This window comes from Streptomyces sp. NPDC093260 (assembly GCF_040683715.1).
GTDB classification, from domain to species: domain Bacteria; phylum Actinomycetota; class Actinomycetes; order Streptomycetales; family Streptomycetaceae; genus Streptomyces; species Streptomyces sennicomposti.
On the sequence record NZ_JBFBEK010000017.1, the window covers coordinates 1 to 57671 of the forward strand.

The following is a 57671-nucleotide window of genomic DNA, read 5'->3' on the forward strand; positions in this document are numbered from 1 at the left end:
GGCACCCCGACGCCGTCAACTCCGCGATCTGCTGCAACGTCGCCCCGATGTCCGACGTACGCGTCGTCGTCATCGACTGCACCGACACCGGCGCGTCCCCGCCCACCGGGACCGTCCCGACCTGGATCTGCCGGCTCTTGCGGCGCTCGGCGAGCTTGGTCGGAACGGACGGCATGCCGAGAGAAATCGCAGTCATCTGCTGTGCAACCCCAAGTCGTGGATCAAGGTCCGGTCCCGTTGAGCGGCGGGCTCCAGGCTTCGAGATTACGGTACGTGGCCCCGCCCCAGCACATCCCACCCGGCAAACCACTCGTTGGTAGGCGGCCGGAGCGGAGCACGGCCCGGCCGCCGGTGAACGCCGGACGGCCAGGGTCCTTCGCGGCCCGCGAGCCCGGCATGATCCGAACGAGAGACCCTAGGAGATCTTGACCGGGTTGACCACGTCGGCGATCAGGACGAGCGCGGTGAAGCAGATGAAGACGCTGGCCACCACATAGGCCACCGGCATCAGCTTCGCCACGTCGAACGGGCCAGGGTCGGGGCGGCGCAGCACCCGCGCCACGTTGCGCCGCAGGGCCTCCCACAGCGCGCCCGCGATATGGCCGCCGTCCAGCGGCAGCAGCGGGAGCATGTTGAACAGGAACAGGGAGAGGTTGAAGCCGGCCACCAGCATCAGGGCCATGGCCAGCTGCTGGGTGGGCGGGATGTCCAGGGTGAAGATCTCGCCGCCGACGCGGGCCGCGCCGACCACGCCCATCGGGGAGTCGGGCTGGCGGGGGGCGCCGTCGAAGGCCGCGTCCCACAGGGCGGGGATCTTGCCGGGCAGGCTCGCGATGGAGTCGACGGCCTCGCCGAGGCGGTCGCCCATCCAGGTCACCGACTGGCCGAAGTCCTGGCGGACGACGCCGGTGGCGGCGCTGAAGCCGAGGAATCCGGCGCTGACATACTGGCCCTCCACGATCCGGCCGCTGGAGTCCTTCCTGGCGACCTGGTTGGTGGCGATCCTCGCGTGCAGGGTGACGTCCTGGCCGCCGCGCTCGACGACGATCGGCACGTCCTTGCCGGGGTTGGCGCGGATGAGGTCGGAGAGGCGGTTCCAGTCGTCGGTCCTGACGCCGTTGAAGGAGACGATGCGGTCGCCGGCCTTCAGGCCCGCGGCGGCGGCCGGGGACGGGGCGTCGCCGGACTTGCAGGTGTCGCGGTTCTCGCTCTGGGCGATGACGCACTTGGAGACCGAGCTGACGGCGGTGGTCTGCTGCGAGATGCCGAAGCCCATCAGGACCGTCAGGAACAGGGCGACCGCGAGGACCAGGTTCATGAAGGGGCCCGCGAACATCACGATGACCCGCTTCCACGGGGCGCGGGTGTAGAACAGGCGCTTCTCGTCGCCCGGCTCCAGCTCCTCGAAGGCCGCCGAGCGGGCGTCCTCGATCATGCCGCGCCAGGGCGAGGTGGAGCGCGCGGCGATCCGGCCGTCGTCGCCCGGCGGGAACATGCCGATCATGCGGATGTAGCCGCCGAACGGGATGGCCTTGATGCCGTACTCCGTCTCGCCCTTCCTGCGCGAGAAGATCGTCGGGCCGAAGCCGACCATGTACTGCGGCACCCGGATGCCGAACAGCTTGGCGGTCGACAGATGCCCCAGCTCGTGCCACGCGATGGAGAACAGCAGGCCGATCACGAAGACGACTATGCCGAGGATCATCATCAGGGACGTCATGCACGCGCCTCCGCGGTCGCCGTCTGCGCTGTCAGTTCCCGGGCCCGGGCGCGCGCCCAGGCCTCCGCTTCGAGGACGTCCGGGACCGTGAGAGAAGTTCCCGTCGCGGGCGTGCCGTGTTCCTCGACCACCTGTGTCACGGTCTCCATGATTGCGTTGAAGGGCAGTGCGCCGCGCAGGAACGCGTCGACGCACTCCTCGTTGGCCGCATTGAACACGGCCGGGGCCGTGCCCGCGAGCCGGCCCACGTGCCGGGCGAGGCCGACGGAGGGGAAGGCCTCGTTGTCGAGGGGGAAGAACTCCCAGGTCGAGGCGGTGCTCCAGTCGAAGGCGGGCGCGGCGTCGGGAACGCGTTCGGGCCAGCCGAGACCGATGGCGATCGGCCCGCCCATGTCGGGGGGCGTCGCCTGCGCGAGGGTGGACCCGTCGGTGAACTCGACCATCGAGTGGACGTACGACTGCGGGTGCACGACGACCTCGATGCGGTCGAAGGGGATGTCGTACAGCAGGTGCGCCTCGATGACCTCCAGGCCCTTGTTGACGAGGGTGGCGGAGTTGACCGTGATCACCGGGCCCATCGCCCAGGTGGGATGGGCGAGGGCGTCCTCGACGGTCACGTCGGCCAGCTCCGTCCTGGTGCGGCCCCGGAAAGGGCCGCCGGAGGCGGTGACGACGAGTCTGCGCACGTCGGCGCGGGCGCCGGCGGCCAGGGCCTGGAAGAGCGCGGCGTGCTCGGAGTCGACCGGGATGATCTGGCCGGGCTTCGCGAGCGCCTTGACCAGGGGGCCGCCGACGATGAGCGACTCCTTGTTGGCGAGCGCGAGGGTGCGGCCCGCCTCCAGGGCGGCGAGGGTCGGGGCGAGGCCGATGGAGCCGGTGATGCCGTTGAGGACGGTGTGGCACTCGGAGGCGGCGACCCGGGTGGCCGCGTCGGGGCCGGCCAGGATCTCCGGCAGCGGCTCGCCGGTGCCGTACTCGGCGCTCAGCGCCTCGCGCAGGGCCGGTACGACGTCCTCGCGGGCCACCGCGACGGCCCGGACCCGCAGCCGGCGGGCCTGCTCGGCGAGGAGACCGACCCGGCCGCCGTTGGCGGACAGCGCGGTGACCCGGAAGCGGTCCGGGTTGCGCAGCACGAGGTCGATGGCCTGGGTGCCGATGGAGCCGGTGGACCCGAGGACCACCACGTCCTTGGGGCCGTCACCGGCGGGGTCGAAGACGAGGTGCGGATCGGCGAGAGGGGCTGGACTGTCGCTCATCCCCCCATTGTGGCCGCACCGGCCCCGTCTTCCGACAGCGCGTCCCCCGGGCGGGTTGGGGCGGTGGTCCCGCCCGGTGCCGGGGTCCCGCCCGGGGCGGGGGCGCGGCACGGTGGCTGGGGCCCGTCGTGACGGCGGGCCCCAGCGGGAGCGGACGCGGCAAGGCCCCGCCGGGGCGGGCCGGTCAGCGGATGGGGCGGTGGACGTTCTTGCCGCGGCTCGGGCCGGGGGGCGTCTCGGCGATCCACGGGCCGTCGTCCGAGGGGTCGACGACGCCCTGCTCCAGCCACTCGTAGACGCCGCCGAGGACGCCCTTGACGACCGTGCGGTCCAGGTCGTCGGTGTTGGTCCACAGGCGGTCGAAGAGTTCGCCGACCCGGATGCGGGACTGGCGGCAGAAGGCGTCGGCGAGCTGGTAGGCCTCGCGGCCGTGCTCGCCCCGGCTCCGCAGGAGCTCGGCGCGTACGCAGGCCGCGCTCATCGCGAACAGTTCGGCGCCGATGTCGACGATCCGGCCCAGGAAGCCCTGCTTGGTCTCCATCCGGCCCTGCCAGCGGGACATGGCGTAGAAGGTGGAGCGGGCGAGCTTGCGGGCGGTGCGTTCGACGTAGCGCAGGTGCCCGGACAGGTCGACGTGCCCGGCCGGGTGGAACTCGGCGTAGGCGCCGGGGAGCTGCCCGGGTCCGGCGACCAGCCGGGGCAGCCACTTGGCGTAGAAGAGGCCCGCGTTCGCGCCCGCCTTCGCCTTGTCCTGGAGGGACTTGCCGGGGTCGATGAGGTCGCCGGCGACCGAGAGGTGGGCGTCGACGGCCTCCCGCGCGATCAACAGGTGCATGATCTCGGTGGAGCCCTCGAAGATGCGGTTGATGCGCAGGTCGCGCAGCATCTGCTCGGCGGGAACGGCGCGTTCGCCGCGGGCGGCGAGCGAGGCGGCGGTCTCGAAGCCGCGGCCGCCGCGGATCTGGACCAGCTCGTCGGCCATCTTCCAGGCCATCTCCGAGCCGTACAGCTTGGCGAGGGCGGCCTCGATGCGGATGTCGTTGCGGTTCTCGTCGGCCATCTGGGAGGACAGTTCGAGGACGGCCTCCAGGGCGAAGGTGGTGGCCGCGATGAAGGAGATCTTCGAGCCGACGGCCTCGTGCAGCGCGACCGGCTTGCCCCACTGCTCGCGGGCCGCGGACCACTCGCGGGCGATCTTCAGGCACCACTTGCCGGCGCCGGCGCACATCGCGGGCAGGGAGAGGCGGCCCGTGTTGAGGGTGGTCAGGGCGATCCTGAGGCCCTGGCCCTCCTCGCCGATGCGGTTCGCGGCCGGGACGCGCACCTGGTGGAAGCGGGTGACGCCGTTCTCGATGCCGCGCAGGCCCATGAAGGCGTTGCGGTTCTCCACCGTGACGCCTTCTGAGCCGGCCTCCACGACGAAGGCGGTGATGCCGCCGCGGTGCCCCTCGGACTCCGGCACCCGCGCCATGACGACGAGGAGGTCGGCCACCACCCCGTTGGTCGTCCACAGCTTGACGCCGTCCAGGACGTAGTCGTCGCCGTCCGGGACGGCCGAGGTCGCCAGGCGCGCCGGGTCGGAGCCGACGTCCGGCTCGGTGAGGAGGAAGGCGGAGATGTCGGTGCGGGCGCAGCGCGGCAGGAAGGCGTCCTTCTGCTCCTGGGTGCCGAACATCTTCAGCGGCTGCGGTACGCCGATCGACTGGTGCGCGGACAGCAGCGCGCCGATCGCGGAGCTGGCGGAGCCGGCCAGGGCGAGCGCCTTGTTGTAGTACACCTGGGTGAGACCGAGACCGCCGTACTTGGTGTCGATCTTCATGCCGAGCGCGCCGATCTCCTTGAGCCCCGTGATCACGTCGTCGGGGATGCGCGCGTCGCGTTCGATGCGGGCCGCGTCGACCTTGGTCTCGCAGAAGTCGCGGAGCTTGGCGAGGAACTCCTCGCCGCGCTGGACGTCCTCGTCGGCGGGCAGCGGGTGGGGGTGGATGAGGTCGAGGCGGAAACGGCCGAGGAACAGTTCCTTGGCGAAACTGGGTTTGCGCCAGTCCTGCTCCCGTGCGGCCTCCGCCACCTCGCGCGCCTCGCGCTCGGTGACGGTGGGTTTCCTGGACGTTGGTGCGGACATGAGGCTCACCTCGCCGCGAAGAGGGCTGTGGGGGACGTTCGTTACCGACCGGTGCTACTCGTACGTATGTACCCGAACACGGACCGGTCTCACCTTCCCGCGTCCGCCCGGACGCCCGTGGTTTCACCGTGGGTGTCCGGGCGGACGCGGAGCGGGTTCGTCCAGCATCGCGCCGTACGGCCGCGGTGGCCAGTCGTGCGGGCCCGGCGGCGTACGGCACGGCCGGCCGGCGGCCCCGGTGGCATGGGACGACGACGGCCGGAGCCCCCGCACACGGGCTCCGGCCGTCGTCGTCCCACCGGTCACCGGGTCGGCGACCTGGGGCGGTCCTACAGGGCGAGGCCCGTCAGGACGAGGACGCGCTCGTAGGTGTAGTCGTCCATCGCGTAGCGCACGCCCTCGCGGCCCACGCCGGACTGCTTGGCGCCGCCGTACGGCATCTGGTCGGCGCGGTAGGAGGGGACGTCGCCGATGACGACGCCGCCGACCTCCAGGGCGCGGTGGGCGCGGAAGGCGGCCTGGAGGTCGTGCGTGAACACACCCGCCTGGAGGCCGTACTTGGAGGAGTTGACGGTGGCGAACGCCTCGGCCTCCCCGTCGGCCTTCTGTACGGTCAGCACCGGGCCGAAGACCTCCTCGCGGGCGATGGTCGCGTCGGCCGGGACACCGGCGAGGACGGTCGGCGCGTAGGAGGCGCCGTCGCGCTTGCCGCCGGTGAGCAGGGCGGCGCCGGCCTCCACGGCCTCGTCCACCCAGGACTCCACCCGCTTGGCGGCGTCCTCGCTGACCAGCGGGCCGACGTCCGTCTTCGGGTCGGACGGGTCGCCGGTGACCTGCGCCTCGACGGCGGCGACGATGCGCGGCAGCAGCCGGTCGTAGACCGAGGCGTCGGCGATCACGCGCTGCACCGAGATGCAGGACTGGCCGCCCTGGTAGTTGGAGAAGGTCGCGATGCGGTTCGCGGCCCAGTCCAGGTCCTCGTCGCTCGTCCAGTCGGCGAGGACGACGGCCGCGCCGTTGCCGCCCAGTTCCAGGGTGCAGTGCTTGCGCGGCACCGAGTCCATGATCGCGTAGCCGACCTTCTCCGAACCGGTGAAGGAGATGACCGGCAGCCGCTCGTCCTGGACGAGGGCGGGCATCTTGTCGTTGGCGACCGGCAGGATGCTCCAGGAGCCGGCCGGCAGCTCGGTCTCGGCCAGCAGCTCGCCGAGGATCAGGCCGGACAGCGGGGTGGCCGGGGCCGGCTTGAGGATGATCGGGACGCCGGCGGCGATGGCCGGGGCGACCTTGTGCGCGCACAGGTTCAGCGGGAAGTTGAACGGCGCGATGCCGAGGACGACGCCCTTGGGGAAGCGGCGGGTGAGGGCGAGGCGGCCCTGGCCGCCGCCGTCGGTGTCCAGGCGCTGGGCCTCGCCGCCGTTGAAGCGGCGGGCCTCCTCCGCGGCGAACCGGAACACCGAGACCGCGCGGCCGACCTCGCCGCGGGCCCACTTGACGGGCTTGCCGTTCTCGGCGGAGATCAGCTGGGCGATCTCCTCGCTGCGCTCGGTGAGGCGCTTGCCGACATGGTCCAGGGCGGCGGCGCGTACGTGGGCGGGGGTGGCGGCGAACTCGTCCAGCGCGGCGTGCGCGGCGGCCACGGCCTCCTCGACCTGGGCGTCGGTCGGCACGCCGACCGTGCCGACCAGCCGGCCGTCCCACGGGGAGGTGACGTCGAAGGTGTCCTCGCCGGTGACCTGGCGGCCGGCGAGCCAGAAGGCGGTGGTGGAAGTCATTGTGACGAGTCCCGGCCCTTCCGCGGTTGGGGGTGGTCTGCTTGCGACGACAACGGTAGGGCGGGACCGGCTTCCCGGCGCTTGTCCGGGGTGGAGCAGTGGGGGGCGGGTGTACGCCGGATTGGCACAGGGTGGCTGCCGCCGGCTGACGGGGCGAAGTGGCTGCCGCCGGGCCGAGGGACCCGGGGAGCGCCGCCGGGTGGGGACCGTTGGCTGCCGCTGGGGGGCGGGTGGGCGTCTCGGTGCCGGTGGTGGGCGCGGCGGAGCGCCCCCGGGGCCCGGCCGGGGGCCGCTCCGGCAGGCCGGCGGCCGGGGCTCGTCCGTGGTCGTCCGCGCGGCGAGGGTCGCCGGACCGGCGCCGGGCGGGCGCACCGCTGGTCCGGGGACGGTCACGGCCGGCCCCGGGGAGGCTACGGGTGGTCCGGGGACGTCGTCTTGAGGGCCAGCCAGAGTTCCATGCGGACGTCCGGGTCGTCCAGGGAGCGGCCGAGGATCTCCTCGACGCGGCGCATGCGGTAGCGCAGGGTGTGGCGGTGGACGCCGAGGTCGGCGGCGGCCGCGTCCCACTGGCCGTGGCGCGAGAGCCAGGCCCGCAGCGAGGCGACCAGGTCGCCGCGGCCGGTGGCGTCGTGCTCGTACAGGGCCCGCAGCAGTCCGTCCGCGAAGGCCCGTACCGCGTCGTCCGCGAGCAGCGGCAGGACGGAGCCCGAGGCCAGCTGTTCGTGCTCGACGAGGACGCGGCCGCGCCGCCGGGCCACCGACAGCGCCTGCTCGGCCTGCTTGTAGGCGGCGGCCGCGGCGATCGGGCCGGCCGGCGCGGACAGGCCGACGACCAGTTCGTCCTCCTCGCTGGCCCGCTGCTCGGGCGCCGCCGCCCGCGCGGCCTCCAGCGCGGCGGCGTGCTCCGCGCAGGCGGCGACGGCCGCGCTGCCGTCCCCGGCGAGCACCACCAGGCGCTCCCCGTCCGGGACGACCAGCACCGCCTCCCCGGAGCGGGCGGCGGCCGCCTCCACGATCTCGGCGAGGCCCGCGAGCGGGTCGCCGCCCAAAGCGGCGGGCAGCGCAGCCGCCGGGGCGGCCTTGGCGGGCGGCACGCGCGCGTGCCCGTCCGCGTGCGCCCGCGCGGCCGACGCCGAGGCGGACTCGGCGACGAGGACCCGGAACGGCGCGTCGAGCAGCCCGCCGTACAGGTCCCCGGCGACGGCGCGGGCGTGGTCGGGCTGCCCGGCCAGCAGCATCCGCAGGACGGCCGCGCCGATCCGCTGCTCGGCGGCGTGCAGTGAGCGCGAGCGTTCGGTGGTGAGGGTGAGCAGGGCGATGGCGGAGTGCACGGCGTACCGCTCGGCGGTGCCCAGCGGCGCTGCGGTGCCGACCGCGAGCGCGGCACGCGGGCGGCGGCCGGTGCCGATGGAGTGCAGTTCGACGCGGTCCTCGGTGTCGGGGCCGCCGACCACGGCGGAGGCGGGCGCGGGCCGGTCGCGCAGCCGTTCGACATCGGCGGTGAGCCGGGCGGCCCGGCGGCCCGCCCACTCGGGTGCCGTGGCGACGACGGCGCCCGAGGCGTCGTAGAGCGCCGCCCAGCCGTCCACCTGCGCGGCGAGCGCGGCGAGCAGCCCCTCCGGGCCGGAGTTCAGGGCCTGCCGGGTCAGTTCCCGCTGTGCGGCGAAGCCGGCCGTGACCGCCCGGTACTGGTCGGCGGCGATGGCTGCGGAGACGGCCTTGCTGATGGCGAGGAACGGGGTGCGCCGGGGCACCTCCAGCAACGGCAGCCCCTCCGTCTCGGCCGCCTCGACCAGCGCGGCCGGGATCTCGTCGTAGTTCACCCCGACGGCGAAGCCGAGCCCCACCACACCGGCGCCGGCCAGCCGCTTCACATAGCGGCGCATCGCCTCACGGTCCTCGGCGTCCAGCTTGAGCGCGGTGATCAGCAGCAGCTCGCCGCCCTCCATGTACGGCACGGGGTCGGCCAGCTCGCTGACGTGCGCCCAGCGGACGGGCACGTCCAGGCGGTCCCCGCCCGCGCGCACGGTCAGCTTGAGCGCGGAGTGGTTCACGAGCGAGGCGAGCGTCGGGGGCATGAGGCCTTCAGATCTGCGGAGGTCGGGTGAGGGATGTGGCGTTTTGGCCGCCACGTATGAACGACCTCTGTCGATTGTGCCTCACCGTACGGTCGGCGCGAGTCGGTACGTCCGCCTCGGCGGGCCCGCCCCCGGCGCATACGGGAGGGCGCGCCCGGGTGCGCGCTCGTCCCGGCTCAGCCCCGCAGGTCCACCAGCAGCGGCGGCGCGTGCTCGCCGCTCACGCTGGTCAGCGACAGCACCGCGTGGCCCGGCGGGAGCTCGTGGGCCAGCTGGGAGGCGGACCAGCGCTCGCGCTCGACCTGCTTGGTGGTGACCGCGTCGGTGGTGACGGCCTTGCCGGTGACCAGCTTGCGCAGGGCGTGCAGGGCGCGGGTCATCGGCTGGTCGGCGAAGACGGTGTGCTTGGCGACCTCCTTGGTCTCCACCCATTCGGTGCCCCAGGCGTGCGCGAACCGGCTGCCGTCCCAGGTGGTGACCCCGGCCAGCGCCATCCGGCAGCCGACGGCCCCCAGCAGCGGGCCGTGCAGCGCCTCGGGCACGTCGGCGACGGTGCGCAGCGCGAGCACGACGCCGGCGTTCTGCGCGCGCAGCCGCTGGATGCGGCGCACGGACTCGGGGGTGACGGTGCCGGTGGCGTCGTCGAGGACCAGGAAGGCGGCGTGGGCGCGCCCGGTGTCGCGTACGACGGTGTGGAACTGTGCGAGGACCAGCCGGGTGATCAGCCGTGACGCCTCCTCGTGGCCGCGCTCGGGCAGGTCGATGCGTACCCGCAGCGGGTGGTGGGCGACGGCGCGCAGCGAGAAGGGCCGGCCGCCGCCCTCCCCGGCGCCGAAGAAGTCGGCGAAGACCGGCCGGTCCAGCAGGGCGAGCCGGCCGGCGAGCGCCGGGCCCGCGTCGGCGGGGGTGCCGGCCTGCCGCATCCGGGCGTCCAGCTCGCGGCGCATCACCGCGTGCTCGTCGGCCGCGAGCCCCGCGCGCAGCGCGGCCAGCGCGCCCGGCTCGCCCTCCAGCAGCTCGCGCAGCACGGGCAGCGGCGGGAAGCGGCCGTGGACGGCCCGGTAGGGGCCGAGGAGCTGGGCGAGGGCGACCGCGGCGCCGCGCGCGCTGACCCCGCCGACGCCGTCGAGGTCGCCGACCAGCGCTTCGGCGAGGAAGGCGGCGGCCTCGTCGGGGTCGTCGGACTCGGCGTAGGGGTCGAGGTCGTGGACGGAGGCGCGGTCGCCGATCCGCACGACCACGTCGTAGGCCGCGTCCCGGCCGAGCGGCGCTCCGGCGGCCGAGACGGCGACCACCGCGCACCGGCCGGTGAGGGCCTGGAGGGCGAGGGTCTCGGTGACCGGTCCGGTGACGTGCCGGGTCTTGCCGGAGCCGGGCGGGCCCACCAGGAGCAGGGAGGTGCCGAGCAGATCGGCGCCGAGGGCCGCGCCGGCGTCGTGGTAGGCGCGCGGGGTGCGTTCCGCGGGCACCCAGCGGCCGAGGCGCACCTGCCCTTCCAGCAGGTCGTGGCGGGCGGTGCGGGCGGGCAGGTCGCGGGCGCCGGAGGGGTGGGTCCAGGCGGCGCCGCCGTGGTGCAGCACGGTGTCGGCGAAGGCGGCCGGGCGGCCCTCGCGGCGGGCCTCGGTCCAGGCGCGCTCCACGCGGGCGCAGTCCACGTCGTTCATCCGGCCGCCGGCCACCTCGTCGGTGAGCAGGTCGGCGGCCTGGTGCTGGCCGGCGCGGCGCAGCTCGGGCCACTGGGAGCGGGGCAGGTCGGCGGGCGGCGGGGCGGCGGGGTCGGCGGCGGCGCGGCGGCGGGCGGCGAGTTCGCGGCCGTAGGACCACCAGCCGCCGACGCGGGCGAACGGCCACACCACCAGCGCGGTCAGCACCGCGTACAGGCTGTCGGTGAACAGCCGGGAGGCGAACAGGTCGTAGCCGCCGGAGATCAGCACGACGAGGGAGAAGACGGGGTCGACGACGGGCAGCGGGTCCCAGCCGACCAGCGGGAAGGCGCTCGGGAAGACCAGGCTGAGCGCGCCGAGGGCGGCGACGGCGGCGTACAGGGCACGGGCGGGCTGCGGGCGGCGGCCGATGAAGTGGCGGACGACCTCGGGCCAGCTGCCGAGCCGGGCGACGGCGTAGACGAGGACGGCGAAGAAGAGGCCGTCGTAGACCACCCGGGCCTCGCGGCCCTCCATGCCCTTGGGCGAGACGGTACCGGCCCACCACCAGTCGGAGGGGGTGAACAGTTTCAGCGGGGCCGCCTCGTAGGGCACGGCGCCCTGCCGCCACAGGGACCACACGAGCAGGGCGAGGACGAGCGGGACGAGCAGGCCGACGACGGTGATCGAGGGCAGCCGGTCCGGGGCGGCTTCCTTGGGCGGGCGGTGGCCGAAGCGCCAGACGCCGGGGGCGGCGGCGGGGCGGGGGGTGTCGAGCCAGTCGGCGACGGCGGCACGGGGGGCGGGTGCGGGGGCGTACGACGGCTGCCCCGGACTCCCCGGGCCCTGCGGCCCCGGGCCGTACGGCGGCCGGTCGTGCGCGCCCGGGGGGTCCGCGGGGCGGGGCGGGGGCGCGGGGGCCTGCGGGGGCTGGGGCGGGGCGTACCGCGGCGCGGCGGGGGGGATGTACGGCGGCCGGCCGTGGCCGCCGGGCGGCGCGGCGGGCGGGGTCTCCCGTGGCACCGCCGGGCGGGGCACGGGGTGCGCGTGCTTCGGGTGCGTCCCCCGGGCGTCCTGCGTCCCGTCGTCCATCTGCCGTGCCCCCTGAGCAGCCGTTCCGTCACCGTCATCGAGTCGATCCGCGAGTCAATCTAACGCCCCGGCACGGGGGAGTTCACCGCCCGCGCGCGAAGGCGCTGGCCGGGCGGCGGCCCGCCGCCGCGCAGGGACGCGCTCCCCCTTCTATATCCATCTCGGACAACCGCGAGCACCGACAACGCCCACATGGAGCATGCCCACCCCTTCCCCGCCGCCCTAATCTGCGAGAAAACAAGGAAAGCGTCCGAAAAACATCCCCGGTACGCGCCTCGTACACGCCGGAGCACGGCCCCCGTCGGGCCACCCGGGCCGTACGCCCCCGCACGATCTCATCAGGGAGCCCCCCATGACCGCACTTGAGCAGGAGCGCCGCGTCGTCACCGCCATCCCCGGCCCGAAGTCGCAGGAGCTGCAGGCCCGTCGTACCGCCGCGGTCGCGCAGGGCGTGGGCTCCACGCTGCCGGTCTTCGTCACCCGGGCCGGCGGCGGCATCATCGAGGACGTCGACGGCAACCGGATCATCGACTTCGGTTCCGGTATCGCCGTGACCAGCGTCGGCGCGTCCGCCGAGGCGGTCGTGCGCCGTGCCTCCGCGCAGCTCGCCGACTTCACCCACACGTGTTTCATGGTCACCCCGTACGAGGGCTACGTGGCCGTCGCCGAGGCGCTGGCCGAGCTGACGCCGGGTGACCACGCGAAGAAGTCGGCCCTGTTCAACAGCGGCGCCGAGGCCGTCGAGAACGCGGTGAAGATCGCCCGCGCGTACACCAAGCGCCCGGCGGTCGTGGTCTTCGACCACGGCTACCACGGCCGGACGAACCTCACCATGGCGCTGACGGCGAAGAACATGCCGTACAAGCACGGCTTCGGCCCGTTCGCGCCCGAGGTCTACCGCGTCCCGGTCGCCTACGGCTACCGCTGGCCGACCGGCCCGGAGAACGCGGGCCCGGAGGCCGCCGCGCAGGCCATCGACCAGATCACCAAGCAGGTCGGCGCGGAGAACGTGGCCGCGATCATCATCGAGCCGGTGCTCGGCGAGGGCGGCTTCATCGAGCCGGCCAAGGGCTTCCTGCCCGCGATCCGCCAGTTCGCCGCCGACAACGGCATCGTCTTCGTCGCCGACGAGATCCAGTCCGGCTTCTGCCGCACCGGCCAGTGGTTCGCCTGCGAGGACGAGGGCATCGTCCCGGACCTGATCACCACCGCGAAGGGCATCGCCGGCGGTCTGCCGCTGGCCGCCGTGACCGGCCGCGCCGAGATCATGGACGCGGCGCACGCGGGCGGCCTGGGCGGCACCTACGGCGGCAACCCGGTCGCCTGCGCGGGCGCGCTGGGCGCGATCGAGACGATGAGGGAGCTGGACCTCAACGGGAAGGCCAGGCGCATCGAGGAGGTCATGAAGGCCCGCCTCGGCGCCATGGCCGACAAGTTCGACGTGATCGGCGAGGTCCGCGGCCGCGGCGCGATGATCGCGATCGAGCTGGTCAAGGACCGCGACACCAAGGAGCCGAACCCGGAGGCGGCCGGCGCGCTGGCCAAGGCCTGCCACGCCGAGGGCCTGCTGGTCCTGACCTGTGGCACCTACGGCAACGTGCTGCGCTTCCTGCCCCCGCTGGTCATCGGCGAGGACCTGCTGAACGAGGGTCTCGACATCATCGAGCAGGCGTTCGCGCGCATCTGAGCGGCGGGTACGCCCATCGGGCGCGCCCGGCGGCAGACCGTGTGAAGAAGGTGTGGGAGGAGGATGGCGGGTCACCGTTCCCGCTGTCCTCGGCCCCTTCGCTGCCGTAGGTTCTACGGCAGATGAGAGATACACCCGCCCACAGGCGACTGTGGGCGACCCCGGGCCGTCGCCTCCCCAGCTTCGACCTGGCCGTGCCTCGCGCACACCGGAGCCTCCGGGTTCCGGATCTCCTCACCGATCGGACGGTCGCCGCCCCAAACCCCCCGGGGCGCGCGACGTTCCGTTCCGATCAGGACGGTCACCCGCAGACGTTCGGAACGACCGCTCCCAGAAGGGCCGACGCGAATCCCCCCCTCGCGTCGGCCCTTCTGCGTATCGCCCCCACCGCCTCCGCACCCTCGACGGCGGGCGGTTCCGGTCACACCGTGAGCCTGATGGCTTCGATCCACAGGTTGTTGTCGTGGGTGCCGACGTAGGTGAGGTCGAGCGCGTCCCCGGGCTTGTCGCACGCCATGCCGAGCCAGGAGCCGTCGTGGATGTAGGAGGTCTGGCAGACGGTGCTCTTGCCGCCGTCGACGTTGATGGGGAACCCCAGCATGTGCGGGGCGTCCTTCTCGGTGCTGCCGACGTAGTTGTCGACGCCGTCGGCGGCGGCCGACCACGGATCGGGCCAGGTCCCCGTGCCGTCTGTCGACGTGGGGTTGTGGACGAAGGCGGCGCCGGATGTGCCGTTGGTTCCGGCCACCGCGATGTTGACGGCCGTGGTCGGCTTCCCCGAGCCCGCCGTGCCCGCCGTCTCGCCGTCGCACGCGACGTCGGACCAGCCCTTGCCCGCCGTGTAGATCCGGTAGCAGATGTGCTTCTTGTCCGGCTCCTGCGCGGCCAGTCGCTGGACGGCGGTCGCCGCGGTCCTCTCCGGGGCCTTCTTCTCCTTCTCCTCGGAACCGCCGCCTCCCGCCCCGGCTCCGTCACCCTTTCCGGTCCCGGCTCCGGCTCCGTCTCCACCGGCCTGTGGCGCCTCGGTCGCGGCCGGCGGCGCAGGGACGTTGGAGGCCGGGGCCTTCGGCGCCTGGGGGGGCGGTGAGGCGGCGGGCGGGAGCGTGCTGCCGACCTCGGCGGCCTTCTCGGTGGCGCCGCTGGCGACGTTGGGTCTGTAGGCGATCCACAGCATCGTGAAGGTGATGCCGAGGGCCAGGAAGACGCCGAAGAAGGTGGCCAGCCAGCGGGGCAGGAACCCGCGCTGGACGTACGTGCCCTCCACCGGCAGCGGGTTCACACCGGAACGCTGCACGGCCAGGGTGTACGGCCGCTGCTCCTTCCCGCCGAACCAGATGATCTTCCGGGGCTTGAGCGTCGCCTTCACGAACGCCGCACGGCCCGGCTCGATCTGCACATTGCTCGGGCGGATGTCGTACGACAACTGGTCACCGTTGTCGCTGCCGCCGACCGACGCGGTGACCTTCGTGTTGCCGAGATTGTCCACCGCCAGGCGCGGGCGCCCCCGGAACCGGCCCTTCACCGTCGGCGGCACGAGTTCCGCGCGCACCTCGGTGAACGGGGTGATGGTGAGGTTCCCCTCCGGGACCGTCACCGCCTCCGGATGCTCGGTCGGCGTGATCCGCACCGCGTACGGATTCGGACCCGCCGTCGCGTCCGGGGTGCGCGGCGGCGCGAACGTCAGCTCCACCGCCCCCGTCGTACCCGGGTACAACCGCAGCGACGGCGGCTCCACGACGGCCCAGGGCGCGAGGGGCCCCACCGCCTCGAAGCGGTACTCGTCCACCACGTCACCGGTGTTGCGCAACCGCAGCCGCACAGTCGTACTGCCACCCGGATCCACGGTCGCGGAGGCGGGCTCGAGGGAGGTCCAGAGGCTCACTCCCGGACTTAAACATGGCGACGGCGCCGGGTCAGGAAGCCACGGGGCACGGTGGATGCCCGAACAGGCGCGACCGGTTGCCCCAGACGTCCCACCGTCGCCGGTCACGGCCCGCCGGGCTGGGAAGCTGTACGGCATGTCGACCTCGCGGGACCAGCAGCACGAGCACGCCTCCGCCGCACGGGACGGAGCGCGTCGCTTCCCGGCGCGGCCGGGCCGGGGACGTCCGCTGATCGCCGGACTCGTCGGGCTGCCGGCCGTCCTCTTCGCGCTCATCACGTGGCAGGTGGCGGACAAGGGGCCGCTGCTCGGGGCGGACCGGCGGGTCAGCCGTGCTCTCCTGCGGCCCGACCGGGCCTCGGAGTGGCTCTCCGACCTCGGGAACGTGCAGGTGGCGGTGCCGGTGCTCGTGGTCGTGGCGGGGTACGCCGCCTGGCGGGGGCGGAGGGCGGCGGTCGGGCGCTGGTGGGCGGCGTCTCTCGGGGCGGCCCTGCTCATGGCCGCCCTGCCCGTGTTCGTCGTGCCCGTCAAGGAATGGGTCGGGCGGCACGGGACCTCCGCCGTGCCGCCCGGTACCGGGTACTACCCCTCGGGACACACCGCGACCGCCGCGGTCGCCTACGGGGGCGCGGTGCTCGTGCTCCTTCCATGGCTGCGTTCGGCGTTCGCGCGGCGCGCGGCCGTCGGGGTGGCGGCCGCGCTGGTGCTCGCGGTGTCGTACGGGCTGGTGCGGCGCGGCTACCACTGGCCGCTGGACGTGGTGGCCAGCTGGTGCCTGTGCGCCGTGCTGCTGACCGGCCTGTGGCTGGTGCTGCGGCGGCTCAGCCGAAGTACGAGTCGAACGTGTTCTGGAACTGCCAGCCGCCGAACCGGTCCCAGTTGACCGACCACGTCATCAGGCCGCGCAGGGCCGGCCAGGTGCCGTGGGTGGCGTAGGAGCCGCAGTCGGTCTTCTTGGTCAGGCAGTTGAGGGCCTTGGTGACCTCGGCGGGGGCGACATAGCCGTTGCCCGCCTGGGTGGAGGCCGGCATGCCGATGGCGACCTGGTCGGGGCGCAGCGGCGGGAACACGTTGTTCGCGTCGCCGGCCACCGGGAAGCCGGTCAGCAGCATGTCGGTCATCGCGATGTGGAAGTCCGCGCCGCCCATGGAGTGGTACTGGTTGTCCAGGCCCATGATCGAGCCCGAGTTGTAGTCCTGGACGTGCAGCAGCGTCAGGTCGTCGCGCAGGGCGTAGATCACCGGGAGGTAGGCGCCGCAGCGCGGGTCCTGGCCGCCCCACTTGCCGGAGCCGTAGTACTGGTAGCCCATCTGGACGAAGAACGTCTCCGGCGCCGCCGTCAGCACGAACTTCGAGCCGTACTTCGCCTTGAGGGTCTTGATCGCCGAGATCAGGTTGACGATCACCGGGGTGGTCGGGTTCCGGAAGTCGGTGTCGCCCGTGTTCAGGGACAGGGAGTGGCCCTCGAAGTCGATGTCGAGGCCGTCCAGACCGTACTCGTCGATGATCTTCGAGACGGAGGAGACGAAGGTGTCCCGCGCGGCCGTCGTGGTCAGCTGGACCTGGCCGTTCTGGCCGCCGATGGAGATCAGGACCTTCTTGCCGGCCGCCTGCTTGGCCTTGATGGCGGCCTTGAAGTCGGCGTCGCTCTCCACGTTCGGGCACTCGGTGACCGGGCAGCGGGTGAAGCGGATGTCGCCGGAGGTGACCGAGGTGGGCTCGCCGAAGGCCAGGTCGATGACGTCCCAGCTGTCGGGCACGTCGGCCATGCGGGTGTAGCCGGAGCCGTTGGCGAAGCTGGCGTGCAGGTAGCCGACCAGGGCGTGCGGGGGCAGGTTCGGACTGCCGCCCCCGCCACCGGGGTTGCCCGGGTCCACCGCGGTCGTCGCCGCCACCGGCGCCGACTTCGCGGACTCGCCCGCGGCGTTGACCGCGGTGACCTGGAAGCTGTAGGCGGTGGCGGCCGTCAGGCCGCTGACGGTCGCCGAAGTGCCGTTCACCGTCTGGACCCTGGCGCCGTCGCGGTAGACCGCGTAGCTCGTCGCACCGGTCGCCGCCGACCAGGACAGGGCCACGCTGGTGGCGGTGACCGTGCCGGCCTTCAGGCCGGTGGGCGCGGCGGGCGGCTGCTGGGTGGAGCCGCCGCCCCCGGGGCCGACCAGGGACACGTCGTCGGCGTAGTAGGCGCCGGTGCCGTACCAGCCATGGGTGTAGATCGTGACCTGGGTGGTGTTCGCGCCGGTCTTGAAGGTGGTGGTCAGCTGCTGCCAGTCGGCGGCGGACTGGGTCCAGTTGTAGACGTCGGTGGTGCCGGTGCCGCTCGCGCCGAGGTAGACGTACGAGCCGCGCACCCAGCCCGACAGCGTGTACTGCGAGTTGGGCTGCACCGGGACCGTCTGCGCGCACTGGGCGTTGTCGCTGCCGGCCGGGGTGGCCTGGAGGGCGGCCGTGCCGGTGCGGACGGGGCTGGTCACGGTCTTGCCGGCCGTGCAGTTCCAGCCGTCCAGACCGGATTCGAAGCCGCCGTTGCGCGCGAGGTCCGCGTCGGCCGCCCGGGCGGTCGTCGACAGGGCGGTGAGGCCTGGGGCGGCCAGCAGCGTGGCGGTGAGCGCGGCGAGCAGCCGGCGCCTGGCGGGTCTGGGTCTGTCGCGAACCTCGGGAACCACAAGTGCCTCCGGGCAGGGGGGTGTGGAGGGTGGGTGCCGCACAATTTGGTCCAGACCAATTGGGTTGTCAAGACCTGTGGCAGCGCCCGCCTCCGTACCTCCTGTTCGCCCCCGGGTCCGCACGGACCGGTTCGCCCCCGGTCCGTGCGGACCGGGCGCCCGCGTCAGCTGTCGAAGCCCAGCCCCAGCCTGTCCATCGTCCGCAGCCACAGGTTGCGCCGCCCGCCGTGCGCGTCCGCCCTGGCCAGCGACCACTTGGTGAGCGCGATGCCGGTCCAGGCGAACGGCTCGGGCGGGAACGGCAGCGGCTTCTTGCGGACCATCTCCAGTTCGGTGCGCTCGGTGCGCTCCCCCGACAGCAGGTCGAGCATCACCTCGGCGCCGAACCGGGTCGCGCCGACCCCGAGGCCGGTGTAGCCGGCGGCGTACGCCACCTTGCCCTGGTGGGCGGTGCCGAAGAACGCCGAGAACCGCGAGCAGGTGTCGATCGCGCCGCCCCAGGTGTGCGTGAAGCGCACCCCCTCCAGCTGCGGGAAGCAGGTGAAGAAGTGCCCGGCGAGCTTGGCGTACGTCTCCGGGCGGTCGTCGTACTCGGCGCGCACCCGGCCGCCGTAGGGGTAGACCGCGTCGTAGCCGCCCCACAGGATGCGGTTGTCGGCGGAGAGCCGGAAGTAGTGGAACTGGTTGGCCGAGTCGCCGAGGCCCTGGCGGTTCTTCCAGCCGATCGACGCCAGTTGGTCGGCGGTGAGCGGCTCGGTCATCATCGCGTAGTCGTAGACCGGCACCGTGTAGGAGCGCACCCGCTTGACCAGGCTGGGGAAGATGTTGGTGCCGAGGGCGACCCGGCGGGCGCGGACCTGCCCGTAGGGGGTGCTCACGGCCATGCCGGCGCCGTACGGCTTGAGGGTGAGCGCGGGGGTGTGCTCGTAGACGCGCACCCCGAGCCGCAGACAGGCCCGCTTGAGACCCCAGGCGAGTTTCGCGGGGTGGAGCATGGCCACGCCCCGGCGGTCCCAGAGCCCGGCCTCGAAGGTGGGCGAGGCGACCTGCTCGCGCACGGCGTCCCGGTCGAGGAACTCCAGCCCCTCGGTCAGGCCCTCGGCCTCCAGTTCGGCGTACCAGTCCTTCAGCTCCCAGGCCTGGTAGGGCTCGGTGGCCACGTCGATCTCGCCGGTGCGCTCGAACTCGCAGTCGATCCCGTGGCGGGCGACCGCCTCCTCGATGGCGTCGAGGTTGCGGGCGCCCAGCTCTTCCAGCTGGTGGATCTCGTCGGGCCAGCGGGCCAGGCCGTTGGCCAGACCATGGGTGAGGGAGGCGGCGCAGAAGCCTCCGTTGCGGCCGGAGGCGGCCCAGCCCGCCTCACGGCCCTCCACCAGCACCACGTCCGTGGCCGGGTCGCGCTCCTTGGCGATCAGCGCGGTCCACAGTCCGCTGTAGCCGCCGCCGACCACCAGCAGGTCGCAGGTCTCGGCGCCGGTCAGGGCGGGCTCGGGGCGGGGCCTGCCGGGGTCGTCCAGCCAGTACGCGACCGGCTGCGCTTCGGAAAGTGACTTCGTCCAACGGGTCATGGCGCTCGGGGCCATGATTTCAACTCCCTACAGAGTTATGGCGGTCGTGCGGAGTTTTGGCGGTCATGCCTTCTGCTTGTTGCGGCGGTTGCCGATGACCATGGAGGTCAGCACGAACAGTACGGCGACGACGAACATGGCCGTTCCGATGACGTTGATCTGAACGGGTGTGCCGCGCTGCGCCGATCCCCACACGAACATGGGGAAGGTGACCGTGGAACCGGCGTTGAAATTGGTGATGATGAAATCGTCGAAGGAGAGCGCGAAGGCGAGCAGCGCGCCCGCGGCGATTCCGGGTGCCGCGATGGGCAGGGTGACCCGCAGGAAGGTCTGGGCCGGGCCGGCGTAGAGGTCCTGCGCGGCCTGCTCCAGCCTCGGGTCCATCGACATCACACGGGCCTTGACGGCGGTGACGACGAAGCTGAGGCAGAACATGATGTGGGCGATGAGGATGGTCCAGAAGCCCAGCTGGGCACCCATGTTGAGGAACAGGGTGAGCAGCGAGGCGGCCATGACGACCTCGGGCATCGCCATCGGCAGGAAGATCAGCGAGTTCACGGCGCCGCGGGCGCGGAAGCGGTAGCGGACCAGCGCGAAAGCGATCATCGTGCCCAGCACGGTGGCGCCGAGGGTCGCCCAGACGGCGATCTGGAGGCTGAGGGAGAGCGAGCCGCACATTCCGGCGACGCCGCACGGGTCCTTCCAGGCGTCGGTGGAGAACTGCTGCCACTCGTAATTGAAGCGGCCCTTCGGTTTGTTGAAGGAGAACACCGTGACGACGACGTTCGGCAGCAGCAGATAACCGAGGGTGAAAAGCCCGGCGACGACGACGAGATGGCGCTTGAGCCAGTTGACGAAGGGCATTTAGACGAGATCCTCCGTCCCGGACCTGCGGATGTAGACGGTCACCATGGCGAGGATGGCGGCCATGAGGATGAAGGAGAGCGCGGCGGCCGTCGGATAGTCGAGGATGCGCAGGAACTGCGACTGGATGACGTTGCCGACCATGCGGGTGTCGGTGGAGCCGAGCAGGTCGGCGTTGACGTAGTCGCCGGCGGCCGGGATGAAGGTCAGCAGGGTGCCGGAGACCACGCCGGGCATGGACAGCGGGAAGGTGACCTTGCGGAAGGTGGTCCAGGGCCGGGCGTAGAGGTCGCCGGCCGCCTCGTGCAGCCGCCCGTCGATCCGCTCCAGCGAGGTGTACAGCGGCAGGATCATGAACGGCAGGAAGTTGTACGTCAGCCCGCACACCACCGCGAGCGGGGTGGCGAGCACCCGGTCGCCGGCGGTCCAGCCGAGCCAGTTGGTGACGTCCAGGACGTGCAGGGTGTTCAGCGCGCCGACGACCGGGCCGCCGTCGGCGAGGATCGTCTTCCAGGCCAGGGTGCGGATCAGGAAGCTGGTGAAGAACGGCGCGATCACCAGGATCATGATCAGGTTGCGCCAGCGGCCGGCGCGGAAGGCGATCAGATACGCCAGCGGATAGCCGAGCAGCAGGCACAGGATCGTCGCGGAGGCCGCGTACAGGACCGAGCGGAGGAACTGCGGCCAGTACTCGGACAGCGCGTCCCAGTAGGTCGCGAAGTGCCAGGTGACCTTGTAGCCCTGTTCCAGGGAGCCGGTCTGCACGGAGGTGGAGGCCTGGTAGACCAGCGGCAGCGCGAAGAAGACGACCAGCCACAGGATGCCGGGCAGCAGCAGCCAGTACGGGGTGAGGCGGCCGCGCTTGCGCGGGGGCTTCGTCTCGGGTGCGGGGGGCGCGAGCGGGGGTGGCGCCTCGGTGGCGGCGGACATCAGGCGGCGTCCTCCTCGACGGACTCGACACCGGCGTCGATGTCCTGGGTGGCGTCCAGGCCGAAGGTGTGCGCCGGGTTCCAGTGCAGGACCACCTCGGCGCCGGGGGTCAGGCGCGGGTCGCGGTCGACGTTCTGGGCGTAGACCTCGAAGTCGGAGCAGACCGGGCTGTCGATCACGTACTGGGTGGAGACGCCGATGAAACTGGAGTCGGCGATGCGGCCGGTGATGCGGTTGCGGCCCTCGGGGATCTCGCCGGCGTCGTCGGCGTGGGTGAGGGAGACCTTCTCCGGCCGCACGCCCACCAGCACCTTGCCGCCGGCCGCGGCCGGGGCGGAACATCGCGCCACCGGCAGGAACAGCTTGCCGCCGCCCGCGTTCAGGGCGATCTCGTCGCCGGTCTTGAAGTCGATGTCGGCCTCGATGAAGTTGGAGGTGCCGAGGAAGTTCGCGACGAACGTGGTGCGCGGGTTCTCGTAGAGGTCGGCGGGCGAGCCGAGCTGTTCGACGCGGCCGGCGTTCATCACGGCGACCGTGTCGGCCATCGTCATGGCCTCCTCCTGGTCGTGCGTGACGTGCACGAAGGTGATGCCGACCTCGGTCTGGATGCGCTTGAGCTCCAGCTGCATCTGGCGGCGCAGCTTGAGGTCGAGGGCGCCGAGCGGCTCGTCCAGCAGCAGCACCTTGGGGTGGTTGATCAGGGCACGGGCGACGGCCACGCGCTGCTGCTGGCCGCCGGAGAGCTGGTGCGGTTTCTTGCGGGCCTGCTCGCCGAGCTGGACCAGGTCGAGCATCTCCTCGACCTGCTTCTTCACGCTCTTGATGCCGCGCCGGCGCAGGCCGAAGGCGACGTTCTCGAAGATGTCGAGGTGCGGGAAGAGGGCGTAGGACTGGAAGACCGTGTTCACCGGGCGCTTGTAGGGCGGCAGGCGGGTCACGTCCTGGTCGCCGAGGTGGACGGTGCCCTGGCTGGGCTCCTCCAGACCGGCGATCATGCGCAGGGTGGTGGTCTTGCCGCAGCCGGAGGCGCCGAGCAGAGCGAAGAAGGAGCCCTCGGGCACGGTCAGGTCCAGCGGGTGCACGGCGGTGAAGGCGCCGTAGCGCTTGCCGATCTGCGTGAGGCGGACGTCGCCGCTGTTGTCTGTCGTCGTCTTCATGGTCGTCACGCCCCTGTGAGCTTCGCGAACTTCTCTTCGTAGGCCGCCTCTTCCTTCTCGCCGAGGGCGCGGAAGGAGTGGGACCGGGCTGCCGTGTCCCTGGTGGGGACGATCAGCGGGTTGTCGGCCGCCGACGCGTCGATCTTCGCAAGGTAGGGCTTCACACCGTCGACGGGAGACACGTAGTTGACGTACGCGGCGAGCGCGGCGGCCTGCTCGGGCTGGTAGTAGAAGTCGATCAGCCGCTCGGCGTTGGTCTTGTGCCGGGCCTTGTTGGGGACCAGCATCACGTCGGTGGAGGTCATGTAGCCGCTCGCCGGTATGACGTAGTCGACGGCGGGGTTGTCCGCCTTGAGCTGCACCACGTCGCCGCCCCAGGCGACGCAGGCCGCGAGGTCGCCCTTGCTGAGGTCGGAGGTGTAGTCGTTGCCGGTGAAGCGGCGGATCTGCCCCCTGTCGACGGCCTTCTGGAGGCGGGCGAGGGCCGCGTCGTAGTCGTCGGCGGTGACCTTGGCCGGGTCCTTGCCCATGTCGAGCAGGGTCATGCCGATGCTGTCGCGCATCTCCGACAGGAAGCCGACCCGGCCCTTGAGCCCGGGGTTGTCGAGCAGGTCGGAGACGGACTTCACCTCGATGCCGTCGAGGGCCTTCTTGTTGAAGGCGATCACGGTGGAGACGCCCTGCCAGGGATAGCCGTAGGCGTGGCCGGGGTCCCAGTCGGGACTGCGGAACTGGGCGGATAGGTTGGCGAAGGCGTGCGGCAGGTTGGCCGGGTCGAGCTTCTGCACCCAGCCGAGGCGGATCACCCGGGCGGCCAGCCAGTCGGTGAGGACGATGATGTCCCGGCCGGTGTCCTGGCCGGCGGCGAGCTGCGGCTTGATCTTGCCGAAGAACTCGTTGTTGTCGTTGATGTCCTCGGTGTACCTGACCTGGATGCCGGTCCGTTCGGTGAACGTCTCCAGGGTCGGGTGGTGCTTGCCGCTGTCGTCCACGTCGATGTACTCGGGCCAGTTGGAGAAGTTCACGGTCTTCTCCTTCGCCGAGTGGTCCTCGGTGGCGGTGCCGCCCTGCGTCTTGCCGGCCGCGGGGATCCCGCAGGCGCTCAGCGCCCCGAGTCCGCCGACGGCGAGTGCGCCGCCCGCGCCGGTCCGCAGCAGCGAGCGGCGGGTGAGGGCGGTCCTGCCGGCGGTGCGGGCGCGCCCTGCGGTGTGCGGCAGGGCCTGGGGCCGGCGGTCGGGCTCGTACTGCTCCATACGCGTGGTGCCCTTTCGGGAGGGGTCGGCCTTGGTCGGACGGCCGGTCTGCTAGCGGTCCCCGAAAACGGTGCGGTGCCAGTCCTTGCGGACCACCGCGGTGTTGTCGAACATGACATGCTTGATCTGGGTGTACTCCTCGAACGAGTACGCCGACATGTCCTTGCCGTAGCCGGACTGCTTGTGTCCGCCGTGCGGCATCTCGCTGATGATCGGGATGTGGTCGTTCACCCAGACGCAGCCCGCCTTGATCTCCCGGGTGGCGCGGTTCGCGCGGTACACGTCGCGGCTCCAGGCGGAGGCGGCCAGGCCGTACGGCGTGTCGTTGGCGAGCCGGATGCCCTCGTCGTCGCTGTCGAAAGGCAGTACGGCGAGGACGGGGCCGAAGATCTCGGACTGCACGATCTCGCTGTCCTGCGGGGCGTCGGCGATCAGGGTGGGGCGGTAGTAGGCGCCGTCCTCCAGTTCGCCCTGCGGGGCCTCGCCGCCGGTGACCACGCGGGCGTAGCCGCGGGCGCGCTCCACGAAACCGGCCACGCGGTCGCGCTGGGCGTGCGAGATCAGCGGGCCGAGGTCGGTGCCGGGGGCGAACGGGTCGCCGAGCCGGACGCTCGCCATCAGGGCGGCGGTGCGCTCCACGAACTCGTCGTAGAGAGGACGCTGCACATACGCCCGGGTGGCGGCCGTGCAGTCCTGGCCGGTGTTGACGAGCGCGCCCGCGACCGCGCCGTGGACGGCGGCCTCCAGGTCGGCGTCGTCGAAGACGACGAACGGGGCCTTGCCGCCGAGCTCCAGGTGCAGGCGCTTGACGGTGGCGGTGGCGACCTCGGCGACCCGCTTGCCGACGGCGGTGGAGCCGGTGAAGGAGGTCATCGCCACGTCCGGGTGGCCGACCAGGTGCTCGCCGGCCTCCCGGCCGGTGCCGGTGACGATGTTGATCACCCCGTCCGGGATGCCCGCCTCGGTGGCGGCCCGCGCGAACATCAGCGAGGTCAGCGGGGTCAGCTCGGCCGGCTTCAGGACGATGGTGTTGCCCGCCGCGATCGCCGGGAGGATCTTCCAGGCGGCCATCTGGAGCGGGTAGTTCCAGGGGGCGATGGAGCCGACGACGCCGATCGGCTCACGGCGGACGTAGGAGGTGTGGTCGCCGGAGTACTCGCCCGCGGACTGGCCCTGGAGGTGGCGGGCGGCGCCCGCGAAGAACGCGGTGTTGTCGACCGTGCCCGGTACGTCGAACTCGCGGGTCAGCTTGAGCGGCTTGCCGCACTGGAGGGACTCGGCGCGGGCGAGATCCTCGGCCTGCTCGGCGAGCACGGCGGCGAAACGGTGCAGGGCGTCCGAGCGCTCGCCGGGGGTGGCGCCCGCCCAGCCGGGGAACGCCTCGCGCGCGGCGGCGACCGCGGCGTCCACGTCCTCGGCGCCGGCCAGGTCGTAGGTGAGGACGTCCTGGCCGGTGGCCGGGTCGATCACGGTGTGGGTGCGGCCGGACGTGCCCTTGGTCAGGCGGCCGGCGATGTACTGGGCGCCGTCCGCGAAGCGGTCCTGCGCGGGGAATCGTTCCGGCGTGGCCGTGGCCGGGTTGTGCATGTCGCTCTCCTCCGCCGTCGCCCCGCGTGCTGAGGGGGCGGGTGGGCGTAGCTCCAGCTCGATTTGAGTGCCGATCCTGACAGAGCGGGTGGACGCCAACAAGTGATTCCGTTGTTGCCTTTTGGTTACGCGACGGAATCTGTCGACCAGGTGTCGAGTCACCACGGAAAAGGCGGGACGGAGTGTCAGTGGTGCGTGCCACACTCGCGTGCATGGGGAAGATCGACTCTCGGGATGCCCTGATCAGGGAGGTCCGCGCCGGGGCGCACGTGCGGTATCTGTACTTCTGGGGCCACCGGCCGCGGCCCGACGGCCAGGTGGGCGCGAGCTGCCTGAGCCAGTGGTGGCCGTCGCCGTTCACCGTCGACGGCGTCACCTACGCGACCGCGGAGCACTGGATGATGGCGGCCAAGGCCCGGCTGTTCCACGACGCGGAGGCGGAGCGGCGGGTGCTGGCCGCGGGGCACCCGGCCGAGGCGAAGAAGGCCGGGCGGCTGGTGCGGGGCTTCGACGAGGAGATATGGGCCCGCGAGCGGTTCGGGATCGTGGCGGAGGGCAGCGAGCACAAGTTCGCCGCGCACCCCGAGCTGCGGGAGTTCCTGCTGCGCACGGGCGAGCGGGTGCTGGTGGAGGCGAGTCCGCTGGACCGCGTGTGGGGGATCGGCCTGTCCGCCGATGACGAGGCCGCCGCCGACCCGGAGCGGTGGCGGGGGCCGAACCTGCTGGGGTTCGCGCTGATGGAGGCGCGGGAGCGGGTGGCGGCCTGAGGTCGTGCCAGACAGTCCCGTCCGGCCCGCGGCGGCCGGCGCGGCGCCTCGCCGCGGGCCGGGGCCGTCCGCGTACGCCCGGTACGCGGACGGCCCTCCGCCTTGCGACGCACCGCAGGACGCCGCGGGCCCCGCCCTTCGGGCGGACGACGCCACGTTCGCCACACGCCCCGGGGTCGCTCGTTCGGATCGTGCCCGCCTCGCGGGCCCGGGCGTTCGGGTTCGGCGCGCGATGTCGGTTGCCGGGGTGCGGGGGCGGGACGGGTCCTGCCCCCGCGGTGGGGTCAGAACGTGCTCGCGGTGCCCATGATGCCCGCGAACAGGATGACGCCCAGCACGGGCAGGACCACCGTGGCGACGATGCCGCAGACCAGGCCGCCGGTGGCCGCGCCCTTGTTGGTGGCCTCGCCCCGGTTCGCCTTCCCGCGCCCGATGGCGCCGAAGATGATGGCGAGGATGCCCAGGATGATCCCGAAGAACCACAGGAACACGGTCAGGCTGCACACGACGCCGATGATGCCGAGCACCAGGCCCGCGGTGCCCAGGCCGTTGCTCGGCTGCACGCTCATGCCCATGCCGTAGCCGGGGGCGGACGGGTAGCCCACGGGCGGCGCCGCCGGGTAGCCGAGGCCCGGCTGCTGCGCGTAACCGGCACCCTGCTGCTGCGGGTAGCCGTAACCCGGGGCGGGCTGCGGGGTTCCGTAGCCCGCCCCGGGCGGCGGCTGGGACGGCGGCCCGAATCCTTCGGGAACGGGCTGGGTGTCGGACATGATGTGGTCTCCCCTCCGTTTTGAATGGTCAAGGCATCGTAATGGCCTTGATCGAACGGCGGTCGGGATGTTCCGGGGCGGCCCTGCCTCAGCGGTGCAGGACGGCGGGGGCGGTCGTCCGCAGCGAGTCGTCGTACGGGTAGTACGGGTCCGACTCGTCGTCGTTGACCGCGGCCACGATCGTGACGACCAGGAAGACGATCACGGCGATGCCCAGCACGATCCCGATGATGCCCATGACGAAACCGGCCTGGGCCTGGCCGTGGTTGTCCGCCTCGCCCCGCTCCGCCCTGCGCCGCCCCTTGATGCCGAAGACCACGGCGAGGATGCCGAGGACCAGCGAGACCACGCCGTACATGCAGAACAGGCAGCAGGCCAGGATGCCGAGGACCAGGGCGGCGGTGCCCATGCCGTTCTGTGGGGCCATGGCCACGCCGGGCCAGCCGTAGGCCGGGTAGCCGGGCTGCCCCGGGTAGCCGGGCTGCCCCGGGTAGCCGGGCTGCCCCGGGTAGCCGGGCTGCCCCGGGTAGCCGGAGGGGCCGGGCTGGCCGGGGTAGCCGTAGCCGCCGCCGGGGCCCGTGGGCGCTATGGGCGGCGGCGGTACGGCGGAATCGCCGGCCGGGGCACCGGGCGGCGTGCCCGCCGGGGCGCCGCCGGGCGGCGGGAACTCGGGGAAGGGCACCGCGGCCATGGTGGCCTGGTCGTGCACGGACGGCGGTGTCACGGGCGGCCGGTCCTGCGGCGGATACGCGTCCTGCGGCGAGGGGGTATGCGGTCCCCGCGGGTCCTTCCGGCCGGCGGAACCGCTCTCGGGCGGCGCCCACGGGTTGTCGCCGGCCCCGGCGTTCCCGCCCGCCCCTGTGCCGTCCGTCATGTCGTCGTGTCCCCCTCGGTCGAACGTCCCGCCATGCTAAGGCCTGGTCCCCGCACGCCCGACGGCCGGGAGGCGCCGTCGCCCCCCGCCCGCTCCCGGCTCCCCGGCCACGACCGGGCGACGGCCCGGCGGCTCCTCGACAGCCGCGCGGCCCCTTGCCCGCCCCGGCACCTCGGCTTCACGCCGACGTCCGGGCGGTTCCGCCGACGGCGGCCCGGCAGCCCGGCAGCCGGGCCGCCCGGCGGCTCCCGCGAGGACGGAGAGGCGACGGCGACCTCGCGGCTCCGCCGAGGGCAGCCGGGCGGCTCCGCGGACGGTGATCCCGGGGCTCCGGCGACGGCGGCCGGGGCGGCTTCGCCGGGGGTGGTCGGACGGCCGACCGGCCGACCCCGCCGAGGGCAGGGGCGACCAGCCGAACGGCCCGGCCGAGAGTGACCCGGCGACGGTCCGGCCGCCCCCGCACGCCTCCCCCGCCCCACCCTCGGCGGCCGGCCCCGGGCCTACGATGGCCGTGCTCATCGATCAGTCGATCACCCGCACCGCCCCACCGGGGCAGGTGCCCTGCCGGGGAGGGAATCCCGTGACCGTCCAGCCCGCATCCCGCGACCCGCACGCCTTCATCGCGGGGCTGCCCAAGGCCGAACTGCACGTGCACCACGTCGGCTCGGCCTCCCCCCGGATCGTCTCCGAGCTGGCCGCCCGGCACCCCGACTCCAAGGTCCCCACCGACCCCGAGGCACTCGCCGACTACTTCACGTTCACGGACTTCGCCCACTTCATCCAGGTGTACCTGTCCGTGGTGGACCTCATCCGCACCCCGGAGGACGTCCGGCTGCTGACGTACGAGATCGCCCGGGACATGGCCCGCCAGCAGGTGCGCTACGCCGAGCTGACCCTCACCCCGTTCTCCTCCACCCGCCGCGGCATCGACGCGCGGGCCTTCATGGACGCGATCGAGGACGCCCGCAAGGCCGCCGAGGCCGACTTCGGGACCGTGCTGCGCTGGTGCTTCGACATCCCCGGCGAGGCCGGTCTCGAGTCGGCCGAGGAGACCGCCCGGCTCGCCACCGACGACCGGCTGCGGCCCGAGGGCCTGGTCTCCTTCGGGCTCGGCGGTCCCGAGATCGGGGTGCCGCGGCCCCAGTTCAAGCGGTACTTCGACCGGGCGATCGCGGCCGGCCTGCACTCGGTGCCGCACGCCGGGGAGACCACCGGCCCGGAGACGGTGTGGGACGCGCTGACCGAGCTGCGCGCCGAGCGCATCGGCCACGGCACCAGCTCCGCCCAGGACCCGAATCTCCTCGCGCACCTGGCCGAGCACCGGATCGCGCTGGAGGTGTGCCCGACCTCCAACATCGCCACCCGCGCCGTGCGCACCCTGGACGAGCACCCGCTGCGGACGTTCGTCGAGGCGGGGGTCCTCGTCACGATCAACTCCGACGACCCGCCGATGTTCGGCACCGACCTGAACAGCGAGTACGCCGTCGCCGCCCGCCTCCTCGACCTGGACGAGCGGGGTCTGGCCGAGCTGGCGAAGAACGCGGTGCACGCCTCCTTCCTGGACGAGGCGGGCAAGACGCGTATCGCCGGCGAGATCGACGCGTACACCGCGCGGTGGCTCGCGTCCTGAGGCGGGACGACCGGGGACGGACGACCGGGGACCATGGGGTCCGGGCGGGCGGGACACAATGGGGGTCATGCAGACCGTGACCGCCGTGGCGCACCGCGGCGACCCCTACCGCTTCCGTGAGAACACGATCGTCTCCCTCCGCTCCGCGCTCGACCGGGGCGCGGACGCGGTGGAGATCGACGTACGGCTGACCCGCGACGGCGTTCCCGTGCTGCTGCACGACGACTCGCTGAAGCGGCTGTGGCGGCACGACCGGCCGCTGCGCTCGCTGTCCGCCGAGGAGGTGCGCGGCCTGACGGGCGGCGGGGTGCCCACGCTCGCGGACGCGCTCGCCGCGACGGCGGACAGCCGGGTGATGGTCGACCTGCCGGGAGTGCGGGACGTGCGGACGGTGCGGCCGATCATGGACGTGATCCGCGACTGCGGGGCCGCTGACCGCGTGTACTACTGCGCGGGCGCCGAGGCGATGCTCGCGGTGCGCGCGGCCGATCCGGCCGCCGAGATCGCCCTGACCTGGACCTCGCTCGCGCCGCCGCGGGCCGCCCTGCTCGCGGCGGTGCGGCCCCGCTGGCTGAACTACCGGTTCGGTCTGGTGGACCGGGAGCTGGCGGCCCGCGTCCACCGCGACGGGGTGCTGCTGTCGGTGTGGACGCCGGACACCGCCCGCTCCCTGCGCCGCCTGCTGCGGGCGGGCGTCGACTCGATCACCACCAACCGCGTCGACCTGCTCCACGCGCTGCGCGAGCGCTGAGCCGCGCCGGTCCGGTGGGCGCCCCACGCGCGAGCGCGCCGACTGCGGGCGCGCCGGCCGCCGTGCGTTCGGGCCGCCTCGCCCGGCCGGCGGCCGTCACGCCGTCCTCGCCTTGACCAGCCGTACGTCCGCCACCCCGAGCAGCCCCAGCAGCGGGACCTTCGCGGTGTGCTGGGCGGGGTCCACGACGAGGCCCGACTCCCGGACCAGGTCGAGGAGGAGCTCGGCGAGCGGTACGACCATGTGCCGGCCCCAGCACCGCTCGGAGGAGTGGCCGAAGGGCAGGTAACCGGGGGCCGTGTCGGGGTCGAGCGTGTCCCAGCGCTCGGGGCGGAACGCGTCGGGTTCCTCCCACAGGGCCGGGTCGCGGTGCGAGAGCAGCGGCAGCACCAGTACGTCGTCGTCCGGGCCGATCCTGGCGTCCACGGCCGGGTACTCCGGGGAGGCGTTGCGCAGGATGTTCCACGACGGCGGCAGCAGGCGCAGGGACTCGTGGATGATGTTGCGGTTGGACATGCCGTCGGCGAAGGGCGCGCCGAGCCAGAGGGCGTTGGCCACCAGGGTGGAGATGGTGAAGCACACCGGGGCGGCGGCCCTGCGGTACATGCCCATCGCGTACCGGCGCTCCTGGTAGCCGACCGCCCCCGCGGCCCGTTCCCCGAGCGCGGTGAGCCGGCCGCCGCCGGGGCGGGGCCAGCCGGGCAGGGCGGCGCCGACGCCGATCACCGACCAGGTGAGCAGGGTGGTCAGTTCGAGGTTGCGGCTCATCAGCATCCGCAGCCGGTACGGGTCCTGGCCGAGGATCAGGTCGCGCAGGAAGAGGTGCCCGGTCAGCGGCCAGGGGCCGGACAGGTCCACGTCCTTCGGCCGGGGCCGGGCGAGGGCGTCGCGGACGTCGCCGCCGATGGTCCGGGTGACCGCCGAGGCCTCGGTGCGCGAGATGGACCGGCCGTGCAGCGGCTTGAAGGTGGGCCGCTCGGTCTCCGTGGCGCGCCGGGCGGCCAGGATCCGGTCGGCGACCTCGGGCCCGGCGACCCCGATGGTGTCGGGTTCGAGCCGGAACACGTCCCGGCCGAGGTGGTCCCTCAGCAGGGCGGCCAGCCGCGGGGCGAACACGGTGGTGCGCGTGCGCGGCACGGACGAGAGGGTCATACGGGTCTCCGGGGGCGGTGGGAGCCGGCGCGAGGCGGCGGCGACGGGCCGTGGAAGGCCCTCGCCGGACGGACGGCCGCCTTTCGCCGGTGGACGACCCCCGCCGGGCGGCGGACCGCGTCCTTCGCACGTGTGCACAGGACACGCGCCGGACGACGACGTCCTTCCGGCCGCTCGGCGGAGGCGGGTGCGCCGGATCAGTACCAGATGTACCAGGCGCTGGCCTTCAGGCTCTTGCGAGCGGTGACCTTGTTGCGGACGGCGAAGAGAAGCTTCATCACGGCACCTCCTTCCGGGGGCGGTCTGTGGGACACGTGTCCTTCCGGGGCGGACCCCGAAGATCACGTGCGGTGGCTCGTTGAGCCTTGCCCACGCCGCTGAACGCTTAATCAACGCCCTGGTCAGACCCGCGCCGCACGGCCCCTGGCCGTGTCGGCCACCCTCAAGCGGTCCCCGTGGCAGCGGTGTTGGGCGTGGTCAGCGCCTCCAGTCGCTTGATCTTGCGCCGCACGACGTACAGCGGCACGATGCCGAACACCCCGAAGGACATGTCGATCACCGACCACCAGAAGGGGATGCCGCGGACCGGCCCGCAGATCAGGGCGAGCGGCACGATGCCCATGCAGGCGATCATGCCGAACTCCACGACCCAGATGTTGCGGACCGGGTCCCGGTACGGGCCGTAGAAGGCGACGGCGATGACCAGGTGGGCGAAGGCCAGCCAGTCGGTGCCGTACAGCAGGAACGGGTAGTCGGCGTCGGCGGTGTCGAGGCCGCGCCGCACCCGCTCGATCCAGTCCATCAGCGCGGGCAGCCGCTCGGGCACGGACAGCGACTTCAGCAGGCTCTGGGACCAGTGCAGTTCGTGAACCAGCGGGAAGGCGGTGGCCCCGCTGACCACCAGGCAGACGACGAAGAGAACCAGCCAGGCGCGGATGCCCTTGAGCAGGGCGGCTCTGTCGCTCATGACAGGAGCGTACGCCGCACTTGAACGCGTTCAAAAGTAGGGGTGGCCGTGCCGGTGCGTGGTCTCGTCGCCGTCGGGGCGGCCCGGTCGCGGCCGGGCGGGCGGCGGTGCCGCCGCCTGGGCGAGCACCGTGGCCGCCCCGGCCGTCGCCGGGCCGAGCGCCGTGCCCCGAGGCAGCGCCGGACGCAGGACCCCGGCGCGGCGCAGCCGGCCGCGCGCCCACAGGGTGAACGGGCCGGCCCGGACCGGGAGGCCCGTTCAGGGCGGGCGTCCCGATTCAGGGCAGGACGGATGTGCGTCCCGTTTCACGGCTGGGCGGACAGGCCCGGGCGGCAGCGGTCGGGGGCGGCGTGCCCGGCGGGTCCGTGATGGTCCCGGGCGCCGGTGCGGTCCGGGCCGAGCGCGTCGCGCAGTTCGCCGCGCCGGCGGATGCCCAACTTCTTGTAGGCGCTGGTCAGATGGGTTTCCACGGTCCGGCGGGCCAGGTGCAGCGAGTCGGCGATCTCGGTGTTCGTGCGGCCGTCGGCGGCCAGCCGGGCGATGCGCCGCTCGCTGCCGGTGAGGGCGGCCGAGCCGGTGCGGGCGGTGCCGGGGCTGCGGGCGCCGACCGCGCGCAGGGCCTCCTCCGCCGAGATGCGCAGCCGTACCGCGCCCAGGCGTTCGGCGCGCTCCGCTGCCTCCCGCAGGCACTCCCTGGCCCGGGTGCGCTGCCCGGCGGCGGACAGCTGCCGGCCCTGGCCGAGCAGCGCGGCCACCAGCTCCGGTTCCGCGCCGGACGGGGCCTCCCGCAGCAACCGTACGGCGTCGGCGGCCAGTTCGAGGCCGCGCCGGCCGCCCGTGGCGGCGGCCAGCACCCGCAGGGCGCGGCCCACCGTGCGCGGGGTGTCCCACACCCGGGCCAGCCGCAGTTCCTCCTCGGCCAGGGCCAGCGCCTCGCGCGGCCCGCCCAGTGCGAGCCGGCACTCGGCGGCGGCCGTACGCCACGGGGTGACGACCGGGCTGACCACCTCGCGGGCCGTCTGGCGGCGGCCGCACTCGAGGAAGTCGTGCAGCGCGCCCGCGTGATCCCCCTCGGCTGCGCGCTGCGCGCCCCGCGCGTACAGGAACCGGTTCAGCTCGAAGGAGTCGGGCGCCGCCCCGAGGTCGAAGGCGTCCGCGAGGCGCCGCGCCTCGGCCGTGCGGCCCTGCTCCACGAGCGCGAGCAGGATGTGCGCGTGGGTGTTGCCCGGCCCGGCGGCGAAGGCGACCGGCGGCTCGGCCGGCAGCAGGCCGTACCGGCCGCGGGCCGCCTCGATGTCCACCCGGGTGTTGAGCAGCGCCTGGTGCATGGGGTGCAGCAGGCCGGGCCGCTGTCCGGCCAGGCCGCGGTCCACCAGCCGGTCCGCCTCGTCGAGTTGGTCGGCCCACTGCGCCACCGCGGCGGCGGTGCCCAGCAGGAACGGCTCGGTCAGCGCGTCGGCCGGTTCGGCGAGCAGCTCGCGCACCTGCCGCATGGCGTCCCGGGCCGAGACGAGTCCGGCGGTGGCCGCGTGCCGGACGAGCAGCGCGCGGGCGGCCGGTCCGGACGGCTCGGGCGAGCGGGCCGCGGCGGCACGCAGCAGCCCGTAGACATCGCGCCGCAGGGCCGAGTCCCAGTCGGAGAGCAGGGCGGAGGCGATGCGCAGCGCGCCGACCAGTTCGGGGCGGTCGGCGAGCTGCCCGTCCACCACGCCCAGCACCTCCACGGCCGCGCGGGCCCTGCCGTCGCCGGCGAGCGCGGTGCCCAGGGCGACGGCCGCGCGCACCCGGTCCTGCGGTGTGCCCGGCTGCCGCAGCGCCTCGGTGAGCCGGGGGATCCCGGCGGCGGAGTCCCGGCAGGCGCACTCCAGCGAGCCGAGTTCGGTCAGCAGCCGCTGGCGGCGGCCGCCGGGGAGCGGTTCGTCCAAGGCCCTGCGCAGGAACGCCACGGCGTCCTGGGGGCGGTCCTCGCGCAGGGCGCGGTCCGCGGCCGCCTTGAGCACCTCCGCCGCCCAGGCGGCGCCCACCGGGCCGGCCGAGAGGAGCTGCCTGGCCACCGCGTCGGTGGGGGCGCCGTGGTGCAGCATCGCCTCGGCGACCGCCCGGTGCGCGGCGCGCCGCCGGGCCGCGGGCACGCCGGTGAGCACCGCGTCCCGCAGCAGCGGGTGGGCGTAGCGGGGGCGGCCCTCGGCGTCCTTGCGCAGCAGGCCGAGGCCCGTCATGGCGGTGAGCCAGCCCGCCACCCGGGCGGGGTCGGCCCCGGCGAGTTGGGCGAGCAGGGCGGCGGGCGCCGCGCCGTCGCCTCCGGCGGTGCGGCCAGCGGCCCGGTCCCGGCCGTGACGCTCGCGGCCCGCGGGGGTGCGGTCCGGGGCGGTACGGGTCGGGGTGGTGGGGTTCCAGGCGATGTGGGTGGACGGCTCCGAGCGTCGGTGGGCGGGAGGCGTGGGTGTGGTCCCGGCGGTGCCGTGCGGGGGGGCCGGCTCGGGGACGCCGTCCGCCGGCGGGTGCGCCTCCCCGTACGGCGCGGGCAGCGCGTCGCCGCACGCGTCCGGCGCATACCCGTACGGGTCCAGCGCGTCGCGGTACGAGCCGGGCATCTCGCCGTGCAGGCCGGGCACATCGCCGTACGGGCCGGGTTCCCCGCCGTACCGGCCCGGCACATCGCCGTACGAGCCGTCCAGGCCCGGGGCATCGCCGTACACGCCCGGCGTTCCGCCGTACGGAGCGGTGCCGAAGGCGTGGCCGGACGGACGGCGGCGGTCCTCGGTCGTGAGCGTGCCGTACGGGTGCGGGGCCGGACCTAAGGCCGTGGCCGGGCTGTCCCGCAGCGGCTCGCCGCGGTCCCATCCCTCGTCCAGGACGGCGAGCGAGCGGGCCACCTCCGCCGTGCCGGGGCCCGCGCTGTCCAGCCACCACGACACGGCCGCCGGGTAGGCGCCCGGGTACAGGGCGGCCGTCGACTCGGGCACGGACGGGTGCCCGTCCGGCGCGGCGAGGTCGTCCAGGAGGGCGCGCAGCAGCAGCGGGCTGCCCCCGCCGGCCCGTACGCAGTCCTCGGTCCAGGACGGCGGCGCGGCCGGGAAGCGGGCGCGCACCAGTGCGGCCGCCGAGTCGCCGGTGAGCGGGGCCAGGGTGCGGGTGTGCACGAGGGCGGGCGAGAGGGTGTGGGTGAAGCCGGGGCGGGGCGCGTCCACGTCGTACTGGCTGCGTTCGGTGACGGCCAGCAGGATCGGCAGCGACAGCCGGTCCACGTGCCGGGCGGTCTCCACCAGCCAGCGGTGCGAGGGGCCGTCGGCGAGGTGGACGTCGTCCACGGCCACCAGCAGCGGCCCCTCGGCGGCGTGTCCGCGCAGCGCCCGCCACAGCACCTCGGCCTGTTCCCGCTCCCCCACCGCACCGCCGAAGTCGATCTGCCTGCCGAGCAGTTGCCGGACGGCGGCGAACGGGACCGCCGCGTCGCCCGGTGAGCAGCGGGCGCGCAGCACCCGCATGCCGTGCGCCTCGGCGGCTCGCCCGGCGGCCTCCAGGACGGTGGTGCGACCGGTGCCGGTCGCCCCGCGCAGCACCACGAGGGCGCCGCTGCCGGCCCGGGCGCGGGCGGCGCGGGCCGCGATCAGCGCGACGGCCTCCCGGTGTTCGCGCGGCTGGTCGAACGGCCCGTCGGACACCTGCCCACACCCCCGTTCATACGCTCGCTCGCACATCTGTCACACCCCTGTACACGCCGACTGTCGCGGTGATTCACTCGGTTGCTTCCGCTGCGGTCCGGACGCCGCCGCCTGTCGCAGCGGCCCCGTCCGTACACGGAGACGTCCCCGGCCACCGGTCGGTGGCGTGACAAGGCCCACTGGTGCCGACCGCGGGGCCGGCGGAGCCGCCCTCGCGGGCAACCTCGTGGTCCCTCAGGTCTGTTCTCGTGGTGCCCCTCGTGGTGTTCCACGATTGTGCGGGCCCCTTCCGCCGCAGGAATCTGAGGACGCACGCCCGCCGCCGAACCCACAGGCGACGGGCCCGCGGACTTGGGGGAAGACGGTTGCTCAGCTCATCCGGCACCACCCGCCCCGGTACGGCCGGCCCTGCCGACCGGACACCGGTGGCAGTGCACGCCACGGACCCGATCCTGCGCGAGGGGGTACTCAGCCAACTGCGCCGGTATCCCGAAGTCGACCTCCGGGAGGAGTCGGGTTCCGGGCCGGGCACGGTGGCGCTGCTCGTGGACGACACGCTCGACGAGGCCGCCCTGGCCCGGCTGCGCCGACTGGTGCGCGGCGAGGGCGCGCGGGCGGTGCTCGTGGTCAGCTCGCTGCGCGAGGCCGGGCTGCTCGATGTCATCGAGTGCGGGGTGGGCGCCATCGTGTGGCGGCACGAGGCCACCGCGCACCGCCTGGTGCAGGCCGTGCTCGCCGCCGCGCGCGGCGACGGCGACCTGCCCGCCGATCTGCTCGGCCGGCTCATCGACCAGGTGGGCACGCTGCACCGCAACGCGGCCGGGGTGGCCGGGGTGCCGGTCTCCGGGCTGACGGCGCGCGAGGTGGACGTGTTGCGGCTGGTCGCCGAGGGGCTGGACACCGGGGAGATCGCGGGCAAGCTGTCGTACTCCGAGCGCACGGTCAAGAACGTCATCCACGGCCTCACCACCCGGTTGCACCTGCGCAACCGGGCCCATGCCGTGGCGTACGCCCTCAGGGAGGGCTACATCTGAGTCTACGGGCAGCGCCGGGTGACCTCCCGGGCAGCACGGTGTGCCCCGCCGCCGTCCCCGGCACGCCTGCGGACACGGCCGGGCCGGGGGCAGGATCGGTCACGGCCGGGTGAACGGCGGACACAGCACGGCCGGACGTACGGCGGCACGGAGCACGGCAGGGCGGGAGCGCGACGGTGATCCACGAGGTGGACGAGGTCCTCAAGTCCCTGCTGGAGGGCGGGGCGTTGGCCGGCTCCGGCATCGACGTCGCCTTCGACGCCCCCACCCGCGACTGGGCCGCCCGGCGCAACGCGCCGACGATCAACGCCTACCTCTACGACATACGGGAGGACGTGGCCCGACGCCAGCGCGGCCAGCTGCCCGTGGTGGACGACCGGGACGTGGTCGTGAAACGGCGCCGGCCGCCGCGCTGGTTCCGGCTGTCGTACCTGGTGACGGCCTGGACCCGGCAGCCGCAGGACGAACACCGGCTGCTGTCGGCGGTGTTGGCCACGTTGCTGCCCCGCGAGCTGCTCGCCCCCTCGGAACTCCCCGGAGCGCTGGGCGCCCTGGGCATGGCCGTGCCGCTGTCGGTGGCCGGCAGCCAGACGGAGTCCCGGTCGCTGGCCGAGATCTGGTCCGCGCTCGGCGGCGAACTCAAGCCGTCCCTGGACCTCGTGACCACCGTGCCCTTCCCCTCCTACCCCGACTACGACGCCGGCCCGCCCGTCACCGAGGGCGCGGTGGTCCGCGTACGCCGCCTGGACGGCGCCGACACGGCCGAGCCGGAGGAGCGCGCCCACCGGCCCCCGCAGGTGGCGGCGGTGCGCGAAGCCCGCGCGGCGGCCCGGCGCGCCCGCGGCACGGACGGAACGGGCATCGCGCCATGACCGCCCCGAGCACCCCCGTGCACCGGCCCGCCCCCGGTGTCCCGGCATCCGACCCCGGCGACGCCGACGCGCTGCTCACCCGCCTCGCCGAGCTGCGCGGGCGGGTCGCCGGGCTGGTCGAGGAGCGGTCGGCGGCCGACCCCACGGCCGGCGATCCGCTGCGCGGCCTGTATCTGTCGGAGGACGCGGTACGCCGGCTGCTGCGCCCGGCGGAGCCCGCGCCCGGCCCGGCGCCCGAGGACCGGACCCCCGCCCCCGCACCCGCGCAGGACCCGGTGGCCGGACTGTGCGCGCGGCTCGGTCTGACGGAGCTGGACGCCGCGTTCCTCGTCATCGCCCTGGCCCCCGATCTCGACCGCGCCTTCGAACAGCTGTACGGCTATCTGAACGACGACGTGAGCCGGCGGCGGGCCACCGTCGCCCTCGCTCTCGACCTCTGCGGCATCCCCGTCCACTCGGCGACCGCGCGGGCCCGGCTGCACCCCACGGCCCCGCTGGTCTCGCTCGGGCTGCTCACCGTGGAGGAGCCCGAACGCCCTTTTCTCAGCCGGTCGTTGCACGTACCCGACCGGGTCGTGGCGCATCTGCTCGGCGACGACACCCCCGATGCCGCGCTCGCCGCTCATCTGCGCCCGCTGCCGGAACCGCCGCACCTGACGGATGACGGCGACGAGTTCGCCCGCTTCACCGAGCTGCTGGCCGCCCGGCTCACCGCCGCTCCCCCGCTCACCGCCTATCTGCGCGAGAGCCGCGAGGGCGACGGACTCTCCTGCGCCGCCTCCGCCCTGCGCACCGCCGGACTCCCGGCCCTGCACTTCGCCGGCCCCGAGGACCGGGTGCCCGACCTGCTGCGCGAGGCCCGGCTGAGCGGCGCCGCGATCGTCCTCTCCACACTGCCCGAGGAACCTGGTCGTCTGGTGCGGGAGTTGGCCGCCTCCGGCGTACCCGTACTGATCACCGGCACCCGGCCGTACGACCCCCAGTGGTGCGACCACGGGACAGGCGACCCGCTGGTGCTGGAGGCGCCCCGGCGCGGCACAGGCGCGGTGCTCGCCTGGGCGGCCGTCCTCGGGGCGGAGCCCGGCTTCGACCTGGCCGCCACCGTCGCGCCGTACCACCTGCCCGACGACCGCGTCACCCGGGCCGCCCGCGCCGCGCGGGACCTCGCCGCCTTCGAGGGCGCCGAACTGACCGCCGCCCATCTGCGCGCCGCCGCCCGCCGGCAGTCCGCCTCCGGCCTGGAACAGCACGCCCGCCGCATCCGGCCCGCCGTCGACTGGACCGACCTGGTCCTGCCCGAACGGCCCCTGACCCAGCTGCGCGAACTCGCGCTGCGCGCGCGCCACCGCGACCGCGTCCTCGGCGACTGGCGGCTCAGCGCGGGCGGCGGCCGGGGCCGGGGCGTCCTCGGTCTGTTCGCCGGCGAGTCCGGCACCGGGAAGACGCTCTCGGCGGAGGTCGTCGCCGCCGAACTCGGCCTGGACCTCTACGTCGTCCAGCTGTCGTCCGTGGTCGACAAATACGTCGGCGAGACCGAGAAGAACCTGGAGCGGATCTTCACCGAGGCCGACCGCACCGACGCCGTGCTGCTCTTCGACGAGGCCGACGCCGTGTTCGGCAAGCGCTCGGAGGTGAAGGACTCGCACGACCGGTACGCCAACATGGAGAGCGCCTATCTGCTCCAGCGGCTGGAGTCCTTCGACGGCATCGCGCTGCTGACCACGAACCTGCGCGCCAACATCGACGAGGCGTTCACCCGGCGCCTCGACCTGGTGGTCGACTTCCCCTTCCCCGACGCCGGGCAGAGGCTGGCCCTGTGGCGGCACAGCCTCTCCCACGTGCCGTGCGAGGACGGCATCGAACTCGGCGCGCTGTCCGCCGACTTCGAGCTGGCCGGCGGTTCCATCCGCAGCGCCGTGGTGACCGCCGCGTACCTCGCCGCCGGCCGCGGCGGCACGGTCGCGGCGGCCGACCTCCTGGAGGGCGCCCGCCGCGAGTACCGCAAGGCGGGGCGGCTGCTGCCGGGGGACGGTTCCTGGTAGCCGCGGGGCCGATCACCGCCCCGCGGCCGCCTCGGTCAGTACCGCCTCTCGGTCAGTCCTGGACCCGCCACTTCTGGTTCGGGGTTCCGGCGCACGTCCACAGCTGGAGCTTGGTCCCGTTGCCGGTGCCGTTGTCCACCGCGTCCACGCACTTGTTCGCCTGCGGGTTCACCAGGTCGCCCTGGGTGCTCAGCACGAACGTCTGCGCCGGGTTGCCGCTGCACCGGGCGAGCTGGATCGCCGCCCCGTCGTCCTTGGACCCCCACGCCACGTCCATGCACATGCCGAGCGAGCGCACGGTGCCGTCGCCGAGGAACTGCCACTTCTGGTTGGGGGTGCGCTTGCAGTCCCGGATCTGGAGCCGGGTGCCGTCGCGGCCCACGCCGTCCTGGCCGCCGGTGACGTCGACGCAGCGGTTCGATCCCTGGCCGATGATCAACTGGCCCGCGGCCTCGGCGGGCTTGGGCTTCGGCTTGGCCGGGGAGCCGCCACCGCCGCCCGACCCACCGGACGTGCCCGAACCCCCCGACCCACCGGAGGAACCGGAGGTGTCCGGCGGCGCCCCGGTGCCGCCTCCACCGCCCGGCTTCTCGGACTCCCCGCCCCCGGGCTGCGCCGGAGCGGGCTCCTTGGGCTGCTCCGCGGGCGCGGAGGGCAGTGGCCTGCTCGGTTCCGCTGAGGGCGCGAGCGTATTGCCGGCGGCGGCCACCCGCTCGGTGGCGCCGCTGCTGACGTTGGGCTTGTAGGCGATCCACAGCATCGTGAAGGTGATGCCGAGCGCCAGGAACACACCGAAGAAGGTGGCCAGCCAGCGGGGCAGGAACCCGCGCTGGACGTACGTGCCCTCCACCGGCAGCGGGTTCGCGCCCGAGCGCTGCACGGACAGCGTGTACGGCCGCTGCTCCTTCGCACCGAACCAGATGATCTTCCGCGGCTTCAGCGTCGCCTTCACGAACGCCGCACGGCCCGGCTCGATCTGCACATTGCTCGGATGAAGGTCGTACGACAACTGATCACCGTTGTCGCTCCCGCTCACCGACGCCGTGACCTTCGTATTGCCCAAGTTGTCCACGGCAAGGCGAGGACGCCCCCGGAAACGGCCCTTCACCGTCGGCGGAACCAACTCCGCCCGCACCTCCGTGAACGGCGTGATCGTGAGGTTCCCCTCCGGAACCGTCACCGCCTCCGGATGCTCCGTCGGCGTGATCCGCACCGCGTACGGATTCGGACCCGCCGTCGCGTCCGGAGTACGGGGTGGCGCGAACGTCAGCTCCACCGTCCCCGTCGTACCCGGGTACAACCGCAGCGTCTGCGGCTCCACCGTCGTCCACGGCGCGATGTCACCCACCGGCTCGAAGCGATATTCGTCCACGACGTCACCGGTGTTGCGCAACCGCAGCCGCACACGCGCACTGCCACCCGGATCCACGGTCGCGGAGGCGGGCTCCAGAGAGGTCCACAGACCGGCCATGTCACTCACCCGCCGGTGACTTCTGGGGAATGATCAGCCACTCCTGGTCGTCGGTGTTGGAGCAGTCGAAGATCGTCAGCGGGGTGTCGTTCCCGCCGACGCTGTAGCCCGCCACGTCCAGGCACTTGTTGTCGCTGGCGAAGTTGCGGATCCAGTAGGCGCCGCTCGGCTGCTTCTCGGCCCACCACAGCTGGTTGTCGGCGGTGGTGCCGTCGCAGGTGTACTCGGCGACCGGGGAACGCAGGGGCGCGGCACCGTAGTCGGAGAGGTCCATGCAGAACCGGTCCTTGACGTTGCGGATCAGGAAGAGGGGCACACCGCCGGGGCCGCCCTTCGGGTACGTCACCTCAAGGTCCCACAGCTGGTTGTCGTGCGAGGTGCCGTCACACGTGTACTCGCGCACGGGTCCGGCCTTGGTGCCCTTGTCGTAGCCCGGGATGTCCGCGCACTTCTTGGTCGTGGTGTTGCGCAGCACGACGTTCGAGGCGGGCACGACCGGCTTCGGCTTCGGCTTCTCCTTCTCCGGTCCGCCGCCCGAACCGCCGCTGCCGCCGCCACCGCCGGAGCCGCCGTCACCCCTGCCGCCGCCGTCGCCCCCGGCCGGCGCCTCGGGTGAACGCTCCGCTGGGGAAGGGGGCGGCGGGGCGGGCAGGACCGGGGAGGCCGAGGGCGACGGCGCGAGCGTGCTGCCGGCCTCGGCGAGCTTCTCGGTGGCGCCGCTGCTGACGTTGGGCTTGTAGGCGATCCACAGCATGGCGAAGGTGATGCCGAGCGCCAGGAACACACCGAAGAAGGTGGCCAGCCAGCGGGGCAGGAACCCGCGCTGGACGTACGTGCCCTCCACCGGCAGCGGGTTCGCGCCCGAGCGCTGCACGGACAGCGTGTACGGCCGCTGCTCCTTCGCACCGAACCAGATGATCTTCCGCGGCTTCAGCGTCGCCTTCACGAACGCCGCACGGCCCGGCTCGATCTGCACATTGCTCGGATGAAGGTCGTACGACAACTGATCACCGTTGTCGCTCCCGCTCACCGACGCCGTGACCTTCGTATTGCCCAAGTTGTCCACGGCAAGGCGAGGACGCCCCCGGAAACGGCCCTTCACCGTCGGCGGAACCAACTCCGCCCGCACCTCCGTGAACGGCGTGATCGTGAGGTTCCCCTCCGGAACCGTCACCGCCTCCGGATGCTCCGTCGGCGTGATCCGCACCGCGTACGGATTCGGACCCGCCGTCGCGTCCGGAGTACGGGGTGGCGCGAACGTCAGCTCCACCGTCCCCGTCGTACCCGGGTACAACCGCAGCGTCTGCGGCTCCACCGTCGTCCACGGCGCGATGTCACCCACCGGCTCGAAGCGATATTCGTCCACGACGTCACCGGTGTTGCGCAACCGCAGCCGCACACGCGCACTGCCACCGGGGTCCACGGTCGCCGACGCCGGCTCCAGGGAAGTCCAAAGGCTCACCGGTCGACGCTATGGCCGGGCACTTCGGCGCGTCAGGAGTCGCCGGGGCACGATCGCTGCCCTAAGGGGAGGGAACGGCAACCCTCCCGGATCCGGCCGGACGCCACGGGCGCCGACCGGGCCGTACGGGAACGCCTCGGATTTCTTCGCCGGGGCTCCGCCGCCGCCTCCCTTCGCCTCCGAACCGCCGGAGGCGGCGCCGCCCTCGGCCTGCCCGTCGCCGCCTCCGTCCGCCGGGGTGCGAGTCCGGCCCCGTCGTCGTCCCGCCCGCCGCGGCGCCCCCGCCGCCGCGGGACGTCCCGCCGGCGGGCGACGCACCCATGGCGCTCGGCAGCGCGGTGGCCCCGGCCTCCGCCGGTTCCGCGGAGGCCGCGACGCTCACGTCGGGTTCGCGGTACCCGGACACAACCGCAGCGTCTGCGGCTCCACCGTCGTCCACGGCGCGATGTCACCCACCGGCTCGAAGCGGTACTCGTCCACGACGTCGCCGGTGTGTCGCAACCGCAGCCGCACACGCGCACTGCCACCGGGGTCCACGGTCGCCGACGCCGGCTCCAGGGAAGTCCATGGGCTCACGCGCCGACGCTGCGAACGGGTTGCGCCCTGGTCAGGCACCTCGCGCGGACAGCCACTGCCCGAACGGTCACCCCGCCCGGACCCGGCCGGGGACCGGCCGTCCTCCGCGGGCCGGGACGCGGCGGGCGGGCACGGACACCCCAGGTCACCGCGCGGCGGCCTGCCCTTGTGGGCAACGGGAGTGCCCCCACCCCGGCACCGCGGGACGTTTCGGCCGACGCACACCGCGCGCGAGGGTGGACCAGATCCTGACTCGTACCCCGAGGAGCGCGGAGCATGCCTTCCTACCTGTCGCCCGGCGTCTACGTCGAGGAGGTGGCCAGCGGTTCTCGCCCGATCGAGGGAGTGGGTACCTCGGTGGCGGCCTTCGTGGGGCTCGCCCCGGCCGGACCGCTCAACGAGCCGACGCTGGTGACCAACTGGAGCCAGTACGTCGCGGCCTTCGGTGAGTTCACCGACGGGTACTACCTGGCGCACTCGGTCTACGGGTTCTTCCAGAACGGCGGCACCGCCGCCTATGTGGTGCGGGTCGGCGGCTCCGCCGAGGGCGCGGCCCTGGACGCGGACGCGTCGAGCGGCCGGTCCGCCAAGTCGCCTGCCGCGGTGGGCGCTTCCGCCGCCCCGGCCGCGCTGCCGGCCGCCGAGCCGACCCAGCTCGGCACGTTCGCGGTGACGGCCATCGCCTCCGCTCCCGGCGGCGGCTCGCTGAGCGTGGAGGTCGCCGACCCGGAGGGCGAGGGCCCGGCCGAGCGGTTCCGGCTGATCGTCAAGGACGGCGACAAGGCGGTGGAGACCTTCGACGTCACGGCGAAGAAGGGCGGCCGCAACTACGTCGTCACCCAGGTCAAGGAGCGGTCCAAGCTCATCACCGTGACCGAGACGGTGCCGGCCGCGCAGCTGGTCCGCCCGGACAACCAGACGGTGACCGTGGCCGCCCCGGCGCCCGTCCCCGCGGTGCCGGCCGCCGACCCGGCGCGCGACACGCACCCGGGGCCGGCCGAGTACCTCGGCGACAGCGCGGACCGCACCGGCTTCGGCGGCCTGGAGGCCGTCGACGAGGTGTCGATGGTCGCGGTGCCCGACCTGATGGCCGCCTACCAGCGCGGCGCGATCGACCTGGAGGCCGTCAAGGCGGTCCAGCTCGGTCTGATCGCGCACTGCGAGCTGATGGGCGACCGGGTCGCGGTCATCGACCCGCCGCCGGGGCTCAACGCCCGCCAGATCAGGGTCTGGCGGCAGGAGACGGCCGGCTACGACTCCAAGTACGCCGCTCTGTACTACCCGTGGATCAAGTCCTTCGACCCGAGCAGCGGCCAGACCCGGATGATCCCGCCGAGCGGACACATCGCCGGCATCTGGGCCCGCAACGACGCCGAGCGCGGCGTGCACAAGGCGCCCGCCAACGAGGTCGTGCGCGGTGCGGTCGACCTGGAGACCCAGATCACCCGCGGGGAGCAGGACCTGCTCAACCCGATCGGCGTCAACTGCATCCGCGCCTTCCCCGGCCGCGGCATCCGCGTCTGGGGCGCCCGCACCCTCTCCTCCGACCCGGCCTGGCGCTACCTGAACATCCGCCGGTACTTCAACTACCTGGAGGAGTCGATCCTGATCGGCACCCAGTGGGTGGTGTTCGAGCCCAACGACCACGCGCTGTGGGCCCGGATCCGGCGGAACATCTCGGCGTTCCTGGTCAACGAGTGGCGCAGCGGCGCCCTGTTCGGGCAGCGCCCCGAAGAGGCGTACTACGTCAAGTGCGACGAGGAGACCAACCCGCCGGAGTCCGTGGACGTCGGCCGCGTCGTCTGCGAGATCGGCATCGCGCCGGTCAAGCCGGCCGAGTTCGTGATCTTCCGGCTGGCCCAGTTCTCCAGCGGCAGCGGCGAGTTGGAGGAGTAGGCCCGAGCGCCGCTCCGCCCGTCGCCCTCAACACCCCTAGAAGGACAGCGAACTCATGAGTCTCCAGCCGGGTGACGCCCTCACCTCGCACAATTTCGGCCTCCAGATCGACGGTGTGATGGTCGAGTACCTGGCCGAGGTCAGCGGCCTCAGCATCGAGCAGGACGTCATCACCTACCAGCAGAACACCCCGGGCGGCCAGAACGTGGTCAAGAACCTGCCGGGTGTGAAGAAGAACGGCACGTGCACGGTGGTGCGCGGCATGACCCAGTCGGCGTCGTTCACCCAGTGGATCAACCAGTCGATCACCGGCCAGATGACCACGGCCCGCAAGAACGCCTCCATCATCATGATGGACTTCCAGAACAACCCGGTGAAGCGCTACCACCTGCGCAACGCCTGGTGCAGCAAGATCGACGCGAGCACGGTCAAGGCCGGCGAGGCCGCCGCCCTCACCGAGACCGTGACGATCACGTTCGAAGAACTGGTCATCGAGTAATGCGGCGTACGGCTGCCAGGGCCGGCGGCGCCGTCGCGTACGCCGGCCCGGACGCGGCGGAGGCGCAACCCGCGCCGGAGGCGGCGGAAGCGCCGGCGGCCCCGCCGCCCCAGCTCCCGGTCCAGCAGGAGGCGCTGCGCACCGAGTTCCCCTTCCAGCTGCCGCGCGGGTACGTCGACGAGTCGGGCGCCGTGCACCGGGACGGGACGATGCGGCTGTCGACCGCGCGGGACGAGCTGGTCCCGCTGCGCGACGTACGGGTGCAGGAGAACCCGGCGTACCTGTCGGTCGTGCTGCTCGGCCGGGTCATCACCCGGCTGGGCACGCTGCCCATGGTCCACGACGGGATCGTGGAGAACATGTTCGCCTCCGACCTGGCGTTCCTCCAGGACTTCTACCGCCAGATCAACGCGGAGGGACACACCCGCGCCGCCGTGCGGTGCCCGCACTGCGCGGAGCCCTTCGAGGTGGAACTCGGCGGGAGCCGCCTGGGGGAATCGTGACGTACGCGACCGACCGGCTGCACGAGGAGATCGCGTACGTGGCCTACCACTTCCACTGGAGCATGGACGAGATCCTGGACCTGGAACACCATGACCGCCGCCGCTACACGGGCGAGATCGCGTCCCTGGTGACGCGCGCCGGGGCGGAGGGCTGAGCGGTGGGGTTCCTGGACCGGTTCCGCGGACGGGCGGACGACGGGGGTGACGTGTCCCCGGGGGCGGTGTCCTCCGGGGGTGCTGAGGCGTCTTCGGGGTCGGTGTCCTCCGGTGGCGGTGAGGGGCCGGTGTCTGCCGGCGGCGAGGTGTCGTCCCCGGGAGCGGTGTCTTCCGGTGGTGAGGTGGCGGCGGGTGGCGGCCGTGCGGTGGTGCCCGCGGCCTGGTCCGCGCTGCCGCCGATCCAGCGGGCGCTCGCCCCGAGCCCGGCCGGCGTCGCCGACCGCGGGTTCGGCGGCCGGCTGCCCACCTGGCAGAACCCGGCCTTCATGGGCATGGCGTCGCATGCCGTCCTGGACGGCCGCTCCAGCGCCCTGCTCGGCGGCGGCACAGCACAGCAGCCGTTGCCGGGTCGGCCGGTGACGGGGCTGGAGCAGCCCGCGGCGGCCCTGCCGTCGGCATCGCTGCCGTCCGCCGCGGGCCAGGGTCCTGTGGTGCAGCGGGCGCCGGCCGTGCCGCTGCGGTGGCTTCCGCCGCGGGGGGCCGCGGCGTCGGGGACGCCGTCGCCGGGGGTGCGCACGTCCGCGCCGCCGGTGGTGGATACTTCTGCCGCGCCCGTGGCGGGCACGTCCGTGCCGCCCGTGGTGAGCAGGTCCGTGTCGTCGTCATCGTCGGCGTCGGGTACGCCGTCGGGCGGGGGTGGTGCCGTGCGGCCGTCCGGTGGTTCGGGCGCGTCGCTCACGAGGGCGACCGGCGGGACGGTTCGTCCGGTGGTCGCGGCGGGGGCCGTCCGGCCTTCGGCTGCGGCCGGATCATCTGCCGGTGCGGCTCAGGGTGCCGGGTCCGCGGGTGCTCCTGCCTCCGGGGGTGTCGCCCGGTCCGTTGGCACCTCTGGTCCTGGGGGCGTCGTCGCCAGAACCTCGGCCGCGTCTGCCGGTGGGGCTGCCCCGGCCGGTGCGGGCGGCGGCCCCGCTCGCTCCGGTGCGTCCGGCTCCGCCGCGGTGGGTTCGTCGTCGAGCGGTTCGTCCTCGGTCACTTCGTCGTCGGGCGGTTCGTCCTCGGTCACTTCGTCGTCGAGCGGTTCGTCCTCGGTCACTTCGTCGTCGGGCGGTTCGTCCTCGGTCACTTCGTCGTCGGGCGGTTCGTCCTCGGTGGGTTCGGGTGTGTCGTCGCCGGCTGCCTCGGCCGCCGGCCCGGGGGCGGCAGCCGGTGCGGGCCCTTCCGCTGCGGGGTCTGCTGCGGGGGCGGGCGTTGCGGCTGTGCCCGTCGTACCGGTGGTGTCCCCTCAGGGGTCGGCCGCCCGCCCGGTGCGTCCGGCTCCTCCCTCCTCCGGACTGCGGGTGAGTCCGGTCCGCACGGGACCGGCGGCTGCGGCTTCTCCCGCGTCGCTCACCCGGACGCACGGCCGGGTGCTTCCGGTGTCCCGGCGTATGGCCGCGTCCCCGGCCGCCGCCGCGCCCGGAACGGCGAGCGCGCGTAACTCCGGTGACACGGAGGGTGGTTCACCTGCGCCCGTCGCCGGAAGTGACGGTCGCGCCGTGCCTGCGGTGCAGCGGACCGAGCTGTCGCCCGGTGGGCCGAAGGCGCCGTCGGCGCACGCCGGGGGCGAGAACGCCGCTCCGGTGCCGCCGGTCCAGAGGTCGGTGGGTTCGGCAGGTCCTGCGGATTCGTCGGGTTCGGCAGGTTCAGTGGCTTCGGTGGGCCCGGACGGTGCCCCGCCGGTTTCCCGCTCGGTGGCCTCCGCGGAGTCCCCGCTCCGGCCTCCGGGCACGCCGCCCGCCTCCGCGCGCATGACGAGCGTGGGCGCGCCCGGTGCCGTACGGCGCCCGGGTACCGGTGCGGTCTCCAGGGCACCCGAGCGGCCGAGCGGGGGGGCGCCGGACAGTTCGGCGGGCTCCGCGCCCCGGCGTTCGGGAGCGTCGAGCGCCGGGAGTCCGCCCGCTGCTGGGGGTGCGACTGCCGAAGGGCCCCGGCCCGTCGTACAGCGTCGGGCGTCGGCCGAGAGCGGTCGTACGGCTCCGTCGGGTCCGGCCCCGGAGCCCGGCACCCCGGCCCGGCCCACGCCCACCCCTTCCGGTACGGCACCGGCCGCGCCCACCCCGGCCACTCCCGCGACCCCGGCCCGCACGGTCGACTCCACCCGCCGCAGCGCGAAGAGTTCGGCTGCGGACGTACCCGTACAGCGGGCGCAGTCCGGTACGGCACCGGTCCAGGCCGCTCCCCCGGCCACGCCCCCCGTCGCTCCGGTGAGCCCGGTACAGACGGCGCACTCGCCCAAGGCCGCGCCCACGCCGGGTGCCGACCTCCCCGTACAGCGGGCGCAGGCGGACCCCACCGCCGCTCAGGGACCCGTGACCGGCCCTGCGACCGCCGCCCCCGTGGCGCGTCCGGCGGCCCCCGCCGCCTCCGGGAAGTCCAGGCCCCCGGCCGCCCCCGCCACCGAAACCCTCCGGCCGGCCGCCTCCCCCGCGGCCGACGCCCCGGGCCCGGCAGCCCCCGCGAGCGCCCCCGCGCCCGCCGCCCCACCGGTGGTCCAGCGCAGCGCCGGCCGTCCCGCACCGCGTCTCGGACTCGGCGCGCCGGTGTCGGCACGGCCCACGGCACCAGCCACCCCGCAGCCCCCGGTGGTCGCGCCGGCCGCTCCGCAGCCCGGCCCGACCGCCCCGACGACCTCGCAGCCCGGCCCGACCGCCCCGGCGACCGGACCGGACGGATCCGGCCGGCCCGGCCCTCCCGTCCAGCGGACGACCGCCCCGGCGGTCCATACGGCGTCGGAACGACCCGCCCAGCGGCCGTTGCCGGGCGAGTCCCCGCGCCCGGCGACCCGGCAGACCTCGTCGGCGTCCTCCCCGAGCGCTCCGCACGCCACTCCGGAAGCGCCCTCGCAGCATCGGCCGATCCAGTCGGTCCAGTCGGTCCAACGGAGTACAGCACACACACCGCAGCCCGCCCCCCGGCCCACGCGCCCCACCGCTCCCACCTCGACCGCCCTGCCGACAGACCACGCCACCCCCGTACCGAACGCCCCTGCTCTCCAACCGACTTCACCCGCCGCTCCCCTCACCGCTCCCGTAGGCACACCCCCGCTGCCCGTTCAGCGCGAGGCCGCTCCGGAGGCCGCCGCTCCCGCCCGGCGTCGTTCACCCCTCGGAGCGCCGCTGCCAACGGTCCCGGCCGATGTCGCCCCTCTCATCACCCCGGCGGCTCCCGCCCTCCCCCGGGCGTCCACCCCGGTCGCCGTGCAACGGACCGCGGCCGGCCCGGCGGCTCCGGCTCCGGCCACCCCTCTCGCCCCGCTCCCGGTGGCCCGCCTCACCTCGCCCACCCCACCGCCCGTACCGACCACGCCCCCACCACCCCCCGCACAACTGCCCGTGCCCCTCCCCGTGGTCCAGCGCGCCCCGAAACCCGACAAACCCGCGCCCACCCCGCACCACCCCCCGGCCGCACCACCCCCCGCCCACACGGCAACCGCGCGCACCACCGCGCCCCCACCGCCTCCGCCGCCCCGGACCTCGAGCACGGCCACGCCTCCGCCGCCCAGAACACCCTCGCCCACACACGCGAGCGCGCCTCCCGAGTACACGGAGATCCCCCCGGGCGGTTTCGACCCGAGGGAGTTGACCGACTTCCAGCTCGACGAGCTGGTGCACCGGATCATCGGCCGCGTCACCCGGCTGATCCGCACCGAACTGCGCCTGGACCGCGAGCGGATCGGCAAGCTCCGCGATCCGCGCCGCTGAACACCCGACGCCACGCGCCCACCACGCACCGGACACGGCACACCGCAACGAACCGCCCACCGCCCGCACCCACCAGGAACGACGGCGACCGAAAGAAAGGCCCCTCCTCGATGTCCCGCCAGGACCCGGGCTCCACCATCTGGTTCACCCTCAGCATCGACGGCGAGAGCCTCGGCTACTTCAACGGCTGCGAGGGCCTGTCGTCGCAGGTGGAGGTCGAGCACCGCCAGGAGGGCGGCAACAACGGCTTCGTCTGGCATCTGCCGACACGTGTGACGTTCTCCACGATCCGGCTGACCCGCCCGCTCACCCCTGACACCGCCAAGGTCGCCAAGTGGATCTCGTCCGTGCAGACCGGCATCAAGCGGCCCACCGCGCAGATCGCGGCGCTGCGCGCGGACGGTTCGGAGGTGGCGCGCTGGGGACTGATCGACGTGCTGCCGGTGAGCTGGACGGGTCCCACGCTCGACCCCGCGAGCCCGGCCGTGGCGACCGAGGTGCTGGAGATCGCCCACCACGGGTTCACGGACTGAGCCGACCGAGCGGACTGAGGGGATACGGAGACATGGCGAAAGGCAGCAGGGGCGGTGCGGGCAAGAGCCTGGTGCGGGCCACGCTCGCGATCCATCAGCCGCCCAAGGGCAAGAGCAGGACGCCCGGCGGGATCATCAAGACGTTCGGCTTCGACTTCAACCCGGCGCAACTGTCGATGACGCGTCGTGCCAACTGGAAGGTCACCCCGGCCCAGATCGAACGCAAGGGGCCGCTACCGGAGTTCATGGGCGCGGAGCCGCGTGAGATGAGTCTGGAGATCTTCCTGGACTCCTCCGACGACCCGACGAGCAACTCCGTGCTGAAGAAGGTGGAGTCGCTGCTCGCCTGCTGCGAGGTGACGGCCCAGAGCGTCGCGGCCAAGCAGCCGTCGCCGCCGTGGGTGGTCTTCCAGTGGGGGTCGTTCTCGACGGCGCGCTTCACGGCGTACGTCAGCTCGGTGGAGGCCAGTTACACGCTGTTCGGGACGACGGGCGTGCCGATCCGGGCGACCTGCCGGATGCAGTTGCACGAGATCCCGAGCCGCACCAAGGGGCAGAACCCGACGTCGGGCGCGCTGACCGCGCAGCGGGTGCACCGGGTGGTGGCGGGCGATTCGCTCCAGTCGCTGGCCTGGCGGGAGTACGGCAACGCGGCCGCCTGGCGGGCCATCGCCGAGGTCAACGGCATCGACGACCCGCAGTCGCTGCCCACCGGCACCGAGCTGATCATGCCGGCCGCCGAGGAGGTGCGTGGCTGATGGTGCAGTCCGCGTTCTCCAATGTCATCGACGTGCGCGTCGGGGGCGCCAAACTGCCGCCCGAGTACGCCTCCGACCTGGTGGACTGCTATGTCGACCAGGGGGTGGGGGTGCCGGCGGCGTTCCGGCTGACCTTCCGCGACCCCTACCGGCTGCTGCTGGGCGAGCTGGGCATCACGTTCGGGACCAAGGTGGTGCTGGCGCCGGTGGCCGACGGCGACGGGTCCGGCGATCCGCTGCTGACCGGCGAGGTCACGGGCCTGGAGGCCGACTACGACGGCACCGGCAGCTTCACCGTCGTCCGGGGCTACGACCTCGGGCACCGGCTGCTGCGCCGGCGGCGGGTGGCGGCCTACCGCAACCAGAGCGCGTCCGACATCGCGCGCAAGCTGGCCGCGCAGGACGGGGTGCCGGTCGGGAAGATCGAGTCGACGCGGACGGTGTACGAGTTCATCAGCCAGTCCAATGTGACCGACTGGGACTTCCTGGCGCGGCTGGCCGACGAGAACGAGATGGTCATGTCGGTGGACGCGAAGGGCAAGTTCCAGTTCGTGAAGCCGAAGTCGGCCTCCGGGGCGCCCTCGCCGAGCACCGACGGCGAGAAGAGCCCGTTCGTGTTGCAGGCCGGGCACGACATCCTGCGGCTGCGGGCCGCGGTCACCGCCTCCGACCAGGTGGGCAAGGTCGAGGCGCGCGGCTGGGACGTGACGACGAAGAAGAAGCTGACGGCGACCGCGCCGGCCGTCGCCAACCCGGGCATCACCATCGGCACCACGCCGGGTGCGGCGGCCGGGAAGTTCGGGGCGGCGAAGCTGGTGGAGACGGGCACGCCCTACGACAAGCAGAACGAGGTGAAGTTCGCGGCCGACGCGCTCGCCGACGACGTGACCGGCTCGTTCGGCGAACTGGAGGTCGTGGCGCGCGGAAACCCCCTGCTGCGGCCGGGAGTGCCGGTGGCGCTGGCGGATGTCGGCGTGCCGTTCGAGGGCAAGTACACGGTGACGTCGGTCCGGCACGTCTTCGGTGACGGCAAGCACTACGAGGTGTGGGTGACGGTCAGCGGGCGGCAGTGGCGTTCGCTGTACGGGCTGGCGTCGGGCGGTTCGGACACCGCGCCGCGGCTGCCGAGTGTGGCCAACGCGCTGGTGACGGACGTGAACGACCCGCTGAAGCAGGGCCGGGTGCGGTTGCAGTTCCCGTGGCTGGACGACACGTACGTGAGCGACTGGACGCGGACCGTGCAGCTCGGCGGCCTGGACGGCGGCGGGATCTTCCCGCTGGACGTCAACGACGAGGTGCTGGTCGCCTTCGACCGGGGCGCGCTGGACCATCCGTTCGTCATCGGCGGGCTGTACAACGGCCGGGACAAGCCCACGGTGGTCAGCGATGTGCCGTTGCACGACACCGTGCGCAAGAAGGCGAGCCGGCACACCGTCTCCGACCGGGACGGCAACCGCATGGACCTGCTCAGCCAGAAGACCGGGGGCCGCAAGCAGGGGGTGCGGCTGGTGTCCGGCGACAAGCGGCTGACGATCAATCTCGACCGGACGAACACCGAGATCGTGGTGGACAGCAAGGGTTCGGTGACGATCAAGGGCACCCGGTCGGTGTCGGTGGAGGCGGGCGGCGACCTCTCGCTGAGCGCCGGGCGCAGCCTGACCCTCAAGAGCGGCGGCCCGCTGAACATCCAGAGCGCGAGCCTGGTGAACGTGCGGGCGGCGGGCGAGATAGGTGTGAACACCGTGGGCGCGCTGAACCTGACGGCGGGCGGCATCGCCAACCTGACCGGCGGGGGCACGGTGCAGATCACCTCGGCCGTCAACACGACGATCAAGGCGCCGACCACGCTGGTCGCCTCTCCCGTGTTCGGGGTGACCACGATCCCGGTGCCGATGGTGATCCCGTGAACCAGGCTTCTTCCAGCAGTAGTCGTCGTCGTGGCCGGTTCCGTGGAAGGCGGGTGGGGCGCTGATGGCCGAGCAGTTCGTCGGGTCCGGGTGGTCGTTCCCGTTGCGGATCGGGCCGACCGGCGGGATCGCGCTGGTCAGCGGGGAGCGGGAGATCGAGGAGGCGATCCGGCTGGTGCTGTCCACCGCGCCGGGCGAGCGGCCGATGCGGCCCGACTTCGGCTGCGCCATCCACGACCTGGTCTTCGCCCCGGTCAACGAGCAGACCGCGGGCCGTATCCAGCACGAGGTGCACGCCAGCCTGGACCGCTGGGAACCGCGGATCGAGGTGGACGACGTGGAGGTGACGGCGGGCGGCGACCGCAGCGTCCTCTACATCGACGTGCGCTACTCGATCCGCGGCACCAACAACCCGCGCAGCCTCGTCTTCCCCTTCTACGTCATTCCGTCCCACGACGAGCCCGAGGGCGGCCCCGGCCCCTCCGCGGCTCCGGAAAGCGATCGCTGATGGCACTGCCCTCCCCCAACCTCGACGACCGCCGCTTCCAGCAGTTCGTCGACGACGCCAAGCGCTACATCCAGCAGCGCGCGCCGGAGTGGACCGACCACAACGTCTCCGACCCGGGCGTCACCCTGGTCGAGACGGTCGCCCACATGGCCGACCAGATCGTCTACCGGCTCAACCGGGTGCCGGAGAAGAACCACCTGGCCTTCCTGGACCTGGTCGGGATCACGCTGTTCCCGCCGTCGGCGGCCCGCACCGACGTCACGTTCTGGCTGGCGGCGCCGCAGGAGGAGCCGGTCTCGGTGCCGGTGGGCACCGAGGTCGCCACGCTGCGCACCGAGAGCGAGGAGGCCGTCGTCTTCGCCACCGAGCGCGAACTGAGTGTGGTGCCCAGCGAGTTGCGGCACCTGCTGGTGCAGCACCGGGGCGAGGCGGCGATCGACCGCACGCACGACCTGGCCGAGGAGGGCAAGGACGTGCTGTGCTTCGCCGAGTCCCCCGACCCCGGCGACTGCATGCTGTTCGGCCTGTCGGCGGCGGTGCCGCACTGCGCCGTCGCGCTGGACCTGGACAGCCGGGTGGACGGCGTCGGCGTGGACCCGCGGCAGCCGCCGCTGGTGTGGGAGGCGTGGACGGCGGACGGCTGGCGGCCGTGCGAGGTGGACCGGGACGGCACGGGCGGCCTCAACCGGCCCGGCGAGGTGATCCTGCACGTCCCCGGCGGGCACGTGCTGTCCCGGAACGCCGGGCAGGAGGCGGGCTGGCTGCGCTGCCGGGTCACCGAGCCCCACTCCGGTCAGCCGTTCTACACCACCTCCCCGACGGTCCGGGCCGCCGAGGCGTTCACCGTGGGCGGCACCACCGCCGTCGTGCACGCCGAGACGGTGTACGACGAGGCGCTCGGCGAGTCCACCGGGCTGCCGGGGCAGCGGCTGCGCCTGGCGCACGCCCCCGTCGTCGGCGACGACCCGCCGCTGCTGCTGCAGACGGCCGAGCCCGAGGGCTGGCGGGACTGGCGGGTGGTGCCGAACTTCGCCGCCTCCGGGCCCGGCGACCGGCACATCACCCTCGACGCCACCACCGGCGAGATCGCCTTCGGTCCCGCGGTGCGCGAACCGGACGGCTCGCTGCGCCAGTTCGGTGCGGTCGCCCCCAAGGGCTCGCCGATCCGCGCCCACCGCTACCGCACCGGCGGCGGCCGCGCGGGCAACGTGGCCCGCGGGGCGGTGCAGATCCTGCGCACCTCGATCCCGTACGTCTCGGAGGTCGTCAACCGCGAGGCGGCGCGTGGCGGCGTCGACGGGGAGACCGTGGCGGAGGCGAAGGTCCGCGCGCCGATCACCCTGCGCGCCCAGGAGCGTGCCGTGACCCTGCGCGACTACGAGGAGCTGGCCCGCCGGGCCGCCCCGGAGACGGCGCGGATCACCTGCCTGGAGGGCGAGGAGGGCGAACACGGGGCCTATGCGGTACGGGTGTTGGTGGTGCCGCAGGCGGTCGCGGACCCGGGCGGCCGGCTGCGCTTCGAGCAACTGGTCCCCGGTGACGCCCTGCTGGACCGGATCACCCGGCACCTGGACGAACGACGCCTGATCGGCACCCGGTTGGCGGTGGGGCCGCCGTACTACCAGGGGGTGACGGTGGTGGCGACCGTGCACGCCTTCCGGGGCGTGGACACCGACCGGGTGCGCCGCGACGCGCACGACGCGCTGTACCGGCACCTCGACCCGCTCACCGGCGGTGCGGACGGGGCCGGCTGGCCGTTCGGGCGGCCGGTGCAGTCCGGTGAGGTGTTCGCGGTGCTCCAGCGGGTGCCGGGAGTGGAGCTGGTCGACCAGGTGGTGCTGCACCCGGCCGACCCGCTGACCGGCAAGCGCGGCGAGGCGACCGACCGTATCGACCTGTCCCGGCCCTCCCTGGTGTTCTCCTTCGACCACCGGGTGCGTGTGATCGGGGACGGTGCCTGATGCGGGGTTCCATCGACGGGCTCGGCTCGTCCGCGCCGATCGGCATGATGCTGCCGGCGGTGTTCGCCGACGACGACCTCGCGCAGCGCTTCGTCGGCGGTCTGGACGAGGTGATGGCGCCGATCCTGAGCGTCCTGGACTGCCTCGACACGTACTTCCGGCCCTCGGTCGCCCCGCTGGACTTCGTCCGGTGGCTCGGCGGCTGGGTCGGCGCGGAGACCGAGGGCGGTGAACCGGAGCCGCTGCTGCGTGCGGCGGTGGCCGCCGCGGCGTATCTGCACCGCATCCGCGGGACCCGGCGCGGGCTGTCGGAGACCGTACGGCTGGCCTTCGGCGTGGCGCCGGAGATCAGCGAGAGCGGGGCGGCCGACTGGAGCGCGCGACCGCTCGGTCCGGTGCCCGGCGAGCGGCGGCCCCGACTGCACGTCCATCTGCGGCTGCCTCACCCCACCACCGCGGACCGGCACCGCCTGGACACCCTGGTCGCCGCCGCCCGCCCCGCCCATATGCCGTACACGGTTCAGGTGACCGCCACGGAAGCCGCCGTCCCCGCCGAAAGGACCTCCGAGAGATGACGACCACCCAGAACTGCGCCGAATGCGGCACCCGCGCGGAACCGGGCCAGTCGTTCTGCGACGCCTGCGGGGCGGTGCTGAGCTGGACCGACCGGTCGGCCGCGCCGCGTGCGGCGGCCGCGGCGACGGCGGGCGCCGGGGCGTCGGGGTCTGCCGAGGCGTCGGGGTCCGCTGACGCCTCCGGATCCACCGGTGCGCCGGGTGCCCCGGGGACGCCGCGGTCTGCCGGTGGCCGGCCGGCCGACGGGCCGGTGGCCGCCGCCGGGAGCGCCGGGGCCTCCGTGACCGCCGGTGCGCCGGCGACCGGCGGGACGGCGGCTGCCGACGCGCGTCCGGGCGGCTCGGGCGAACCCGCCGGGGCGCACGCCGGGCCCCCGGGGGCGGCAGGCGGACCGTCGGCGCCGGCCTCCGGAACCGGCGGAACCCCGCCCCGGCCCACCGCCGCCGACGGCGGACCCGGCAGCGCCGCCGACCCCGCGCCGCACCGCACCGACAACGGCGACGCCGCCGACGCCGCGAACCCGGCGTCCCCGCCCCACCCCGCCCCCGGCACCTCGCCGTCGGCGGACACCGTCCCCCAGCCCCCCGTGCCCGCGCCGGGCGTCCCCGCCCCGGCCGTGGACGAGAACGCCGCCACCACCCCGCTCCCCACCACCGAGCCTCCCGGTGAGGACGAGGGGATGACGGACCGGGCGCGGCAGCTGCTCATCCCGGTCGCCGACCCGCAGCCGCAGGCCGCTCCGTCCCCCTCGGTGGCCCCGGTGCTGCCGGGCCGCCCGGTCGCGCAGCGTCCGCAGACCGTACGGGCGCCCGGCGAGGAGTTGGGCGCCGACGGCGGGACGCCGTGCCCGTGGTGCCAGACGCGCAACCGGCCCGACCGGCACTACTGCACGCGCTGCGCGATGCCGATGGCCGGCGGCGGCCAGACGCCGGGGCGGCTGCCCTGGTGGCGGCGGCTGACGGCGGCCGGCAACCGCGAGGCCCCGTGGGCCGGTGACCGGCCGCGCCTGCGCCGGGCCTTCGACCGGGTGCTGGCCTGGCTGGTCGCGGCCGTCGTCCTGACGCTGCTGATCGTGTTGGTGGTGCACATCCCGCAGGGCGTCCAGGCGACGCGCGACCACTTCGCCAAGCGGGCCCCGGTCGCGCCGGACCGGGTCACCGCGTCCCGCTCCTTCCCGGGACACAAGCCCGACCTGGCCTTCGACAAGCTCAGCAACACCTGGTGGGGTCCCGGGGTGTCCGAGTCGGGCCAGGGCCAGTGGATCGAGGCGCGGTTCTCCGAGCCGACCCGACTGCTGGACCTGATCATCACACCGGGG

At 73.7% G+C, this 57671-nt stretch carries 43 protein-coding genes and 1 pseudogene (1 of these 44 running past the window's edge); 20 read left to right on the plus strand and 24 right to left on the minus strand.

What is annotated here, in order from left to right:
• The 7 genes from AB0N63_RS21830 to AB0N63_RS21860 form a co-directional block, all read right to left on the minus strand.
• On the minus strand, positions 1 to 196 hold a 196-nt coding region (locus AB0N63_RS21830), incomplete at its 3' end, for a flavodoxin-dependent (E)-4-hydroxy-3-methylbut-2-enyl-diphosphate synthase (RefSeq protein ID WP_365530662.1).
• 219 nt (positions 197 to 415) lie between these two features.
• Positions 416 to 1708, minus strand: coding sequence for a site-2 protease family protein (locus tag AB0N63_RS21835; RefSeq protein WP_365530822.1), 1293 nt, complete (start codon positions 1706 to 1708; stop codon positions 416 to 418).
• A gap of 8 nt (positions 1709 to 1716) precedes the next feature.
• Positions 1717 to 2976, minus strand: coding sequence for a 1-deoxy-D-xylulose-5-phosphate reductoisomerase (gene dxr / locus AB0N63_RS21840; protein WP_365530663.1), 1260 nt, complete (start codon positions 2974 to 2976; stop codon positions 1717 to 1719).
• 184 nt (positions 2977 to 3160) lie between these two features.
• A complete protein-coding gene (locus AB0N63_RS21845; RefSeq protein ID WP_365530664.1) occupies positions 3161 to 5101 on the minus strand; it encodes an acyl-CoA dehydrogenase family protein in 1941 nt (646 codons plus the stop codon).
• 329 nt (positions 5102 to 5430) lie between these two features.
• Positions 5431 to 6876 (minus strand): aldehyde dehydrogenase family protein, encoded by a 1446-nt coding sequence (locus AB0N63_RS21850; RefSeq protein WP_365530665.1) that lies wholly within the window; start codon positions 6874 to 6876, stop codon positions 5431 to 5433.
• Positions 6877 to 7286: 410 nt separating this feature from the next.
• On the minus strand, positions 7287 to 8954 hold the full coding sequence (locus AB0N63_RS21855; RefSeq protein WP_365530666.1) for a PucR family transcriptional regulator: 1668 nt from the start codon (positions 8952 to 8954) through the stop codon (positions 7287 to 7289).
• A gap of 176 nt (positions 8955 to 9130) precedes the next feature.
• Positions 9131 to 11689: an ATP/GTP-binding protein gene (locus tag AB0N63_RS21860; RefSeq protein WP_365530667.1), complete on the minus strand. Its 2559-nt coding sequence runs from the start codon at positions 11687 to 11689 to the stop codon at positions 9131 to 9133.
• 352 nt (positions 11690 to 12041) lie between these two features.
• Between AB0N63_RS21860 and gabT the strand changes: the two genes are divergently transcribed.
• Positions 12042 to 13376, plus strand: coding sequence for a 4-aminobutyrate--2-oxoglutarate transaminase (gabT, locus tag AB0N63_RS21865; protein ID WP_365530668.1), 1335 nt, complete (start codon positions 12042 to 12044; stop codon positions 13374 to 13376).
• A gap of 421 nt (positions 13377 to 13797) precedes the next feature.
• On the opposite strand, the gene AB0N63_RS21870 is transcribed toward gabT, so the two are convergent.
• Positions 13798 to 15258, minus strand: coding sequence for a hydrolase (locus AB0N63_RS21870; RefSeq protein ID WP_365530669.1), 1461 nt, complete (start codon positions 15256 to 15258; stop codon positions 13798 to 13800).
• A gap of 136 nt (positions 15259 to 15394) precedes the next feature.
• Between AB0N63_RS21870 and AB0N63_RS21875 the strand changes: the two genes are divergently transcribed.
• Complete coding sequence (locus tag AB0N63_RS21875) at positions 15395 to 16141, plus strand: phosphatase PAP2 family protein (protein WP_365530670.1); 747 nt, start codon at positions 15395 to 15397, stop codon at positions 16139 to 16141.
• Here the strand turns inward: AB0N63_RS21875 and AB0N63_RS21880 are convergent.
• The 7 genes from AB0N63_RS21880 to AB0N63_RS21910 form a co-directional block, all read right to left on the minus strand.
• Positions 16080 to 17924: a glycoside hydrolase family 18 protein gene (locus AB0N63_RS21880; protein ID WP_365530671.1), complete on the minus strand. Its 1845-nt coding sequence runs from the start codon at positions 17922 to 17924 to the stop codon at positions 16080 to 16082. The two genes, AB0N63_RS21875 and AB0N63_RS21880, sit on opposite strands and share 62 nt — an antisense overlap.
• A 164-nt stretch (positions 17925 to 18088) precedes the next feature.
• Positions 18089 to 19507, minus strand: coding sequence for an FAD-dependent oxidoreductase (locus AB0N63_RS21885; protein WP_365530672.1), 1419 nt, complete (start codon positions 19505 to 19507; stop codon positions 18089 to 18091).
• Between the two features lie 48 nt (positions 19508 to 19555).
• Complete coding sequence (locus AB0N63_RS21890) at positions 19556 to 20356, minus strand: ABC transporter permease (RefSeq protein WP_365530673.1); 801 nt, start codon at positions 20354 to 20356, stop codon at positions 19556 to 19558.
• Positions 20357 to 21286, minus strand: a complete 930-nt coding sequence (locus AB0N63_RS21895; RefSeq protein WP_365530674.1) for an ABC transporter permease — start codon at positions 21284 to 21286, stop codon at positions 20357 to 20359.
• On the minus strand, positions 21286 to 22452 hold the full coding sequence (locus AB0N63_RS21900) for an ABC transporter ATP-binding protein (protein WP_365530675.1): 1167 nt from the start codon (positions 22450 to 22452) through the stop codon (positions 21286 to 21288). Before AB0N63_RS21900 ends, AB0N63_RS21895 begins: the two co-directional genes overlap by 1 nt.
• Positions 22449 to 23696 carry a spermidine/putrescine ABC transporter substrate-binding protein gene (locus AB0N63_RS21905; RefSeq protein ID WP_365530676.1) on the minus strand — a complete coding sequence of 416 codons (1248 nt, stop codon included), beginning with the start codon at positions 23694 to 23696 and terminating at the stop codon, positions 22449 to 22451. Before AB0N63_RS21905 ends, AB0N63_RS21900 begins: the two co-directional genes overlap by 4 nt.
• A 51-nt stretch (positions 23697 to 23747) precedes the next feature.
• Complete coding sequence (locus AB0N63_RS21910; RefSeq protein WP_365530677.1) at positions 23748 to 25283, minus strand: gamma-aminobutyraldehyde dehydrogenase; 1536 nt, start codon at positions 25281 to 25283, stop codon at positions 23748 to 23750.
• 212 nt (positions 25284 to 25495) lie between these two features.
• Between AB0N63_RS21910 and AB0N63_RS21915 the strand changes: the two genes are divergently transcribed.
• Positions 25496 to 26050, plus strand: a complete 555-nt coding sequence (locus tag AB0N63_RS21915; protein ID WP_365530678.1) for an NADAR family protein — start codon at positions 25496 to 25498, stop codon at positions 26048 to 26050.
• A gap of 284 nt (positions 26051 to 26334) precedes the next feature.
• On the opposite strand, the gene AB0N63_RS21920 is transcribed toward AB0N63_RS21915, so the two are convergent.
• Both AB0N63_RS21920 and AB0N63_RS21925 read right to left on the minus strand, forming a co-directional pair.
• Positions 26335 to 26820 carry a DUF4190 domain-containing protein gene (locus AB0N63_RS21920; protein WP_365530679.1) on the minus strand — a complete coding sequence of 162 codons (486 nt, stop codon included), beginning with the start codon at positions 26818 to 26820 and terminating at the stop codon, positions 26335 to 26337.
• 88 nt (positions 26821 to 26908) lie between these two features.
• Positions 26909 to 27694: a DUF4190 domain-containing protein gene (locus tag AB0N63_RS21925; protein ID WP_365530680.1), complete on the minus strand. Its 786-nt coding sequence runs from the start codon at positions 27692 to 27694 to the stop codon at positions 26909 to 26911.
• A gap of 580 nt (positions 27695 to 28274) precedes the next feature.
• Here AB0N63_RS21925 and AB0N63_RS21930 point away from each other — a divergent pair.
• Together AB0N63_RS21930 and AB0N63_RS21935 are read left to right on the plus strand one after the other, a co-directional pair.
• Positions 28275 to 29324: an adenosine deaminase gene (locus AB0N63_RS21930; RefSeq protein ID WP_365530681.1), complete on the plus strand. Its 1050-nt coding sequence runs from the start codon at positions 28275 to 28277 to the stop codon at positions 29322 to 29324.
• A 67-nt stretch (positions 29325 to 29391) separates the two neighbouring features.
• Positions 29392 to 30075: a glycerophosphodiester phosphodiesterase gene (locus AB0N63_RS21935; protein WP_365530682.1), complete on the plus strand. Its 684-nt coding sequence runs from the start codon at positions 29392 to 29394 to the stop codon at positions 30073 to 30075.
• Between the two features lie 96 nt (positions 30076 to 30171).
• On the opposite strand, the gene AB0N63_RS21940 is transcribed toward AB0N63_RS21935, so the two are convergent.
• From AB0N63_RS21940 to AB0N63_RS21955, 4 genes are all read right to left on the minus strand, one after another.
• Entirely contained in the window at positions 30172 to 31227 is a 1056-nt protein-coding gene (locus AB0N63_RS21940; RefSeq protein WP_365530683.1) for a cytochrome P450, read from the minus strand.
• Between the two features lie 197 nt (positions 31228 to 31424).
• Complete coding sequence (locus AB0N63_RS21945; protein WP_365530684.1) at positions 31425 to 31541, minus strand: tryptorubin family RiPP precursor; 117 nt, start codon at positions 31539 to 31541, stop codon at positions 31425 to 31427.
• Positions 31542 to 31669: 128 nt separating this feature from the next.
• Positions 31670 to 32194 carry a hypothetical protein gene (locus AB0N63_RS21950; RefSeq protein ID WP_365530685.1) on the minus strand — a complete coding sequence of 175 codons (525 nt, stop codon included), beginning with the start codon at positions 32192 to 32194 and terminating at the stop codon, positions 31670 to 31672.
• Positions 32195 to 32499: 305 nt separating this feature from the next.
• Positions 32500 to 35859, minus strand: a complete 3360-nt coding sequence (locus AB0N63_RS21955; RefSeq protein WP_365530686.1) for a LuxR C-terminal-related transcriptional regulator — start codon at positions 35857 to 35859, stop codon at positions 32500 to 32502.
• 365 nt (positions 35860 to 36224) lie between these two features.
• On the opposite strand from AB0N63_RS21955, the gene AB0N63_RS21960 reads away from it, so the two are divergent.
• The 3 genes from AB0N63_RS21960 to AB0N63_RS21970 all read left to right on the plus strand — a co-directional run bounded on the left by AB0N63_RS21960 (position 36225) and on the right by AB0N63_RS21970 (position 39807).
• A complete protein-coding gene (locus AB0N63_RS21960) occupies positions 36225 to 36893 on the plus strand; it encodes a response regulator transcription factor (protein WP_365530687.1) in 669 nt (222 codons plus the stop codon).
• Between the two features lie 176 nt (positions 36894 to 37069).
• A complete protein-coding gene (locus tag AB0N63_RS21965) occupies positions 37070 to 37765 on the plus strand; it encodes a DUF4255 domain-containing protein (protein WP_365530688.1) in 696 nt (231 codons plus the stop codon).
• On the plus strand, positions 37762 to 39807 hold the full coding sequence (locus AB0N63_RS21970; RefSeq protein WP_365530689.1) for an ATP-binding protein: 2046 nt from the start codon (positions 37762 to 37764) through the stop codon (positions 39805 to 39807). The genes AB0N63_RS21965 and AB0N63_RS21970 overlap by 4 nt, the downstream gene beginning before the upstream one ends.
• Before the next feature lie 52 nt (positions 39808 to 39859).
• Here the strand turns inward: AB0N63_RS21970 and AB0N63_RS21975 are convergent, their stop codons facing one another.
• The 3 genes and pseudogenes from AB0N63_RS21975 to AB0N63_RS21985 all read right to left on the minus strand — a co-directional run.
• A complete protein-coding gene (locus AB0N63_RS21975) occupies positions 39860 to 41278 on the minus strand; it encodes a ricin-type beta-trefoil lectin domain protein (protein WP_365530824.1) in 1419 nt (472 codons plus the stop codon).
• 1 nt (position 41279) lies between these two features.
• Positions 41280 to 42740: an RICIN domain-containing protein gene (locus AB0N63_RS21980; protein WP_365530690.1), complete on the minus strand. Its 1461-nt coding sequence runs from the start codon at positions 42738 to 42740 to the stop codon at positions 41280 to 41282.
• Between the two features lie 393 nt (positions 42741 to 43133).
• A pseudogene (locus tag AB0N63_RS21985) lies at positions 43134 to 43316 on the minus strand (hypothetical protein); the annotation flags it as partial.
• 276 nt (positions 43317 to 43592) lie between these two features.
• Here AB0N63_RS21985 and AB0N63_RS21990 point away from each other — a divergent pair.
• From AB0N63_RS21990 to AB0N63_RS22045, 12 genes are all read left to right on the plus strand, one after another.
• The gene (locus AB0N63_RS21990; RefSeq protein ID WP_365530691.1) at positions 43593 to 45212 is read left to right on the plus strand and encodes a phage tail sheath subtilisin-like domain-containing protein; all 1620 of its coding nucleotides are present in this window, start codon (positions 43593 to 43595) and stop codon (positions 45210 to 45212) included.
• Between the two features lie 55 nt (positions 45213 to 45267).
• Positions 45268 to 45711, plus strand: a complete 444-nt coding sequence (locus AB0N63_RS21995; protein WP_009190922.1) for a phage tail protein — start codon at positions 45268 to 45270, stop codon at positions 45709 to 45711.
• Positions 45711 to 46214 carry a hypothetical protein gene (locus tag AB0N63_RS22000; protein WP_365530692.1) on the plus strand — a complete coding sequence of 168 codons (504 nt, stop codon included), beginning with the start codon at positions 45711 to 45713 and terminating at the stop codon, positions 46212 to 46214. Before AB0N63_RS21995 ends, AB0N63_RS22000 begins: the two co-directional genes overlap by 1 nt.
• Positions 46211 to 46369, plus strand: coding sequence for a DUF6760 family protein (locus AB0N63_RS22005; RefSeq protein ID WP_019983125.1), 159 nt, complete (start codon positions 46211 to 46213; stop codon positions 46367 to 46369). Before AB0N63_RS22000 ends, AB0N63_RS22005 begins: the two co-directional genes overlap by 4 nt.
• Before the next feature lie 3618 nt (positions 46370 to 49987).
• Entirely contained in the window at positions 49988 to 50110 is a 123-nt protein-coding gene (locus AB0N63_RS22010; protein WP_019983127.1) for a hypothetical protein, read from the plus strand.
• Between the two features lie 110 nt (positions 50111 to 50220).
• Positions 50221 to 50643 (plus strand): phage tail protein, encoded by a 423-nt coding sequence (locus AB0N63_RS22015; protein WP_009190918.1) that lies wholly within the window; start codon positions 50221 to 50223, stop codon positions 50641 to 50643.
• 32 nt (positions 50644 to 50675) lie between these two features.
• Positions 50676 to 51401 (plus strand): tail protein X, encoded by a 726-nt coding sequence (locus AB0N63_RS22020; RefSeq protein WP_365530693.1) that lies wholly within the window; start codon positions 50676 to 50678, stop codon positions 51399 to 51401.
• Entirely contained in the window at positions 51401 to 53308 is a 1908-nt protein-coding gene (locus AB0N63_RS22025; RefSeq protein WP_365530694.1) for a VgrG-related protein, read from the plus strand. The genes AB0N63_RS22020 and AB0N63_RS22025 overlap by 1 nt, the downstream gene beginning before the upstream one ends.
• A gap of 64 nt (positions 53309 to 53372) precedes the next feature.
• Positions 53373 to 53816, plus strand: a complete 444-nt coding sequence (locus AB0N63_RS22030; RefSeq protein WP_019983129.1) for a GPW/gp25 family protein — start codon at positions 53373 to 53375, stop codon at positions 53814 to 53816.
• Entirely contained in the window at positions 53816 to 55777 is a 1962-nt protein-coding gene (locus tag AB0N63_RS22035) for a putative baseplate assembly protein (RefSeq protein WP_365530695.1), read from the plus strand. The genes AB0N63_RS22030 and AB0N63_RS22035 overlap by 1 nt, the downstream gene beginning before the upstream one ends.
• The gene (locus AB0N63_RS22040) at positions 55777 to 56352 is read left to right on the plus strand and encodes a phage tail protein (RefSeq protein ID WP_009190913.1); all 576 of its coding nucleotides are present in this window, start codon (positions 55777 to 55779) and stop codon (positions 56350 to 56352) included. Before AB0N63_RS22035 ends, AB0N63_RS22040 begins: the two co-directional genes overlap by 1 nt.
• Positions 56349 to 57671: the 5' portion of a zinc ribbon domain-containing protein gene (locus AB0N63_RS22045; RefSeq protein WP_365530696.1), read on the plus strand. The gene runs 255 nt beyond the window's last position; 1323 of the gene's 1578 nt are visible here — the first part of the coding sequence; it begins with the start codon at positions 56349 to 56351; its stop codon lies beyond the right edge, outside the window. Before AB0N63_RS22040 ends, AB0N63_RS22045 begins: the two co-directional genes overlap by 4 nt.

Excerpts from the sequence above, each read along its gene's own strand:
- AB0N63_RS21835 (WP_365530822.1), bottom strand. The coding sequence starts at position 1,708 with ATGATGATCCTCGGCATAGTCGTCTTCGTGATCGGCCTGCTGTTCTCC.
- dxr (WP_365530663.1), bottom strand. The coding sequence starts at position 2,976 with ATGAGCGACAGTCCAGCCCCTCTCGCCGATCCGCACCTCGTCTTCGAC.
- AB0N63_RS21845 (WP_365530664.1), bottom strand. The coding sequence starts at position 5,101 with ATGTCCGCACCAACGTCCAGGAAACCCACCGTCACCGAGCGCGAGGCG.
- AB0N63_RS21850 (WP_365530665.1), bottom strand. The coding sequence starts at position 6,876 with ATGACTTCCACCACCGCCTTCTGGCTCGCCGGCCGCCAGGTCACCGGC.
- AB0N63_RS21855 (WP_365530666.1), bottom strand. The coding sequence starts at position 8,954 with ATGCCCCCGACGCTCGCCTCGCTCGTGAACCACTCCGCGCTCAAGCTG.
- AB0N63_RS21860 (WP_365530667.1), bottom strand. The coding sequence starts at position 11,689 with ATGGACGACGGGACGCAGGACGCCCGGGGGACGCACCCGAAGCACGCG.
- gabT (WP_365530668.1), top strand. The coding sequence starts at position 12,042 with ATGACCGCACTTGAGCAGGAGCGCCGCGTCGTCACCGCCATCCCCGGC.
- AB0N63_RS21875 (WP_365530670.1), top strand. The coding sequence starts at position 15,395 with ATGTCGACCTCGCGGGACCAGCAGCACGAGCACGCCTCCGCCGCACGG.
- AB0N63_RS21885 (WP_365530672.1), bottom strand. The coding sequence starts at position 19,507 with ATGGCCCCGAGCGCCATGACCCGTTGGACGAAGTCACTTTCCGAAGCG.
- AB0N63_RS21890 (WP_365530673.1), bottom strand. The coding sequence starts at position 20,356 with ATGCCCTTCGTCAACTGGCTCAAGCGCCATCTCGTCGTCGTCGCCGGG.
- AB0N63_RS21895 (WP_365530674.1), bottom strand. The coding sequence starts at position 21,286 with ATGTCCGCCGCCACCGAGGCGCCACCCCCGCTCGCGCCCCCCGCACCC.
- AB0N63_RS21905 (WP_365530676.1), bottom strand. The coding sequence starts at position 23,696 with ATGGAGCAGTACGAGCCCGACCGCCGGCCCCAGGCCCTGCCGCACACC.
- AB0N63_RS21910 (WP_365530677.1), bottom strand. The coding sequence starts at position 25,283 with ATGCACAACCCGGCCACGGCCACGCCGGAACGATTCCCCGCGCAGGAC.
- AB0N63_RS21915 (WP_365530678.1), top strand. The coding sequence starts at position 25,496 with ATGGGGAAGATCGACTCTCGGGATGCCCTGATCAGGGAGGTCCGCGCC.
- AB0N63_RS21920 (WP_365530679.1), bottom strand. The coding sequence starts at position 26,820 with ATGTCCGACACCCAGCCCGTTCCCGAAGGATTCGGGCCGCCGTCCCAG.
- AB0N63_RS21925 (WP_365530680.1), bottom strand. The coding sequence starts at position 27,694 with ATGACGGACGGCACAGGGGCGGGCGGGAACGCCGGGGCCGGCGACAAC.
- AB0N63_RS21935 (WP_365530682.1), top strand. The coding sequence starts at position 29,392 with ATGCAGACCGTGACCGCCGTGGCGCACCGCGGCGACCCCTACCGCTTC.
- AB0N63_RS21940 (WP_365530683.1), bottom strand. The coding sequence starts at position 31,227 with ATGACCCTCTCGTCCGTGCCGCGCACGCGCACCACCGTGTTCGCCCCG.
- AB0N63_RS21950 (WP_365530685.1), bottom strand. The coding sequence starts at position 32,194 with ATGAGCGACAGAGCCGCCCTGCTCAAGGGCATCCGCGCCTGGCTGGTT.
- AB0N63_RS21970 (WP_365530689.1), top strand. The coding sequence starts at position 37,762 with ATGACCGCCCCGAGCACCCCCGTGCACCGGCCCGCCCCCGGTGTCCCG.
- AB0N63_RS21975 (WP_365530824.1), bottom strand. The coding sequence starts at position 41,278 with ATGGCCGGTCTGTGGACCTCTCTGGAGCCCGCCTCCGCGACCGTGGAT.
- AB0N63_RS21990 (WP_365530691.1), top strand. The coding sequence starts at position 43,593 with ATGCCTTCCTACCTGTCGCCCGGCGTCTACGTCGAGGAGGTGGCCAGC.
- AB0N63_RS21995 (WP_009190922.1), top strand. The coding sequence starts at position 45,268 with ATGAGTCTCCAGCCGGGTGACGCCCTCACCTCGCACAATTTCGGCCTC.
- AB0N63_RS22000 (WP_365530692.1), top strand. The coding sequence starts at position 45,711 with ATGCGGCGTACGGCTGCCAGGGCCGGCGGCGCCGTCGCGTACGCCGGC.
- AB0N63_RS22015 (WP_009190918.1), top strand. The coding sequence starts at position 50,221 with ATGTCCCGCCAGGACCCGGGCTCCACCATCTGGTTCACCCTCAGCATC.
- AB0N63_RS22020 (WP_365530693.1), top strand. The coding sequence starts at position 50,676 with ATGGCGAAAGGCAGCAGGGGCGGTGCGGGCAAGAGCCTGGTGCGGGCC.
- AB0N63_RS22025 (WP_365530694.1), top strand. The coding sequence starts at position 51,401 with ATGGTGCAGTCCGCGTTCTCCAATGTCATCGACGTGCGCGTCGGGGGC.
- AB0N63_RS22030 (WP_019983129.1), top strand. The coding sequence starts at position 53,373 with ATGGCCGAGCAGTTCGTCGGGTCCGGGTGGTCGTTCCCGTTGCGGATC.
- AB0N63_RS22035 (WP_365530695.1), top strand. The coding sequence starts at position 53,816 with ATGGCACTGCCCTCCCCCAACCTCGACGACCGCCGCTTCCAGCAGTTC.
- AB0N63_RS22040 (WP_009190913.1), top strand. The coding sequence starts at position 55,777 with ATGCGGGGTTCCATCGACGGGCTCGGCTCGTCCGCGCCGATCGGCATG.